This is a genomic window from Bacillus sp. UNC438CL73TsuS30 (assembly GCF_000482325.1).
GTDB lineage: Bacteria > Bacillota > Bacilli > Bacillales > Cytobacillaceae > Neobacillus.
In genome coordinates this window covers 230685-277990 of record NZ_AXVA01000010.1, presented here as the reverse complement: position 1 = coordinate 277990, position 47306 = coordinate 230685, and the positions used below count along the sequence as shown (strand labels likewise).

Annotated in this window: 42 protein-coding genes (1 of these 42 only partly in view); 8 read left to right on the top strand and 34 right to left on the bottom strand. The window is 36.3% G+C overall.

Annotation, left to right across the window (positions count from 1 at the left end; genetic code table 11):
- Positions 1-352 precede the first annotated feature (352 nt).
- The 6 genes from M028_RS0104465 to M028_RS0104435 form a co-directional block, all read right to left on the bottom strand.
- A complete protein-coding gene (locus M028_RS0104465) occupies positions 353-709 on the bottom strand; it encodes a hypothetical protein (protein WP_197031374.1) in 357 nt (118 codons plus the stop codon).
- 985 nt (positions 710-1694) lie between these two features.
- Positions 1695-3134: an SIR2 family protein gene (locus M028_RS0104455; protein WP_026572838.1), complete on the bottom strand. Its 1440-nt coding sequence runs from the start codon at positions 3132-3134 to the stop codon at positions 1695-1697.
- A gap of 57 nt (positions 3135-3191) precedes the next feature.
- Positions 3192-3863 (bottom strand): TIR domain-containing protein, encoded by a 672-nt coding sequence (locus tag M028_RS0104450; RefSeq protein ID WP_026572837.1) that lies wholly within the window; start codon positions 3861-3863, stop codon positions 3192-3194.
- Between the two features lie 251 nt (positions 3864-4114).
- A complete protein-coding gene (locus M028_RS29405; protein ID WP_051590926.1) occupies positions 4115-4447 on the bottom strand; it encodes a type II toxin-antitoxin system HicB family antitoxin in 333 nt (110 codons plus the stop codon).
- 450 nt (positions 4448-4897) lie between these two features.
- A complete protein-coding gene (locus M028_RS0104440; protein ID WP_051590925.1) occupies positions 4898-5371 on the bottom strand; it encodes a type II toxin-antitoxin system HicB family antitoxin in 474 nt (157 codons plus the stop codon).
- Between the two features lie 98 nt (positions 5372-5469).
- Positions 5470-5664, bottom strand: a complete 195-nt coding sequence (locus M028_RS0104435) for a type II toxin-antitoxin system HicA family toxin (protein WP_026572835.1) — start codon at positions 5662-5664, stop codon at positions 5470-5472.
- A 729-nt stretch (positions 5665-6393) separates the two neighbouring features.
- Here M028_RS0104435 and M028_RS0104430 point away from each other — a divergent pair.
- Positions 6394-7446 (top strand): endonuclease domain-containing protein, encoded by a 1053-nt coding sequence (locus M028_RS0104430; RefSeq protein WP_026572834.1) that lies wholly within the window; start codon positions 6394-6396, stop codon positions 7444-7446.
- Between the two features lie 307 nt (positions 7447-7753).
- Here M028_RS0104430 and M028_RS0104425 read toward each other — a convergent pair whose 3' ends face one another.
- The 19 genes from M028_RS0104425 to M028_RS31410 all read right to left on the bottom strand — a co-directional run bounded on the left by M028_RS0104425 (position 7754) and on the right by M028_RS31410 (position 31021).
- Positions 7754-9289 carry a YifB family Mg chelatase-like AAA ATPase gene (locus M028_RS0104425; RefSeq protein ID WP_026572833.1) on the bottom strand — a complete coding sequence of 512 codons (1536 nt, stop codon included), beginning with the start codon at positions 9287-9289 and terminating at the stop codon, positions 7754-7756.
- Between the two features lie 27 nt (positions 9290-9316).
- Positions 9317-9889 (bottom strand): transposase, encoded by a 573-nt coding sequence (locus tag M028_RS0104420; protein WP_026572832.1) that lies wholly within the window; start codon positions 9887-9889, stop codon positions 9317-9319.
- A gap of 720 nt (positions 9890-10609) precedes the next feature.
- A complete protein-coding gene (locus tag M028_RS0104415) occupies positions 10610-12016 on the bottom strand; it encodes a lipopolysaccharide biosynthesis protein (RefSeq protein ID WP_026572831.1) in 1407 nt (468 codons plus the stop codon).
- A 62-nt stretch (positions 12017-12078) separates the two neighbouring features.
- Entirely contained in the window at positions 12079-13035 is a 957-nt protein-coding gene (locus M028_RS0104410; protein ID WP_026572830.1) for a polysaccharide pyruvyl transferase family protein, read from the bottom strand.
- Positions 13036-13100: 65 nt separating this feature from the next.
- Positions 13101-14234 (bottom strand): glycosyltransferase family 1 protein, encoded by a 1134-nt coding sequence (locus tag M028_RS0104405; RefSeq protein WP_035423724.1) that lies wholly within the window; start codon positions 14232-14234, stop codon positions 13101-13103.
- 122 nt (positions 14235-14356) lie between these two features.
- A complete protein-coding gene (locus tag M028_RS0104400) occupies positions 14357-15418 on the bottom strand; it encodes an EpsG family protein (protein ID WP_026572828.1) in 1062 nt (353 codons plus the stop codon).
- Positions 15419-15511: 93 nt separating this feature from the next.
- A complete protein-coding gene (locus tag M028_RS0104395; protein WP_026572827.1) occupies positions 15512-16309 on the bottom strand; it encodes a glycosyltransferase family 2 protein in 798 nt (265 codons plus the stop codon).
- 109 nt (positions 16310-16418) lie between these two features.
- Positions 16419-17537, bottom strand: a complete 1119-nt coding sequence (locus M028_RS29400) for a glycosyltransferase family 4 protein (protein WP_035423721.1) — start codon at positions 17535-17537, stop codon at positions 16419-16421.
- Positions 17538-17756: 219 nt separating this feature from the next.
- Positions 17757-19319 (bottom strand): asparagine synthase-related protein, encoded by a 1563-nt coding sequence (locus M028_RS0104385; RefSeq protein WP_026572826.1) that lies wholly within the window; start codon positions 19317-19319, stop codon positions 17757-17759.
- A 47-nt stretch (positions 19320-19366) separates the two neighbouring features.
- Entirely contained in the window at positions 19367-20281 is a 915-nt protein-coding gene (locus tag M028_RS0104380) for an NAD(P)-dependent oxidoreductase (protein ID WP_026572825.1), read from the bottom strand.
- A gap of 22 nt (positions 20282-20303) precedes the next feature.
- On the bottom strand, positions 20304-21128 hold the full coding sequence (locus tag M028_RS0104375) for an aldolase/citrate lyase family protein (RefSeq protein WP_026572824.1): 825 nt from the start codon (positions 21126-21128) through the stop codon (positions 20304-20306).
- Positions 21129-21788 (bottom strand): sugar transferase, encoded by a 660-nt coding sequence (locus tag M028_RS29395; protein ID WP_081810645.1) that lies wholly within the window; start codon positions 21786-21788, stop codon positions 21129-21131. It abuts the gene before it with no gap.
- A 154-nt stretch (positions 21789-21942) separates the two neighbouring features.
- Positions 21943-22824, bottom strand: coding sequence for a UTP--glucose-1-phosphate uridylyltransferase GalU (gene galU / locus M028_RS0104365; RefSeq protein ID WP_026572823.1), 882 nt, complete (start codon positions 22822-22824; stop codon positions 21943-21945).
- Between the two features lie 70 nt (positions 22825-22894).
- On the bottom strand, positions 22895-24718 hold the full coding sequence (locus tag M028_RS0104360; RefSeq protein WP_026572822.1) for a polysaccharide biosynthesis protein: 1824 nt from the start codon (positions 24716-24718) through the stop codon (positions 22895-22897).
- 332 nt (positions 24719-25050) lie between these two features.
- On the bottom strand, positions 25051-25815 hold the full coding sequence (locus tag M028_RS0104355; protein WP_026572821.1) for a tyrosine-protein phosphatase: 765 nt from the start codon (positions 25813-25815) through the stop codon (positions 25051-25053).
- Positions 25816-25914: 99 nt separating this feature from the next.
- Positions 25915-26616, bottom strand: a complete 702-nt coding sequence (locus tag M028_RS0104350; RefSeq protein ID WP_026572820.1) for a CpsD/CapB family tyrosine-protein kinase — start codon at positions 26614-26616, stop codon at positions 25915-25917.
- On the bottom strand, positions 26606-27352 hold the full coding sequence (locus M028_RS0104345; protein WP_026572819.1) for a YveK family protein: 747 nt from the start codon (positions 27350-27352) through the stop codon (positions 26606-26608). The genes M028_RS0104350 and M028_RS0104345 overlap by 11 nt, the downstream gene beginning before the upstream one ends.
- 860 nt (positions 27353-28212) lie before the next feature.
- Positions 28213-28944, bottom strand: coding sequence for a LytR/AlgR family response regulator transcription factor (locus tag M028_RS0104340; protein ID WP_026572818.1), 732 nt, complete (start codon positions 28942-28944; stop codon positions 28213-28215).
- A 64-nt stretch (positions 28945-29008) separates the two neighbouring features.
- On the bottom strand, positions 29009-31021 hold the full coding sequence (locus M028_RS31410; RefSeq protein WP_051590924.1) for a PAS domain-containing hybrid sensor histidine kinase/response regulator: 2013 nt from the start codon (positions 31019-31021) through the stop codon (positions 29009-29011).
- 193 nt (positions 31022-31214) lie between these two features.
- Between M028_RS31410 and M028_RS31890 the strand changes: the two genes are divergently transcribed.
- Positions 31215-31379, top strand: a complete 165-nt coding sequence (locus tag M028_RS31890; RefSeq protein WP_081810643.1) for an aspartyl-phosphate phosphatase Spo0E family protein — start codon at positions 31215-31217, stop codon at positions 31377-31379.
- A gap of 392 nt (positions 31380-31771) precedes the next feature.
- Here M028_RS31890 and M028_RS32600 read toward each other — a convergent pair whose 3' ends face one another.
- Complete coding sequence (locus M028_RS32600) at positions 31772-31930, bottom strand: hypothetical protein (protein ID WP_155925443.1); 159 nt, start codon at positions 31928-31930, stop codon at positions 31772-31774.
- Positions 31931-32156: 226 nt separating this feature from the next.
- Here M028_RS32600 and M028_RS0104315 point away from each other — a divergent pair, with 226 nt between their 5' ends.
- The gene (locus M028_RS0104315; RefSeq protein ID WP_026572816.1) at positions 32157-33515 is read left to right on the top strand and encodes an Ig-like domain-containing protein; all 1359 of its coding nucleotides are present in this window, start codon (positions 32157-32159) and stop codon (positions 33513-33515) included.
- A gap of 166 nt (positions 33516-33681) precedes the next feature.
- On the opposite strand, the gene M028_RS0104310 is transcribed toward M028_RS0104315, so the two are convergent.
- Positions 33682-35187 carry a hypothetical protein gene (locus tag M028_RS0104310; protein WP_026572815.1) on the bottom strand — a complete coding sequence of 502 codons (1506 nt, stop codon included), beginning with the start codon at positions 35185-35187 and terminating at the stop codon, positions 33682-33684.
- A 58-nt stretch (positions 35188-35245) separates the two neighbouring features.
- Complete coding sequence (locus M028_RS29390; protein WP_051590923.1) at positions 35246-36034, bottom strand: hypothetical protein; 789 nt, start codon at positions 36032-36034, stop codon at positions 35246-35248.
- A 254-nt stretch (positions 36035-36288) separates the two neighbouring features.
- Here M028_RS29390 and M028_RS0104300 point away from each other — a divergent pair, with 254 nt between their 5' ends.
- From M028_RS0104300 to M028_RS31400, 4 genes are all read left to right on the top strand, one after another.
- On the top strand, positions 36289-37287 hold the full coding sequence (locus M028_RS0104300) for an NPCBM/NEW2 domain-containing protein (protein WP_026572814.1): 999 nt from the start codon (positions 36289-36291) through the stop codon (positions 37285-37287).
- Between the two features lie 224 nt (positions 37288-37511).
- The gene (locus tag M028_RS0104295; RefSeq protein WP_026572813.1) at positions 37512-38954 is read left to right on the top strand and encodes a C40 family peptidase; all 1443 of its coding nucleotides are present in this window, start codon (positions 37512-37514) and stop codon (positions 38952-38954) included.
- Between the two features lie 240 nt (positions 38955-39194).
- Complete coding sequence (locus M028_RS31405; protein ID WP_051590922.1) at positions 39195-39626, top strand: hypothetical protein; 432 nt, start codon at positions 39195-39197, stop codon at positions 39624-39626.
- A gap of 53 nt (positions 39627-39679) precedes the next feature.
- Positions 39680-40087: a hypothetical protein gene (locus M028_RS31400; protein WP_051590921.1), complete on the top strand. Its 408-nt coding sequence runs from the start codon at positions 39680-39682 to the stop codon at positions 40085-40087.
- 632 nt (positions 40088-40719) lie between these two features.
- Here the strand turns inward: M028_RS31400 and M028_RS0104285 are convergent.
- Complete coding sequence (locus tag M028_RS0104285) at positions 40720-41949, bottom strand: ATP-binding protein (protein WP_026572812.1); 1230 nt, start codon at positions 41947-41949, stop codon at positions 40720-40722.
- A 170-nt stretch (positions 41950-42119) separates the two neighbouring features.
- On the opposite strand from M028_RS0104285, the gene M028_RS0104280 reads away from it, so the two are divergent.
- Positions 42120-42662, top strand: coding sequence for a flavodoxin family protein (locus M028_RS0104280; RefSeq protein ID WP_026572811.1), 543 nt, complete (start codon positions 42120-42122; stop codon positions 42660-42662).
- Positions 42663-42711: 49 nt separating this feature from the next.
- Here the strand turns inward: M028_RS0104280 and M028_RS0104275 are convergent, their stop codons facing one another.
- The 5 genes from M028_RS0104275 to M028_RS0104255 form a co-directional block, all read right to left on the bottom strand.
- Positions 42712-43203: a DinB family protein gene (locus M028_RS0104275; RefSeq protein ID WP_331280302.1), complete on the bottom strand. Its 492-nt coding sequence runs from the start codon at positions 43201-43203 to the stop codon at positions 42712-42714.
- Positions 43204-43443: 240 nt separating this feature from the next.
- On the bottom strand, positions 43444-43992 hold the full coding sequence (locus M028_RS0104270; protein ID WP_026572809.1) for a DUF3231 family protein: 549 nt from the start codon (positions 43990-43992) through the stop codon (positions 43444-43446).
- Between the two features lie 5 nt (positions 43993-43997).
- Positions 43998-44555: a DUF3231 family protein gene (locus M028_RS0104265; RefSeq protein WP_026572808.1), complete on the bottom strand. Its 558-nt coding sequence runs from the start codon at positions 44553-44555 to the stop codon at positions 43998-44000.
- A gap of 110 nt (positions 44556-44665) precedes the next feature.
- Complete coding sequence (locus tag M028_RS0104260; protein WP_051590920.1) at positions 44666-45985, bottom strand: MFS transporter; 1320 nt, start codon at positions 45983-45985, stop codon at positions 44666-44668.
- Between the two features lie 98 nt (positions 45986-46083).
- Positions 46084-47306, bottom strand: the 3' portion of a protein-coding gene (locus M028_RS0104255; protein WP_026572806.1) for a glucarate dehydratase family protein. It continues 127 nt past the right edge of the window; 1223 of the gene's 1350 nt are visible here — the last part of the coding sequence; the start codon falls outside the window, past its right edge — the gene reads right to left on this strand; its stop codon occupies positions 46084-46086.

Sequence of the window (47306 nt, the reverse complement as noted above, 5' to 3'; positions counted from 1 at the left end):
ATTAAGTATTTATTTTTAATGAAAATGGGGCTCCTCTAGGGCGTTAGATCACATTGTATTGGGTGTCTGAGGCTTTAGACCTCGTGGGTCAGCGTTATGGATCTTGTCCTGCAAATACGGATAATACGTGAAATTCAAAGTTTATATTTGCTAGGTGGTATCACTGTAGGATGAAAACACGAGATCCTTTCACGTTCTAGAGGAGCCCTGTTATATAGTTCTGTGATGGTTGAATCTTCAAAAAAATGGATATTGGGGTTCTACTTAAGTTTGGCCTTTTTTATAAAATATTTACTCTTGACTTAATTGCCATTATACGCTGACCCCAAATTTTTTGGAAAATAAATGATTGCTAATATCTCCCTTTGGTTTTTTTGAAACATGATGCACATTCGTATATCCAGTTCAAATCCATATTTCTGAAGTATTGTAACCGTTCAGTCGGAAAAAATTCTCCACAAATATTGCAATTATGACCATCTATAAACTTAAAACCACAATTTGAACAAACGAGTGACTCTGCTTTTTCCTTATGACATTGAGGACATAAGCCAGTTAATAAGGCTTCTTGTCTTTTTGTTAATGCTTCTAATTCCTTTAGTCTAATTTCATTTCTCTCCACTTCCCATCTTTTTTCCTCTGACTTCCTAGAAAATTTAATTACAATAAATATAAATAGAAAGATCAATATCCCAACAATCAAGTCCATTAGGAATCCCTTCTTTTCTTTGTTTTGTTGTCCATATTCTATCATAGTAATAGATTGGCATATAGAAATTTTCCGTGTCATATGTAAAAGAACTAAAATTAACAGTTCTCCACAAATAAGAGTAAACAGAACATAAGATTGAAGTATATAATTTTTTTTTGCAGCATATGAAAGCACCTCCTTAAATTGATACATTCATGGTACCAGGAGGCTCTGCGTGTTTATATGCGTTGTTTGATTGGGGGCTGACCCAAAATCCCCTTGATACAGGTTTTATTAAACATCGTAAAAAATGTAGGGGAATATATACCATTTTGTCGAAATAAATATTATCAAACTTTTGAAAGGGCAATTATTAGAGATGAATAAAGTTTTATTTCTTCAAGATAAGGATAAAAAAGAATTACAAAATCAAATAAGTAATTTATTAGAAACAAAAAATAGATTATTACGGCTAATAATTACAAACCTAGATAAAAAAACGAGTGCAACAATAAGCAGAGAGAAAAAATTCAAGTATGAAAATTAGATTATTCTGCTAGAGAAAATTAGAGGATTGGTTACATCCTGTAATAGTCGCGAAGAGCTTCAAAAGATTAATAAAATGATTGAGTACTATAATTCTATCAACTAAGGCATCCGTTTTTCATCAAGAAAATAAATAACTGTTTATTATACTATTATTCCCATTTTCACTTTAGCGCTTTAAACTTTAGCTGAGTGGGGGTCTGACCCCAAGATTTCATGAAGAGACTGAACTTGTTGATTTAAATTGCCCTTATTGTCAGGATAATGTACCAAAAGAAAAAGCTAGTAAAGCATAGTCATTTAACAAAAAGCTGGGCTGTTTTTTAAGTAAAAAAATGGTTTCGATTAGAAAAAGGACCAATGTTGGTCCTTTTTTAAATTAAATTAGTAAGATTGAAGTTAGCAGAGTTTAACATGCACAGGGATATTATCTATTTTTTATTCTATGACTTAATACTTAATGCTTGGTTAGTTCATTAATTATTTTTACAACAGTATCAATTAATTCTTGTTCTGATTTTGTCGTATCCCCTAATTCTAAATATAAAGTCTTTAATGAATCTATTCCTACATACCTTTCAAAATCATCCATCACTATTTCCCATAAATTAAAGGCGGTAAACCCTGTTCCACCTACAGGAATTGGTATAGTTCCGTTTTCTACTGAAATTCGAAATTCTTCTTCCATTCCATTTGCTGCTACTATTTTTCCTGTCTCTGGATCTTTTTTATTTCCGAATAAAAAGATTGAAATACCTACGTTAGAGAGCATTTCTTTACGATATTTAGTCCATAAATCTCTTAGTGGAATGTCCCCTGCTGTATTTTGGGGAAAGGGCCTAGATTTTAATCTATCTTCCACTTTCTTCTCTTTATTTTCATAAAGCTCTTCTAAGGCTCCCGCTATAATACAACTTCCAATACCAAGTCCAAACCCTGAAACGATATTATTTTTATTTTTAATAATTGCCTTACTGAGGTTTGTGCTAAATTCAAAAGATTTTGTTTCTCCCCATTCTCCAAAATCGGTTGCACTTCCTGAAATGAAAACATTCCTTCTTCTAACAATGTTTTCAATATGTTGAAGTATTGCTGTAATATCTTCATATTCATCTACCAAAAGCACATTAATTCTGTAACGTTTTAAATCCTTTATTCTTAGCTCTTGCTTGATTCCAGCATATCGAAACTCATCATCTGTATTGTAATCATTCCGATCTACCTTTTTCATAAAACAGTAATGATTTCTTGAGTTTTCCCCCAATAGTATTCTTATTCTACTAAGAATATAAGATAAATTAGGATCGTCGAAACTGAAACCAATAAATAAAAATGTTTTAGATACTAAATCCCCTTGGAGTGCAGTGCTAAATAATTTTCGTTTTAGATCGTATCCCTCGTAATCATCTTTAGTTAGAACAGCTTCATGAGATAAGGTACTATCTCCATGCATTTTATATACAATTGCATCCGTATCATGCATTGTATGGCTTAAATTTTCAGGTACTATTTTTGTATCAACCTTTTTATTATTTGCGTCTAGATTTGTTTCAATTAGCTTGTCATAGTTAGTAGTCCAATATGTTTTAATAGGAAGTCGAGCTAATATTTGATGATTATCTGACACCCTTACATTCTTAGTAAATTCATCAACGAGAATTTGGTTGATTTTCCCTCGCCCTTCAAACTCATTAACATGATATTGGGCTAACGCTATTAAGTCCGATTCTTTATCGATATTAAGACCAAGATCCTCAGCAACCTCTCTCATTAATTCTTTCCAATTCACATAACCGGCAGGTTGTGATAATCCAGCTCCTGCAAAAATTGCTGCATTAGATTCAATTAATGCTCTTACATATGTTCTTACAAATTCTTTTATTTTTGCTGAATTCATATAGTTTGACACTCCTTAATAATAAAATATTTATTGAATTATCAGATGGTTATTAATTTAAATAGTTTTAGTCAGATTATAACCTTCTACATTCGCATTTATTTCTAGTGATATGTCAATATACTTATCAATATCATTTATAAAATCGTCCCATTTGACTGCTTTTATATAAGAGGATTCCCCAATATACACTTTATTTCCTTCGCTATGATTTTGACAGTTATTATATGTTGGTGATTTTATATTAAACATATTTTCTTTTAAAATTTTGAATAAGGTATTTATTTTTAAAGTTCTACAGTTACAATATGGACAAGAATTTTCAACTATAAAGTACTCGTAACTGTTATTTTCATCTGGTATAACAACTGCCAAGACTGAATTAGTATGACTAGTTCTACCGTTTCTTGTGGTTTCTTTTAGGGAATAGGATATCTCCCATGGTATCCATTGATTTTCCTCTACAATGGTTTCTTTCATATTTTTAGAAATAAGAACAATAGTAATGCTACTATCAAATATCTTATCCCTAAGTTTAGATTCTATTGTTTCGTCTTTAAAATCACTGAGGTCTTCACCATCCGCTTCTCCTTTATTTATATGATCTTCTTCATCTAGTTTACCTTGTAGTTCATCAACGTAATCCCTTGCTGTTGTACCTAAATTATTATTTAACTGGTAGACGCCGCTATCGGAATATTTATATGAAACAAAGATTTTTCTTCCCATATTGTTATACTCCCCTTTTTAAGTTTTAGATTACATCATTTACTATTTTCATAAATTACAAACCAAACTCAACTATAATATTAATTTTTAGTACTCTAATTTTTCCTACCTATCAGCATTTTCAAATTTGTACAAATAAAAATTATGTAGCCTTCTAAGGAAAATTACCCCAGAATCTAAATTTTATCAAAGCAATATTTTGTGAACTTTTTATACACCCTGCACCATGGTTAATTTGATCAAATATGAATTTAATAAAAAAGAGTTTGTACCCTGTTCCGGATTAGTGGCATATAAACATTTACTATGGTAACTACTTGATTTGGTTCCAAATTAATTTGAGTAATCTTTGAAGGTAAAGGCACTTTCTCAAAGTCTCGTTCAATTCCAAATATATGTAGCCCTACTGCCTCTTTGGCGTTTTTAAATGCTTGTTCTTCATTATGGCCATAAGTAAAAACGCCAGGAAGATCCGGGAATGAAACTGATATTCCATCATCATTGTAATCAAAGACTACTGGAAACGTATAAGAGGCCTTAAATTTTGCAAAATGTTCTTTTTTCTGGCTTTTAAAATATGACATGTAATTCCCCTTCCCCACGTGTTTTTGCAATGACTTTCGCACGTATAATAACACGTGTTATACTCCGGATTATAATACGTGTTATTATACGTGTCAACTATTTGAATTTAATATTCAAATAAAAATTTTTATTAAAAAAGGATCAACCGAAAGTCAAAATAAACTTAAGGTTGATCCTTTATACCAATATAAATATATCCCAAAATCCTTGTGTTATCTAAACCTCTTTTTATTTATCAAATAACACTAAATCTAACATACCTAATAGGTATTAAAAATTAAAATTATAAATCAATATTTGTTTAATTATCTTTATTTTTATCTTCTTATATACAAAATGTAGTGACTAAGCTATTGAAATCCAATTAACATCTTATTTTTTGCAATCTTTTAAAAAACAACCCGAACAAACCCTATATTTCCCACTATCAAGCGTAAATTAAGCTATTCCTAATACAAATGATTTTCTTTTTGTCCTTCTTTTATTCCAAGCCTTTCTTTTAATGCTTCTTGAAGAACATTTGAGAAATTAATTTTATGTTCTTCCGCTACATCATTAAGCCATTTTGGTATTGTAAGTGTCTTTTTTACAGTAGCTCTTTTTACGCGATCACGAATCAAAGGCATAAACACGTTGACTATAGCCGCAGCTTGATTAGATTCTAAGGATAATTGCTTTAATTTTGTAGGTATAGGAATAATATCTCTGTCCTCTTCCATTCCAAAAAGATGTAGACCTAATGCCTCTTTAGCATTTCTAAATGCTTCATCTTCATCTTCACCACAAGTAAATGCACCTGGTAAATCAGGAAACGAAACAGAAATTCCATCCTCGTCATACTCAAATATTGCAGGAAAAGAGTACGAACGTTTAAGATCCCCATCTTGCTGTCTGTTGTTAATGTCGCCTTTTGATCGAGCCATAAATTTTTTCTCTCCTTTCTTTAGATTTCTTAATTTAAAGCTAAGATGTATTTATTTTTTACTTCTTCCAGACTGGTTTTACTAAGGGAGTGCAGGGATTAGAAATTAATCCCTGCTTGTTTTTCAATACTTTTTACTGTCTTCATCGGCAAATCCTTCACAGGATGAGGAACCGTAACCCGTCCGGGCTTTTGCGGATGTTTGTATTGACGATGACTCCCTACAGTGTGAACCAAATTCCAGCCTTCAGCTTTTAGCAAGCTATGGGCTATTCTGGAAGAACAGGATTTCAAAAGTCTTCACTCCTCATTTTATTCAATTTTGATGTTAATAATACGTATTATTACACGGGAATTTAATGAAGTCAATTTTTTTAATAGAATAAAAGAAATAGAGTTTGGAAAATATCTTTCTATTATCTGAATGGTTCCTAACAGCCATTTTTTCCATAATAGGAACCTTCCTAAAAGCGATAATATTTAGGAAAATTCGATTCCAAATCAAGAAGGTGTTTTTATCTAAATACAAATAACCTTACATTGGTCTTCAGGATTTGGCACCGTCTGCAAGCAAGTTTTCATAATGAAACGAAATAATATATCCGAAAATACCGCCACTGAATCTTACTCCTGACATGTTAAGTCAAAACGAGTAAATTCAGTAATTCGTTGTTCCCATTCATTAGTCAATTTAAATAATCCAATAAAAACCCCTTCAACATTTAATTTAGAGAAGATTATCTCATGTACAAGGTTCAATTAATAGGTGGGAAAATTTTTGAGCTTAAGTCCTCTTAATTTACACTTTAGCGCTTTAAGCTTTAGCCTATTGGTGGGTCTAGTCCGACTAGTCTACAAGCTTTTTTTTGGTAAAAAACAACACAATTATGTAAAAGAGGCTAAATAAGTATTTATCACTTCAATTAAATTGAATATTTATCCAAAAGACGGAAAAAGGTATTATAATTAAAATAGCATCGAGTGCTATTAAATTAAAACTGAACTAAAGTTTAGAGGTGATATATGGGAAATCGAGCAACTGAATTAGAAATCATTATGAGGGAAGCTCTTTTAGAAAACGGCTTTTTCTTTGATGAACAGGTGTATATAAGAAAAGAACAAAAACATTTTGAGTTTGATTTTGTTGTTTACGGGGTATATTGCCGAGTGTTGGTTGAATGTGACGGCCCGCATCATTACCAACAAGAACAATGGTATAAAGATTCGCTTCGAGATCTATGGACGGTAACCCATGGCTATCAAGATGTATTACGTTTTAACCGTTACCAGCTCCGAACCGATATAAACACCTGTATGCGTGAAATTTCTCAAACAATTACAATGTTAGACAAAGCGTTATCTCTTGATCAAAAAAGAAAAGAACTCGTTGATCAAGAAAAGGACAAAATTATAAATAGAAAAAACTCGCCTTTTTATATTGGCGAAAGAGAAAAGAATCTTTTTACGAATAAAAGAGTAGAAATTCCTAAGATAAGCTCCGCTGAAATTCGGCAGAAAGAAAAATTTCAAATGATGGAGAGAAACCCTTTTTTTTATTGGTTCCAGGAACGCCTCCGAGCTGAATCGAGAATAAGGGAATTAAACCCACTACCTGTTAAGAAAAATGAAGTAGAGCCTTACAAAACAGAACAACACCTTGAAAGGAAAAAGCTAGAGATACCCGAAGAGCAAATGATGTATGAAAGATTGATGAAAACCCTAACTACTGATGAAATGAATTTGTTGTTGACAATGATAAAAGGAACAAACAAAGATGGGTTTTATGTCTTTCAAGGCAGTATCGAGTCCATTCAAAAATTATGTTCCAAGGGACTCTTAGAGATTAATCCTTTTTATCGAAGCATTAAGCGGGAAATAAGCGTACGAGTCCTTCCTAATGCACCTCTTTTACTAAAGCAATATATTGATGAGAATAAATCGAATAAATATCAACAGGAAATAATTTCGAAAGGTACAGACAGCATATACCAAAAGTGTAGCGTGAATGGTTGTATTGCTAAAATACCTACTCAAATGGTAGTAGAATGGAATGGGCGTTGTCCTCGACACCAATAATAAAACCCAATTGCCTTTATCGAGAAAAGGACAAATATCTAAGTAAGATTATGAATGAGGGATTTCACTTTATTTACGTTGAGTATGAATTCAAGTTTAAAGATGGCCTCTCCTTGTATTTATTACCCAACTTCTTGTGATTTAAGGATTATACTCATACTTTTGCCAAAACCGCCCCATGGTCCTTTTAAAAGATTATGAACTTATGTATAAGGGGAAGAAGCCTGCTGAGTGGGGGTCTGTCTGACCAGAAATTCATACTTATCGGTTTTTTGGCATGTATTGGTCCCTGAATTTCAACTATTACTTAAGTCTCCCTCGCCATACTCTGCTGCTTATGCAGTCCCCACCGTCTTAGCGTCATCGCTTCCCAAATAGCCGTATCGGTAATTTCCTCATCCCCTGCTAAATCGGAAATTGTCCTCGCCAACCGAATAATTTTTATTTGAACCCGGTTGCTCCAATTCTGCTTCAAAGCAACGTTTGTAAGCATTTTTTGTTGATCGCTTGCGAGCGGGCTAGTTTGGGAGAGTACCTCAAACGGTACTTTCGCATTCGTTATTTCCGTATGATAGCGTTGAAATTGAATTTCTCGAGCCCTTTCTACCCTTTTTTGGATATCAAATGAATGCTCTTGGTTTATTGATGGCTGGTCTAAATTAACTGATTGTAGAGATAGAAGAATATCTAATCGATCATATACTGGTCCAGATAATCGATTGCGGTAGGATTGAATTTGCTTTTGGGAGCAGGTACAATATTGGCTGTTTGAGCCAAGATACCCACATGGGCATGGATTCATTGCACCAATTAGAATAAAGGATGAAGGATATGTAACGGTCGAATGCGCCCTGCTAATGGTTACAGTTCCTGTTTCAAGCGGCTGCCGCAGCATATCAAGTGTTTTTTTGGTAAACTCCGCTATTTCGTCGAGGAACAGTACACCTCGATGGGCAAGTGAGATTTCCCCTGGCCGGGGGAATGACCCGCCGCCAATAATGGCGACTGAGGAAGCGGAGTGATGTGGATGCCGAAATGGTACCTGCTGATGAAGTTGTCGTTTTTCTCCAGCTAGCTGATAAAGACTAATCACTTCTAATTGGGCTTCGTTAGTTAGGGAAGGCAAGATGGATGGAAATGTTTCAGCAAGGAGGCTTTTCCCGCAGCCTGGCGGACCGCTCATCAGGACATTATGTTCTCCTGCGGCTGCTATTTCTAACGCCCGCTTTGCCTGCTCATGGCCAATCACGTGGAAAAAGTCTTTTTGTGGACGGTCAGCAAAAAGTGGTGTTCGTTCTTCCTGAGTAGATTTTGGGGGCAATGTCATCATTTCTTGGCCTTCAAGATGCTGGACGACTTCTTCAATATGCTGGACCACAATACATTCCAGCCCTTGCAGCATCTGAATCGGGATGGCAGGATCATATGGCAGATAAACCTTCTTCATCCCAAGTGCTTTGGCCGATATCAGAGCCGGCAGCATCCCATCAGCACTTACAACTGTTCCATCCAAAGATAAAGCACCAAGAAACGCGGTTTCCGCCGGAATTTTACTCTTAATAAAATCGAGCTCCTTTAATGCAGCAATGGCCATAGCAAGATCAAAAAGCGGTCCGTTTTTCTTTTGCTCAGCCGGTGATAAATTAATGACCACCTTCTGATCCGTAACATCTGCGCCAAAATAGCTGAGAGCAGCTAAAACACGTTCCCTTGATTCCTTCACTGTTGCATCCGGCAGCCCTATGATGATCACAGATTCCGTTCCAGATTTGATCCTTACCTCCACCTGTACACGATAGCCTTCTAAACCTTTTAAACCAATACTGGATATCATGACTGTCAATACAAAAACCTCCTACTATCTTTATCTCTATTGAATGTCAACCGATAAATTAGAGGGTACCGTAATTTTCCCCTCAACAAATTTACGATATTGGTCCTTTTGTGGCTCTGGGAAGAATGACAATATTTCTTTCGTTGTAACGATTTCTAGATTGTGAGAGTTTGATATATATGCGGAATAACTGCTCCAGGGATAATGTTCAGGGGATTTAACCATGTTGGCTCCAACGGGATTTAAATGAATATATCTACTAACATCTAAAAGGTATTCAGCGGTATCAATAAGTTCCGCTCCATATCGGCCTTGAAAAAGGTGGCCAACAAGATGATGCCTTTTATTAAAGTACATCGCATAACGGGAATTAAGCATTTTCATAATATATTTGGGATGATGATGGATGGTTTCAATCAGGAGATGGATGTGGTTTGTCATGAGGCAATAGGCGTGAAGATGAAAGGGAAAAACACTGCGAACTTCTTTAAGTAAATCTAAATATGCAAGATGGTCTTGTTCATCGTAAAAGATCGATGACCTTCGATTGCCGCGATTTGTAATATGATACTTTGCTCCAGGAAACCAAATACGATGTTGTCTGGACACTAGCCGGCGACCTCCTTTTATATTAAATTATCAATTACAATATTCAACAACAAGTCCTATAATCCTTCTTATTTCGAAAAAATTTTTAAATGAACTATTGTTGTAGCTGGGAATTGGATGCTAAACTAAAAACTCGTTTTTACTTTTATAAAGGAATTTTTTTGTTTATAATGGATATATAATAAAAAAGAGAAGTGCAGCTAACACTTCTCCTTGCAACTGCTACCGTCAGGGTGGTGGTTGTCAAAGCAGATTATTTGTGAGAACCACCCTTATGCTTGCGACGGCGCAGGGTGGTTTTCTTGTTTTCTAGGAAGTTTTTCCGATAGAAATAAGCGCTAGTTTCACGCAATATCCCTTTTAGAATTTCTCGTAAGATTTCAAGAATATGTTCCAGATCGATCACCTCCTTTCCTTTAAAAGGAAAAGAAGATCAACAACCAGCCACCCTCACAATATTCAGTTGCAACTCCATTCTAACATTTTCTACAAATACAATAACCTATCAATCTTCGACAAAATTCGCATCCGCCCTATCAGCAGGTTAATCTCTTTTTCCAATCCTTTTTATCAACCACACTTTAGCGCTTTAAACTTTAGCTGAGTGGGGGTCTGACCCCGAGATTTCCGAAATTATTATTTACAGAAGATTATACATATTTCCTAATCTTCAACGAATTTCAAGTGAAGTACCTTATTTATTCAAAAAAAGTATAATAATTATTGTGTTTTTTTTACTCTAAATTCTATAACTCTGATTAATAATAATTTTATATCTTTATAATTTATTATTATGATAATTACTAATATCAAAATCTGAAATAAGTATCCAAATTTTAAATTATTATATAATAATCCAATTTGGAAAAATATAAATAGTAGGGATAAAGATAATCGTATTATATTTAATTTTATTGTTACAAACTCTTTTGTATCCTTTATCCTTAAAAGCCAAATGGCTACAAAACTTAGCATTGTTCCAACTGCAGCACCGTTAATACCAATTTTAGGTATTAGTATAATATTAGCCAAAATATTTATTAATGCTCCTATTACAGACGTCTTAAAGACACCACTCGTTTTTTTTGCAGCAATATAATTCGTACCTAAGAAACCAGAAAAACTCGAAAAAACTACACCTAACAACAAAAAAGGTACATACTTCCAAGCAACATAATAGTTATCTGCCACGAAAAGTTCAATAATAAACTTCAAATGTGCCAATATTAAAGAAGTTGATAATAACATGGTAATAGAAAAGGCATTAAAAACATTTGTATAAAACCTAGACTTTTCTTTTGATTTAGATTCTTCAATAGCTGACAATTGCCAAGCTTGAAAAAAAATTGAACTTACTATACTTAAAATATTTGGTATCTTATTTGCGAGCGCATAAAGACCATTTGCACTTAGGCCTAAGAAAAAAGTGATGACATATCTATCTGATAAACTCATAATCCACCACATTAAAGAATTAGGAATTAATGGAATACTGTATTGCAACATTTCTTTCATTAACTGAAAATTTATTTTTTTTAAATTAATTTCAAGAAAAACTTTCCCGACAAAAAAAGAAAAAAGACTACTTCCTAAATAAGAAAATATAAGGGAAAGTAAATAACCAGTTATCCCTTTATGAAAGATTACTAAGAAAGTTACATTAAGAATTAATAAAAGAAGAGCATTGATTATTCCACTTGCGGCAAAAACTTTAACCTTACCATTTGCTCTAATAAATTGATTAAGTATCGTAGAAATGGCTTGTGCTATTAATAATAAATAAAAATAAGAAATATATTGATCAAATGGGAATAAAATCAATAAAACAGGATAAAGCATTATTAATATTGCAACACCTAAAAATGTAACAACAAAAGAATTTATTAAGATTGCCTGTTTATCATAATTTTTATCCATTACAAATCTTAATACAGAATCAAAAATGCTCAAAGAAAAAGCTGGTATTAGCAAGCCCGTCGCAGTGATCATTAAATCAACTAAACCAAATTCACTGGTTGTTAAATAATATGTGTACAATGGAACTAATAAAAAAACAATTAACTTAGATCCTAAATTTCCCACTGCAAAAATAAGAGAATTACTTATTAATTTTTTATAAATATTCATTCTACTCAACAACCCAACTAAATAGCATTTATTATTAGAAAATTGTTTTAAATATAAAAATCTTAATTTTTAAATTGTCTTTTCCATGCTTCTATTGCTTTTATATCTAAGTTAATATTAGTAAATATTTCGCTATTTAAATAGGTTTCTAATTTGATTATTTCTTCCCTGTTTATCACATTAATGTTAAAATCTTTTTGTTTTTCTAAAGCCCTATTATCTATACCGATAATAATACTTCTTCTTTTTTTCTGCATAGCCCTAATACCAGCGTGTAATCGTGTTCCAATATAATCTAGTTCTTCATCGGATTCAAGTAAGTCATCAAAACTTTTTAAAGTGGGGTCAATAAAATGAAGTGATTCAGATAACGTCTTAACGTATTTATAATCTCCAGAACCTTGAATCCAAAAATATACCTTCTCATAGTTCCTTTTTAATATTTCTATTAATTTTTTATCATTTTCGGGATCCACACTATAGTCAGTCAAAGTAAATACTACATTCTTTCCCTTCCTATGTGGAATCATCTTGCAATGATCTTTAGTTAGTTCCCACATCGTTGGGCACCCAGTATTGTACACATTGTTAACACCAATAGAATTTAATTTCTGCTTTGTATAATTATCCCTTACTGAGTGAAAATAATCCCTACTTAAAGCATTTTTATAAAATATTTTCGATAAAAGATTAGGATTCTGCTGGTAATTTTGCCAACCAACTCCCATTAAAATAACATTTGAAAAATTTAATGCATCAAAAAGATTTACATTCCATTGATTTGTTCTTATTATTTTCCTTTTTGATTGTAATAGATTAGTTCCTGCCACAAATGAAAAATTACTATTATTTATTATTCTTTTTCCGTATCTACTAATTTTTTCATGGGTAGGCAACTTTACAAACATAGTACTTTCTTTAAAAAGCTTATTTAATTCTCTATTAACTGAGTCTACAATAATTTCATCACCTATATTTAATGTTCCAATTGATGTATCTAATATAACTATTTGTTTCATACTTTTCCTCATTTCAATATATTAATTGTTTTTTTACTAATATTGAATGTTTGTATTTTACGATATTAAATTCCATATAATGAAAGAATAACATTTATGTTTTCTTTCACATTATAGCCTCTATTTGTCAGAGAATTGTATCTTAATTCGGTTGATGGTCTCTCGATTAATGCAGCATATTGGATTCCACTTACCCATTCATCTAAAGAACTTTTTAGACTATATTTTTTAATAAGCCCTATACCCATGTCTACTTCATCTGTTATTACATCTGAAACCACACAAGGAATTCCAACTGCTTGAGCTTCAATCATTGAAACTGGAAGTCCCTCAAAATGTGAAGGCATCAAAAATACATCAAAAATACTCATTAAATTAGGTATATCTGATCTTACACCTAAAAAAAGAACATAATCACTTAGACCCAGTTCAATTATCTTTTCTTTTATCATAGGTAGTAATGGGCCTTCACCAATTAATAAAAATTTGAAATTTCCACTTTTTTCTTTTAAGGTTAAAGCTATTTTTATGATAAATTCATGATTTTTTTGTTCAACAAATCTTCCTATATGCCCTATAATTAATGTACCTCTATCTATATTTAAACTCTTGTATATTTCGTCTTTTTCTGCACCATTTTGATTAATAAAAACATCTAAATCAATTCCATTTTGAATTATATTAACATGATTGTCCTTTTTCCAATCTCTAAATAAAAATTTCGCTGCTTCTTTTCCACATGCACAGAAATCTGTAGTGTTTGTTAAAATTAAAGTTTTGTAAAAACTTAGGAATACCTTATCTATCAAGTTTGGGTTAGCCTTCCAAGCTGTGTTGTGTGAATGACATATTCTTTTTTTTACACCGGCTAATCGAGAAGCCAATGCAACAAAACCAGTTTGATAATCCGTATGTGCATGAACAGCAACATAAGGTCCTTTTTCTTTAATAATTTTTCTTAGATTTTTTATATATGAAATCGGCCCAGAAGATCCTAAACTTGGGAGATAGAATATTCGGCCTCCAAGGGACAATATTTCATCATCGTAAGCACTCTTCTCTTTATTATGTGAAATAAAGTCAAATTGAACTTTTGATCTATCTATATTACGATAAATATTCATTAACATTGTTTCAGCACCACCACGATGCATCTCACTTACAACATGTAATACTCTATTTTTATATTCAATCACCATATTTTCCAATCCTTTTTAAATTTTTCTATAAGCTAAAGACAAACAGCTTAATGGATGAGATTAATTTTTTCATCTAATTGTATTACAACGACATTTACCTTCCCGTATTCTATTACTTTTATTTAGTAATTTATTTTAAGACTATTAAAAAAAGTGTTATATGGTAAAACTTCTCCAAGATTCCGACTCAAAAATAAGTACATACCAACAAAAGAGATACCTACTATTCCTAAATAAGCAATAATTCTTAAATTCTTGTCTTTAACTATTTTAATTAAATCAGGTAAAATAATAATTGCTGAAATTGTAAAATAGCTTGCCAATCGCTGTATTATTAAAGATTGCGTGCCTAATAAAGAAATTCCAGTTCCTATTAATATTAAAAACAAATAATATTCGTTTTTTTCATTTAACTGAACTAATTGTTTTCTAAAAATATGGAGTATAATAGTAATGACTAAATATAATATAAAGAAGATAAAATTAGCACCCTTATTTAAAAATTCACTATCCTCATAACCTGAATACTGACTTGGGATCAAAAACAATAAGATTTTATTATAAAAAGCTAGAAAACACACAAAAGCCAAGATAGTTAATATTCTGTTCACAATTGACTGCTTTTGAATCTTGGTAACAATAATCAATCCAAAAGCAATAATAGCAGAATAATGAAACATTGTTGCTAAAAGTATTAAAAAGGAATATCTCCAATATTTTTTGTCAAAGAGGTACTTCAATGAATAAAAAACAATACTTAAGGCTATATACTGCCTTAAAATGTTTAAAGAAGTAAAGTAGAAACCTAAACCAAAAAGTAATAAGATACTAATTTCTGGATAAGTGGAATTCTTTTCAATTGTTTTAAATAAAAAAAATATTATTATTAATGATGTAATTAGAATAAATACTTGACCATTATTAGTAAAAGAATTTATAAATGAGCCTAATAGCCACATTCCATACTCATTATTTTTAATATCTATTGATTTAACAACATTAATATATGTGTAATAAAAAGAAAAATCTGTCCCTACTTCATACCTAATACCACTAATAACCCATAATATTATAAATGAGCAATAGGAAAGCATTTTACTTATTATTCTATTCTTTTTAAGAAAAAATCTTGATGTCAAAATAAATAAGAACGACGATAAAGCTGTTAAAAAGTATATCGGCATATATGGCTCCTTCAATTCTCTCCTTTTTGGAACTGCAATAATGTTTTTCTCATGGAATTAATAACCTAGGTAAAGAGATGATTATAATTAATCTTATATTCTCTCATTCCTAAGTCTTGCCAAAAATGTCTGTGGTAATAAGCCTACTATTAGAGGCTTTATTGTATATAAAGCTCCTTTTGGCATTAAACCTAATTCTTTAAAACCTTTATATCTAACCTTTGCTTCGTCTAACCGATACTTGTATTTTCTTCGCTGATATGCAGATTGATTTTCTCGAAATTTAAATAATTTTTCTTGAATATTATAACCCTTTCGCCCCATTGCATATAATCTCATAAATAGATCATAATCCTCACAGCGTAAGGTTTCCTTATCTACACGGTAGCCTCCTAAATCAATCAGAGTACTTCTTCTCATGACTACGGAAGGGTGATTAAATGGAGTGCCAAAAAGGAAGTTAGTTTTCTCTGGCCTCTCAACTGTTTTCCTATATCCCCAATCACCATTTTCATTAAACAAAACAATATTACAGCCAACTACGTCATATTCCGCATTATTATCTAAAAATTCCACCTGTTTCTCAAGCCTATTTGGCAAGGATATGTCATCGGCATCCATCCTTGCAATATATTCCCCTTTAGCTATTTCTAAACAATTATTTAAAGTTTTTGCAAGACCACTATTTAAGGCATTTCTAATAATAATAACCCTATTATCATGTTCTGTAATCCTTTTTATTAATTCAAAAGTGCCATCGGTTGAGCCATCATCGCAAATAATGAATTCAAAGTTGCTAAAAGTCTGATTAAGTATTGAATTAACCGCAGCTTTTACCATAGGCTCTTTATTAGTATTATAAATCCCCATTATTACTGATATGCGAGGCATCAAATCACCTTCTTTTTCCAAATTTTATTACCGTAAACTGACAAGAAACAATTAGTATTTCCAATCATTTAACAATTGGGAACTTGATTCCCAAAAATATACTTATTAATTAAAAATAAATTTCCTTAATTTCTTCCAAAACATTTTCTATTGTATAAGGTTTAACAAGATTAAAAGCCATCTCCGCAAGATTTCTTTGCTTACCTTTATTGAGATATAATGTAGAAACCGTTTTTTCAATATCCCTATGATTATTTGGATTTACCAAAATACCCGAGACTTTATCATTAATCAATTCTTTATGCCCTCTATTTTTAGAAGCAACTATAGGTTTCTTACAAATCATTGCTTCCATTATATTAAGTGGCAAGCCCTCCCTATAGCTAAATGAAACAACCAAATCACTCAAATTTATATATTTATTTAAGTCAGTTCTGTAACCTAAGAATTTTACGTTATCAATAACTTTCAAATCAGATACTAAGTGTTTTAAATCTGCTTCATTTGGTCCATTCCCTGCAAGTAATAATTTTACATTTGGAATTCTCTTAATTAATTCAGGCATAGCGTTGATAATAGCCTTCTGATTCTTATTCTTGTTCAACTCACCTATACAAATAATAATAAATTCATTTTTTTTAAAACCTAGATTCATGCGGATATTATCTTTTTCTTCTTTATTAACTGGATTATATTTTGATGTATTTACTCCAACACCATGAACATGGTAGATATTTGTTTTAAATTTTTTACTGGCTAATTCATAATCCTCTTTCGTAATAGTTATAAGTTTGTCTGTATAACGAGCTAAGAACATTTCTATAGGATAGTACACAAGCCAATTTTTTAACGGGGAACCTTTGTAAAAATGAAAACCATGTGCAGTATAGTAAACTTTAGTACCCTTTTTGCGAAATTCGTTTGCTGCTAGTCTAGTAATAACCCCACCCATAGGAGTATTACAATGAACAATATCATAACTATTATTTATTAAAATTCTCTTCAGTTGCTTATATGCTTTTATATTATTCTTACTTAATGGTGACCTTTCAAAAGGGATGTCAAATATTTTATCAGGACCCTCTATTTTTAAACCATTTTTCTCTTTTAAATTATTTCTCCCTGCAACATGTACTTCATACCCATTTAATTTAAGCATATGAATTAAAGGTAAATGAAATTGTGCAATATGACTTTGAACAGTGGCAGTTAATAAAACTTTCTTCATTTATAAGCACCTTCTTTATAAAACCAATTACAAAAAATCCCCTAAATCTGTATATTTTCATATTTATAAAATCAATATTCAGATGATTGCATTTATTCAAAATTGGCCTTTGTGTTTTTAATATACCAATCAAAGATAAATAGATATTAAATAGAAACATATTTATCTTTAATTAAGATATATTTGATCTAAATAATTATTAGTATCGATGCCCTTATTTCACTTTAGTAATCTTGAATTTACTTCAAAAAACAGTTTTTCTAGTAATATACGCTTTTTATTTTTCATTGCATTTTCATTTGAGATATTTAATTCAAATAAACTTTCATTTAAGGATTTTATAATTTCTTTTTGAGGATTATCTTCTATTCTATCTTCAAGTTTGAAATCCATAAAAAGATCTAATAACTTTCTATTATTGTATATTATTGTTGTATTATTAGAGATGTCAAAATCCTGTTTAACTAACGAAGCCCACTGACTCATTCGATGTTCCCAATAAAACATATCAGATTCATCATATCTATCATTGAAACCTTCACCAAAATTTGTAACATCAATAAACTCCTGAAAAGCATCATCCATATACTTTAAAGTGGCTCGGTTAAACATATTTCTTTTATAAAGGTTACTCATATGTCTCGGTGTCAAAGGACTTGGCATTAGTTTTTTTCCAAGTTTTTTATAATAAAAGGCTCTACCTATTTCAGATATGTGAGATTTAACTTCCATTTCAATCTCATTTTGTTGATATAAAAATATGATTTTTCTTAACTCAGCACTTTTATGCTTTTTAATATATCCCGCATTATGATTAATAATCTGTGATATTATTTCAAAATTATCAATATCATCATTTTCTTTAGGTACCATATAAATAGTGTGATTAAGACCCAGTTGTTCACATATTTTATGAGCAGCCTTAGCATCTTTTTCTTCAGCCTCTGTTGAGAAAAAACTAAAATAATTAAATTTTCCATAATAATCTTTTGCAGCAGCTAAGGTCATCTTACTATCTGTTCCGCCTGTAAGCGAAATGGATGCATTGAATTTCTCAGAAACCAACATCATACTATTTTTTAGTACATTGCAAATCATTTCTAATGGATTTTCTGAAGGCTCTTGGAACTGTCTTGATGGGAAGAATCTTTGTACTGTAAATGGATGAGATTCTAAATAAGTATTTGCTGTTAATGCTTTAATTTGATTAAACGGTGATTTTATTCCTGGCAAGTGCCTTATACCTATTAGATAAAATTTTGAATTTAATAGCTTATCTATTTCATGGTCCATATTAAAATCACATATATCTGCAATAAGTTGGGAATGAGATGAGTAATATATATCTTTATTATTTTCCGAGTAGAAAAGCGGCATGATACCTGTGCTATCTTGAACAACAAATATTTTATTTTTTTCCAAAACAATAATAATAAATACACCAGAAATTTTACTCAATTCACTAAAAAAATTTATTTTACCTACCTCTAATGCATCTGCACACACTTCAAGTATTTGACTCTCATTACTAATATTATCCCAAGGATTATAAGCATGACCAATTAAGACAAATGTTTTATTATTTCGAGTTACCATAAACTTTTTTTGATCATTATGCAAATATAAGTAATAATTTTTAATTTTACTTTCTGACCAATGGTTATAAAATGGAAAAACATTTATATTTTCCATTTTCTTAGAGGTAAATAGATATCCTCGTCTAAACAATAGCTTTTGTAAATGTGAATTATTATCTAAGATATCTTCTATCTTATTCTTCATCACTATATCCATCCTTAATAAAAGTAAATTGCAAATTGCCATTCATTTTAATTATTCAAGTTAATAAATTCTTGCAAATTTTTTTCTAATGTTGTAAATAGTCGTTCATTTGTTTTCTCAGAAACAAATGAATTATGAGGTGTAACAATTACTCTATTAAAATCCCACAAAGGGCTTTCAACTGGCAATGGTTCCTCCTCAAATACATCAAGGGCTACACCAAGAAACTTCTCCTCTTTAAGTACTTTTATTAATTCATCCTCGTTTATTACACCACCACGAGAAACATTAATAAGAATGCTATTTTTTTTCATCTTAGCAATTATGTTAGCATCAATTAAATGGTAAGTTTCCTCAGTAAGCGGAAGCGTAAGTATAATGATATCGCATTTCTTAATGGCTTGATCTAAATCATCAATATTATAATACTCATCTATTAATGGAGACTTTATTTTTCGTCTGCCAATTCCCATTACATTAACACCGAATATCTTAAGCCTCTTCGCTATTTCAGATCCAACACTACCAAAACCAATAATAGCAGCAGTCTTATCTGTCAGTTCTAACAAATCCCGGTGTTTTCCCCAATTATGACTTTGTTGTGCATCGTAAAACTGCTTACTCTTTTTATAGATTTCTAAAACTTTTAATACCACCCACTCAGCCATTGGAATACTGTAAACTCCCTTAGCACTAAAAAGTTTTATCTCATGTTCATTAATATAGTCGAGTGGCACCCTATCCAATCCAGCACTAGTAAGCTGGATAAATTTCAAGCTTTTAAATTGAATAATGTCATTGAAGGAAAATAGACTATTACAAACTACAGCATTTATATCTGATACATTTATCTGTAAAGGAACTCTTTCATCCTGAATAAATACGATTTCATATCCAAGGGACTTTAGCCTATTCATTTGTTTATCACTATATTGAAAAGCACCGGTAAGTAATAGTTTCATAAATTATCTCCCTTAGATTCAGTTATTTCGAAAATGAATACACAAAATCATATACTTTCTTCTCAACAATTTCATGATTTTTTTCAAAGAAACCTCGTTGTTTTTTCAGCAAAGTACTTTCATACTCTCTTATATTATTTACCCCAGTTTTGAAAATCTCTTCTACTTGGACTAAATCAGTGTTTTTATTGGTATTACAAAAGCTTCTAGATAAAATGGCCATACTAGATCCCAAACGATAATGTTCTGCAATAATATTTTCTGCAGGGATAGTCCCTTGCCCAATCTGTGAAATCCCACCAAATCCGTAAGGAACCCCAGTTGTCTGAATTTTTTTACAAATTGTTTCTACAGTACCATCTACTAAAAGCTCAAACATAAATTTCATTTTATAACTTAGATGCAAATCATTTAATCCTATGTGAATGTAGTCAATACCCTGAACTGTTAGAATAGAGTCAATATTTTCTACTGCTTCAGCTGTTTCTAACAAAAGACAAACCTTAGCTCTATCGTTTACATAACTAACAAAAACTTCAACTTCATCCTTAGTTTTAAAAAATGGAAGCATTACAATATCTGCTCCATCTTTAATTACTCTATCTATCTCATTTTTTGAGCCCTCATAAATTGGATTAACTCGTACAAGCAGCTTAGATTTTGTTATAACTTGCTTAATTTTTTTTACATCTTCTAAACTGTGTCTGGATATGACCGTATCTAAATGCCCTTGTCTTTCATCTTTACCATTAATCTCTAAATCAATAAAAATCCAGTCTACACCATTCCTTTCTGCTATCTTGGCAACTTTTCCTTGATTTGTAATATACATCAACTTCAAAGGCATTTAATTTTCCCTACTTTCTTCTCTTGTTCCTGTAAGTTCGGAACCTTGAATTGTTATCGGCCCCTTTTTAGCAGTCTCACCAATATTGATATTATCCTTCATTGCAAGGACCTTAATAATGGTTTTAAAAAATATCTCGATATCAAATGAAAATGAAAGGTTCTCAACATATTCAACATCATATTCAATCCTTTTATTCCAAGGCACATCTTTCCGTCCGTTAATCTGAGCCCAGCCAGTAACACCTGGTCTGACATCAAATCTCTTTTTTTGTACTACAGTATATTCCTCTATTGACCACGGATGATATGTTAAAGTGGGTCTAGGTCCAATAATCGACATATCACCTTTAATAATGTTTACAAACTGAGGAAATTCATCAATACTAGTCCTTCGAATGAACTTCCCAACTTTAGTAACCCTCGTATCACCCTTAATTTCATAAACTCCAACCTTCTCAGCGCCAACGCACATAGAACGAAACTTATATATTTTAAATACTTTTCCATTTAACCCCAGACGTTCTTGTTTAAAAATAACTGGTCCTTTAGACTCCAATTTAATAGCAATAGCTACTATTAACAAAATTGGAGAGAGAATCGTCAAACCAATTATTGATAATAAAATATCAAGTAATCTTTTAACATTTTTATAGTTCATAATAAGATCAAACTCCCCTGTATTTTAGTTTATTAGTACTTAATTGGATTCTTAATTTTGGTATCCAACTAACTACTAACATACCAAATTGAAGAATCAAAGGCCTATGTAGTCAAAATAAATAAAATTAACAAAGGCCTAGTTGATTTATCTTTTATTTTACTTTTATTTCATTCATCACTTGATCTAAATAAACAATTAACTCGTGCCTCAATCCTTCATCCTGAAGAGCAAACTCAATTGTCGTCTTTACAAACCCAAACTTTTCCCCAACATCATATCTTTTTCCTTCAAAATCATAAGCAAAAACACGCTGGATCTGATTCAACTTCTGAATTGCATCCGTCAACTGAATCTCCCCACCAGTACCCGTTTCCTGTTGTTCCAAGAACATAAAAATTTCAGGAGTTAAAATATAGCGTCCCATAATTGCTAAATTTGAAGGAGCAGTACCCAGTTTTGGTTTTTCGACGAAGTTATTGACTTGATAAAGCCGACCATCTTGAGTTGATGGATCAATAACTCCGTAGCGGTGCGTTTCTTCATTTGGTACCGTTTGAACTCCAATTACAGATGATCGAGTTTCTTCATATATATTGATTAGTTGTTTTAAGCATGGAGTTTGGCTTTGAACGATGTCATCACCAAGAAGTACAGCAAATGGTTCATCCCCAATAAATTTACGTGCACACCAAACTGCATGTCCAAGCCCTTTAGGTTCTTTTTGCCGAATATAATGGATATCTGCGAGGTTAGTAGAATATTGAACCTTATCAAGTAAATCCATTTTTCCTTTTTCCAATAGATTTTGCTCTAGTTCTGGCGCAAAATCAAAATGGTCTTCAATTGCACGTTTCCCTTTACCGGTAACAATAATAATGTCTTCAATCCCTGATGCTATTGCTTCCTCAACAATGTATTGGATTGTTGGTTTATCTACAATTGGTAACATTTCTTTAGGCATCGCCTTAGTAGCTGGAAGGAATCTAGTTCCAAGCCCTGCAGCTGGTATAATAGCTTTCCGTACTTTTTTCATTGTTCATTCCACCTTTGTGTTTCTTACAAAAAGTTAATGCTTTTTACAAACTTTTTTCACAATATATTAATTAATTGCTGTCAAAATTGGTATATGTCTTAAACTTATTATTAGCTACAGCAATAAGGGTATCATGCATATCCTTATCATTCATATTTAATAGATTATTGATTAATAAGCTAAGAGCTCCGGCATTCATGACATTGGCCTTACCAATATGAATTTTTGGAAAGATACTTTCCGGATGTACTTCATTTTCATTGAGAAGTTCTTCGTACATCTTCTCTCCAGGACGAAGTCCAGTAAAATGAATCCCTATTTGCTCTTCCTGATAACCAGAGAGCTTAATTAAGTTTTTCGCTAAATCGACAATCTTAACAGGCTCACCCATATCAAGTACAAAGACTTCTCCTCCTCTGGCTAATGATCCAGCCTGAATCACAAGTCGCGATGCTTCCGGAATCGTCATAAAGTAACGTGTCATGTCTGGGTGAGTAACTGTTACCGGACCACCAGCTTGGATTTGCCTTTTAAATAATGGAATTACGCTACCTCGACTACCAAGAACGTTTCCGAACCGGACCGCAACAAACTTTGTATTACTATTTTGTGCAAGACTCTGAATAATCATCTCTGCAAAGCGTTTTGTTGCTCCCATAACATTCGGTGGATTTACCGCTTTATCCGAAGAGATCATAACAAATGTATTAACACCAAATGTTTCAGAGGCTTCCGCAACATTCTTCGTCCCAAATATATTGTTCTTAACCGCTTCTTTTGGGTTGTATTCCATTAACGGTACATGCTTATGTGCAGCAGCATGGTAAACGACAAATGGTTTATGTTCTTCAATAATTTCAAAGATTCTTGTCCGGTCTTGAATATCACCAATGACAGGTACAATTTCAATTTGTTTCTGATATTTATTCCGAAGCTCCATATCAATTTGATAGATACTATTTTCACCGTGCCCTACTAATACAATCTTGTTAGGGTTGAACTTACAGATTTGCCGGCAAATCTCGGAACCAATGGAACCGCCCGCACCTGTAACAAGCACGGTTTTTCCCGCAACCTTTGCTGAAATCCCTTGAATATCTAATACAACAGGTTCTCTGCCAAGTAAGTCCTCTACTTGAACATCGCGGAACTGATTGACTGAAATCTTCCCTGTCATCAAATCCTCAAGCTTTGGAATAATTTGTGTTTTTGCTTTCGTTTTTGCACATTCATCGAAAATCCGGGTTAACTCTTTTTGTGTTAAAGAGGGAATCGCAATCACGATGTTATCAATTTGATATTTTTCAACTGTTTGTACAATACAATCAGAATTGCCAACAACTGGTATTCCAAGAATATCCAACTTATATTTCACTAGGTCATCATCAATAAATGCCACCGGCTTTAAATCAGCTTCCTGGTTGTGGATTAATTGCCGGGCTACCATTGTTCCAGCTGAACCTGCACCAATGATAAGTGTTTTTTTAATATCTTGTTGCTTATTCATGATGTTGTCGCGGAACATTCTCCACGAAAACCTTGATCCACCAATAAACAAGACATGAAGCATCCAAGTAATCATCAACGCTCGAACATAAATATTATGGAAAATAATTTCTTGCATGATGGCTGTTACCACGATGGAAAACGTTACGGCTTTCACAATCGCTACCAATTCACCTACACTTGCATACTGCCATGCCTTATTGTAAAGCTTATAAATCGAAGCAAATACATGATGGCAGCATAACAACGTTATCGCGGTGATCGGCAGCATATTAATTTTTAAAATCGGAATTTCCGGAACCAATGTAAAATAACTTATGTAGATGGCCGTTAACACAATCACTGAATCCAATAAAGCAAGTGTGGTCAATCTCTGTCGATAGGACAATGGTATTCCCCCTTTATCTTTCTTTGTTTGTTTATCTAAATCTCTCTTCCCCCATTAAAGCGTCATGGGTAAAAAAATAAATACCTAATGGAAATGCAAGTGTTTGTACACTTAATCTTTCATTAGATATTTATTATTTTTCTATTTAAAATCCGGCATCGAACCCGGCCTCACATCACACTTTTGACGACCTGCGTCTAAGGAGAAAAGCTTCTTCCTCCCACAGTGTAACCGAGTGCCCCCATGGATATCGGACAGAGAAGCTTCGCCGAACAGGTGATGAAACCTGAAAAAGTATTTTACTAGATGTAAACTCTCATCGGCATACTAGGTTAAAAGATTTTAAATAGTTTTTTCCTTTTAATTCTTCCTGGAACTTCCTTATATACGTGCTGACCTTCAATGGCGATTTCCGCATTATCTTCGAACAAGTAAACCATATCATTTCCGTATTTAGCTTGTACGAGATCAAACGCCTCTCTCACTTTAAAGGTGCGATTGACCATGTTATGCGCATCCGATGCAATAAAATGGGTTAAGTTTGCTTCGATTAATTGCAGGGAAAAGTTCTTAATCTTTTTCCCAAAATCCCCTGAAATACTGGAAGCAGTGACTTGCGATAATGCTCCCTTTTTCACAAGTTGATAGAGGATTTCTGGTTGCTCGATGATTTCCTGGTTTCGTTCAGGATGGACAATCACTGGAACAAGTCCTTTCAACTGCAAATCATAGAACAGTCTCTCCGTATAGCGCGGCACATGGCCTGAAGAGAACTCTACTAAAACATATTGGGTGTTGTTGATTGGGAGAATTTCTCCATGCTCATAGCCTTCTAGCATTTCACCATAGATCCGGGTTTCCTGGCCAGGTAATACAGTTAGATTAATATTCTCTAGTTTCAAAGCTTGATTTAATTGCTCTACATTTTGAAGGATTTGTTTTTTCGGGTTTTCATATCGACTAGTTAAATGGTGTGGAGTAGCCACAATGATGTGGATTCCTTGCTGGACAGCCTTCTTGGCCATCTTTATACTCTCTGATAGATCCTTTGCCCCATCGTCTATACCAGGTAATATATGACAATGCAAATCAACCATAAGCCCCACCCTTTTCCATCAATTGTGTATATTTTATGACATTTCTAATAGTAACACTGTCACAAATTAAGGTAAAGGGTAGGATTTTGTCGAATTTTGTTATTTCGCACCATAATAATAGTAATATTCGCCCTTTTGTACCTCTTTGTGGTTTAACACAACGCCCAATAGCTTACTCTGGGCACTTCCTAGCAACTCTTTACTCTTTTTCGCCTGATCGATTTCAGTTTTTTCACTGTATACTACAAGAATGGAACCATCGCATTGATTCGCTAAAATATGTGCATCGGCAACCGCTAATAATGGTGGTGTATCAAAAATGATATAATCAAACATTTCTTTGGCATCGATGATAAATTGTTCCATTGACTTCGAGCTTAATAGCTCTGCAGGGTTCGGCGGTATCGGTCCGCTTGTTAAAATGAATAAATCTTCTTCCTGCGTGTCAAGGACGGTTTTTTCAAGTGTTGATTGCTTCGTTAATACCGTTGTAAATCCATGGATGTTGTTTTGTCTAAATGTATGGTGAACCGTCGGTTTCCGAAGGTCGGCATCAACAAGCAGTACTTTTTTACCAAGTTGCGAGAACGCAACTGCAAGGTTTGCAGCGGTGGTTGATTTACCTTCTGCTGGACCAGATGAAGTCACCATGATGGTTTTCATTTCGCCATCGACTGCTGAATATTGAATATTGGTACGAATGGTCCGATATTGTTCAGAGATTGGCGATTTCGGGTCAATCATCGTGATCAGCTTTCTGCTTGAGTCTTTACTAGTTGTTTTCTTTTTCTTAAGAGCCAATCGTCTCACCCCTTACTGCATTTCTTTTTGCACGACGTGCCTGAGCATCTTCAAGTTTTTGGTCATCAATCGTTGCGATACCCCCCAAAATCGGAAGTTCTAATAGTTTTTCAACATCTTGTTCGTTTTTGATTGTGTTATTGAAATATTCAAGTAAAAACGAGATTCCTACTCCAGCCATTAAACCAACTACGATCGCAATCGCAATATTCAATAATGGTCTAGGTTTTACAGGTGATGGATTGTCATCAATCGTTGCTTTAGACAAAACGCTGACGTTATCCACCTTCATGAGTTTGGTGATTTCCTCTTGGAAAACCTTTGCTGTTGTATTGGCAATATCCGCCGCCTGTTGTACTTTTGGGTCTTGAACGGTAATGTTTACGACTTGGGAATCTTTTTCATTCCCTACTGTGATCTCATCTGCTATTTGTTTGGCGGTAATGCCGTTATTTAATTCTTCTGCTACTTTATCTAAAATAGCCGGACTTTTGATGATGACATTGTAGGTATTGATAAGTTGAAGGTTTGTTTGTACTTCGTTACTGTTGTAAAGTGTATTCTTATCTTTGGTTTGGTTTACAAGAATTTGTGTAGAAGCTTGATAGATTGGGGTTAAGTAAATGTAACTCACGACGCCGCTTGCGATGGCCGCAATCAGGGTTATGGAAACGATCAAGATGATTCGTTTTTTCAAGGTCTCCAACAATTCTTTTAAGCTTATCGTCTCTTCCATTTTGTCCTCCTAAGTAATTGACTCAAAACACTGTGTATTATATCACAATCTGTCATTGTTTTACGTAAGTTGTCGAATATTTATCACGTATTCTATTAAACACCTTTTTGTAAGAAATTAGAAGGGGTATGAGGAAATTGGCATATTTTCATCCTCAGAGGGTGTTTTTTCCATAAAATGGTATCGTTGTTCACAACAAATAGGCCTTTTACAAAGTGAAAAAGACCTTCAACATGTTCCCATCAATCGATGAACCTAGTTGATTTTGAACTTAGAAATATAAGTTGATTTTTTGGAGTTGTCGAAATGTGCCGAATAGGTCTCACCTAAGACTTCTATTTCTTCAAGTTGACTTGATTGGAGCAGCGAGTTTATGAAAATAGCAGGAGAGCTCCGCAAGCTACAGAAGAGGCTCATGGTTCAAAATGCTTATCCACTGTATGTCAACTAGATTAAGAGTACCACTACTTATGAAGCATTGGAATAAACCATAGATAATCTTAACACTAAATTTACAATTTTAAATAGAAAGGTCCTCATATGTGGGAATACCGGATTGAAATGCGGTAAAGGAGGTATGAAATGAGGAGTCTTTGACATCCAGGGCTATATGATGTTGGTGAAATTTAATAGGATTGCTAGATTAGGTTCATGGGCGAATAAAATGGAATGGACAAATCGATTCAGGTGTTAAAGGTCAATGTCGACTTAGAAACAATGCTGATTGGAGCGATGCGACGAGTAGGCTTCCCGGACCGCTCACGAACCTCTTGTACTTGGAGCGGAAAGCAACAACCTAGTTCAACAGACCATGAATTTTCCAAATTAAAAAGGCCTTTTACTCACGTTAAAAGACCTCCTCACGTCCCCATCAATCGATGAATTTCGTTGATTTTCAATTTTGAAATATAGGCTGTTTTTTCACAGTTGGCGAAGTGCGCCGAATAGGTCTCGCCTAATGCCTCGATTTTAACTATTTTCTTCAAGTTTACCAGATAGGAACGGTGGGTTTTATGAAAATAATCAGGAAGCCGATCCGCAAGTTCTAAAAGCGGTTCATGCGTTACAAACCGCTCATCTACCGTATGAATAACCGATTTCCTCCCCTCTTTTTCGATAAAAAGAATCTCTTCCACAGGGAGATAGACAAAGGTCTGATTCGATTTAATCGTAAGCCTCTTCCATTCCTTCTTTGCCATTCTTGCTTCGATGGCTTTCACTACTTCTATCGACTTTCTTGCCTTTTCCAGCGCCATAAAAAAGCGGGTCCGCTCAATCGGTTTGACTAGATAATCCACGGCTGAAAGGTTAAACGCTTCCACTGCATACTCTTCATGACCCGTTGTAAAAATGATATGAACTGAAGGAGCAATCATTTTACAGGTCCTTGCTGCCTCCACACCATTTAGGTCCGGCATCTGGATATCCAATAAGACAATTTCCGGTTTTTCTTTCATGACTAATTCAAGCAACTCATTGCCGCTGGCTGCTTCCCCGGCAACGATATAGTCGGGCAAAAGCTGTGTAAATTGTGCTAAAAGCATTCTCGAAGAAGGATCATCATCGGCAATGACCACCTTAATCTCATCCATTTTGATCCCCCATTAAACTAAGCCTATCCATCCATATTTTGGCTTCTCTGTTGAAAACTATGCATTAAACTAAATGCTTGGAAATTTGCTGAATAAAAAAGGCAATTTCCAGCGGTTTTGTGATATATTCCAAAAAACCGGCCTCCAATGCCCGATGGATGTTTTCCTCCATCGCATTCGCACTTACCGCCAGAATCGGGATGTCGGCGGTTTTCGGATTTGCCTTTAGTGCCTTAATGACTTCAAATCCACTTATATCCGGGAGATGGAGATCGCATAGGATTACATCAGGCATTTGCTCTCGGGTTGCTATGATTCCTTCCGCTCCGGTTAACGCTGAGATCAGCGATACTCCCTCAAGCGTCTCAACTATTTCAAGCACCAATTGTATATTGGCGAGATTATCCTCGATATATAATACTTTTGTCCGTACCGGTTTTTGGGGGTTTTTGTCAGCCTGTACGATCGTGTCTTCTTTTGATCCCTCATGATGACTTGCCAATGGGAGGCTAAACCAAAAATCGCTGCCCTTGCCGATCTCGCTTTCTATCCCCATCCGACCGCCCATTAAGGTCAGAAGACGCTTGACAACCGAAAGTCCGATTCCTGTCCCTTCAACAGTGGAATGGTCAATCCGATAGAAGGGTTCAAACACCACATCCTGTTTTTCCTTTGCTATGCCTATACCGGTATCCCGGATATGAACGGTGAGAAAACCCTCCTGGCTTGTATATTCGATAAAAATATCTCCGTTCTCTCGGTTGTATTTTATCGCATTATCTACTAAATTCAAGATAATCTGCCGCAAACGAACGGGATCTGCCACCACATATTGGTCTGTTTCGGCATTTTCTTGATACCTGATGTGGATTCCTTTCTGATGGGCCGATGGACTGGTGAAATCGATGCACTCCTTCATCATTTCGTTGATGTTTACCCTCTTCGTCGAAATTTTTAGTTTTCCCGCTTCAATTCGGGAAAGGTCGAGGATTTCATTGATTAACTCTAACAGATGGCGTCCGCCCTTACCAATTTCCGCCACAAATCCCTGCTGCTTATCGTTCAGTGTTTCATCCAATTCCAGCAGCTGATAAAATCCAAGAATTCCATTTAACGGTGTCCGCAGTTCATGACTCATATTGGATAGGAATTCAGATTTGGCTTGATTCGCTTTTTCCGCTTCTTCCTTAGCCTTTCGATTGGCCAATTCCATTCTTTTTCGCTCGGTAATGTCTTCAAATGTCCATAGATGTCCATTTAGCTCCTCCTCCATATAAAAAGGGCGGTAGCTTCTCCTCAGGATTCTTCCGCCTTTAAAGGAGACTTCATCCACTACGGGCTGATGATTTCGGATCATTTCCCCTACCCTTTTCCCCTCTTTTTCGACATGTTCAAAATAAACATGGTGGTAATCTGCCACATTTTTTCCCATGTAAGACTGAATCGGTTGGTCTAATTGAAACATTTTGCCGCACGCCTCGTTGATCGCGATGATTTTCTTCTCTTGATCCACTACAAGGATGCCGAGTGGCAGACTATCAATTAACGTTCTGCCTAAGGCATATGATTCTTTCAGTCTTTTTTCGTGTTCCTTTTGCGGGGTAATATCAACACCCGAACCAATTACTTCCACCACTTGGCCATTCTCGAAAACCGGGCGTAAACTCACTAGGTAGTCGACTCCATTTAGTCTTTGCTCGTAGTTTACCTGCTCCCCTTCCCAGGCTTTTCGATAGGACTGAAGCTTTTCTTCTGCATATTTCTGTGGTAAAAAATCGCGTAAATCTTTTCCTACTACTGCTTCAGAAGAAAGTCCTAATTTGGCTAGCAGTTCTCCTTCACACAAAGTATGAATGTATCGATCGCCGATTTTTACATATTTTAAGGTTAACCCTTGCTGCTTTTGAATCGTATGGAGCAAATCTTGTTTGGCTTTTTTGATTTCAATTTCTGGCTCATTTCGTTTCCGAAACTTCTTTTTTTGCTCACTTGAACTCAGCTTGTTAGATAGTATGGCTCCGGCAGCAAACGATGCAAGAGCCGTAACGGCTATTAAAACGATTTCATTCGGTGGCACGGATCTCACACTCTCTTTGTAACATCTTTGTTACAAATTTTACTCTTTTATGTCAAGGATTCCTCAATTCAACCTTCTTTAACCGCATTATAATCCAGAATTGGTCCATATGGGAATCTTGATATTTAAAAATTCAAATTTAATGATAATATAAATTTTGGCTTATTTAGATGCTTCATAAGGAGCGGAACTCATGCAACATTTGATCATAACGATTGAAAAACATAAAAAAGAATTGGCTGAATTGGTGGAAACCTATGGGATTGATTCCTCTGAAGCCATTAAATGCAGTCAGGAGCTGGATTCTCTCATCCATTTATTATTAACCACTGCAGAAAATAAGGAGCAGTTTCGGTAGATTTTCCTCAACCGAGACTACTCCTTTTTTTAATAGGAATTTTTTAGAAGATGGTTTAACCATGGAGATTTACTGCTGTGATGTTTTAAATAAAAGCCCTGTTAAACTTAGTTGTTGATTTCCGCTCCAGGATGCTCGCTTTCCGCGGGGCGGGCGGTGAGCCTCCTCGGCGCTTAAGCGCCTGCGGGGTCTCACCTGTCCCGCTGCTCCCGCAGGACACTGAATTACCTCCTCGAATCCGCCCACGCACGAAGAAAATGCGTTAGCATTTTCGAGGAGTCTCGCACCTTCCGCTCCAATCAACGTTTTTCTAAATCAACATTGTTCTTTAACACAGCCTAAATAAAAAAAAAGATAACAGGCTGTCGTTTAAAGGCGACCCCATTATCTATTTAACTTACCCTCATATTTTTCAGTTCGGTTTCTAAGTCTTTTAATAACTTATGTACGGTGAGATTACTATCTGTTAAACCTTTTTCGTAAGCGTTCTTGATAATCTCTGAAAATGCACTTTGCTCCATAGAGCGGTTATTCTTCTCCTTGCTTTCCACGTTCTTTGACGCCTCCTACTATCATCCTAATTACCTATTTTATTCCTAAATATTTGATATGTAAATAGATTTCCAGTCGGAATTGAAAGAATTTTTATGAATTTTGGAGATTTATAGTAATGAAATAGATGGAAAATGTAGAAATAACAGTTTTTATTTAAAGTTACATAATTTTACAACCGTGATATACTTACTAGGAAAATATAATTAGTTGGGGGAAGATGTTTTGAAAAAGAAAGTTGCTTACGCTGGGATTGCGGCTGCTCTATTGTTTACAGGATTACCGTCAACCACCACATTTGCTGCCGGTACAGCTACAGATGTGCAAAGAAGTGTAGTAGAACTAACTAGAACCCATCATCAAAGTGTCAAAGATTCAAAGCTTAAAAACATTGATGTTAGCAGAATTTTAAACAACACGAAAAAACCAGGTTTTCGCAGTCTTGCAACAAAGAGTGATATTGATTACATAATCGAACAGGAACCAAATGATTTGTTTGAGATGGCAAATCCGATGGAACTAGGGACCGCTGTTGTAGGGGATTTTAGTTTCAATGCCTCTCGCGATGGTGATTTTGATACTTTCGCGATTAACGTTACAGAGCCGGGATATTTGCTTCTTGCGGGTGCTCTGAATCCCGTTGACTACTTAACCAGATTTGGATTTGGGTTATTTGATTCAAATGGCGTGATCGTTGCGCCTGAATATGCCGATTCGGAAGACGGTATGGATTTTCAGTTTTTGCCGGTTAAACCCGGAACATATTATATTGCTGCAGCGAACTTAGACGATTATGTCTCGTATGATCAATACTTTATCTATGCCTCTATGGTAGATACTACGGCTCCGGATAGACCCATCGTAAATCCGGTCGACGACAATGATAAAACCATTTCCGGTAAGGCGGAAGCGGGTTCAAAGGTAACCATTAAGAATGGCGCTGCAACCTTTAAAACGGTTAACGCAGATAATAATGGTAATTTTAAAGTAAGCCTTGCAGCCCCATTTAAAGCGGGCACGAAGCTCAGCTTTACTGCAGAGGATGCTGCTGGAAACGTTAGCCCAGTCCTTAATGTTACTGTACTGGATAAGACTCCACCAGCTGCACCAAAAGTAAACCCTTTCGATGACAATGATAAGTACATTACTGGTAAAGCCGAAGCGTATTCGAAAATTACGATTAAAAATGGATCGAAACCATTTGGAGTAGCGAATACGGACAAATACGGAAACTTTAAGTTTCCGACAAAGCCAGTTAAAGCTGGATCGAAATTGTATTTTACCGCTACGGATCGTTCTAAAAATGTAAGTAGCACTACATCTGTTACGGTAGCCGATAAAACAGCTCCAGCTACTTTAACGGTTAATAAAGTGAAGAAAACGAGCAAATATGTCAGCGGGAAGACAGAAGCGAAAGCCTATGTTAAAGTGAAGGCTGGCAGTAAGAATTTAGCGAGTGGAAAAGCCGACTCTAAAGGATATTTCAAATTAAAGATTAAAGCACAGAAGAAAAATACTACGTTAACGATTACGGCGAGGGATGCTGCCGGGAATTCGAGAGTGGTTAAGGTGAAGGTTAAATAGCTATTATTTTGACGACCCAAAATGAAGTCTATTTTATCATAGAAGCTTCCAATGATGGTCCTAATAAAAATAATCCACCTCGTAAAAAACGGGCGGATTATTTTTATTTAAGGCCGTGATTGGTGTTCTTTGTTTAACCGCATTAGTTGCATTATGTGGTAGACTTTTAGCTTAAAAAGAAATCGTCAATTTCATCCATATCCTTAAGAATATTGTTTTGTTCAACATTATATGCCAAAGCAAGTTTTTTACTGCTTTGGAAGCGGAAAACGGCATTACAATCGTAATCAAACGCCATTTTCGTTATAGTACCAAGTTTGTCATATTCCTCGAGTATTTTTTCTACTACCCTTTTATATTCCTGATTAATTTTATTAAAGGCATTGTTGAATTGTTGATTTAATTTTTCCTCAAGCTTCCTACTTTCCTCCCCAAAATAATTCTTGGCTAGGCTAACAAGCGTACTTGCAGCAAAACTGCCAATCATTGTACCTACAATTGGAATCGGAATAAAAGCCTGCCCTAATGCCGCTCCCAGTGCCACGATGCCGGTTTCCAAACATGTAATTTGCCCTTGGCTAACAAACTCATCAAAATCAATTTTTCCATTTTTATAATCCATAAAGAGCTTTGAAACCCCATAAGAAGCAGAAACGAATGCGCTGGCCATAGGGGCAGTCATGGATGTGAAATTCGTAAAACCATAAATGGAGATACCTGTAATTCCCCCTTTTAATGCGCCTTTCCCAAAGTCGATTCCAACATCCTTCCAATCCTGTTGATCAAATTCTAAGATACTCGTTCCTTGTTTATGCTTTTTATAGATGCTAATCAGCAGGGACATTCCACCGCTTATCCCAGCACCAATCAGACCGGCCTTTAAACCTTCATGCAAATTGGGTTTTGCATTTTGATGTGCTTGGTCTTTCGCTTTGTCAGATTCATCTTTAATTTTATTGTTTATTTCCTCATTTTGCTTTTTTATTTTTTCTTCATGCTGGTGAACTGTGTTTTGAGCTGCCCCCCGTTGGACATCACTGTAATCAGAAATGGACGGCTTAACTGTTTCATGAAAGTCCTTGCCTGTTTGATTTTCAATTTCTCTTACCTTTTCAAGGATCTTATTAACGGTTCTTTGGCTTAATCCGTCCGGAATTTTCCCATCCAATATTTGTTGGATTGTCTCATAAGAATCCTTTGGAATTTGATAATAGGATCCATCCCTGCCAAAATCACGGTATTTGTCCATATGCTTTAAGACATGATCCAGATTATTATTAATCCCGTTAATAAATTTTGACTGTACTTTTATCCCATCAATAAGGTAATCTTCCGGGGCAAGTCTGCCCACACCGTCAAAGGTTGCACCAGGAATGTTGCCCTTTAAAAGGTCGTAAGCATTTCGAATATGCACTTCGATTTGTTCCGCTATTTCACCATGCTTTGTCAAATCGCTTCCAAGAATATGTTCAGGGTTATTTAGAAAATCCTTTACCTTTGAAACTTGAGCCAGCGCCTCCATTAACGCTTCCTTTTGCTGTCCAAGAGCCAGGGTTTCATCTGATAGAATTCGATCTAATTCTCTTGAAAGCTCATTTAATCTTGTTTGATTGATTGAATCAATAAATGAACCTGTTATTTGGTCAGCAGCTGCTTTGAATGGTGTCGCCATCTTATTTACCTATATTTTTATTAATAAGCATAGATAATGACAGAGTATTATTTACAAATTAACCAATTTCATATTTTTGGTCTTTTGAAAATTCATTGTAATTACGTGGTGCCAACTTTTGAAAGTGTGAAAGCTGACTTTTAAGATTATCTCTATGTACGATCGTTAACTCGCTTAATTCGTTTATTTCAATATCCGCTGCATTTAAAACGGCGATTTCCTTTAGAATTTTTGTTGTTTCTCTCTGCGCTTTTTCGGCTGCCTCTTTATTTTTCTTATTTGCAAAAAATGCGCCGCCGATTAAGGCTGTGCCTCCGATTGCCCATCCAATCGGTCCGGCTAAAGCAAGCAGTGCTTCACCAGCAAGCATTCCTCCGCCGCCTGCTACAAGGGCACCTCCTCCAAGCCAGGCTAAGGCTGCAGAGGTTTGTGCTGCCCCATAAAGTGTAGCAATCGCTGTTCCGGTTGAAGCCGTTCCAAAGGTAGTGGCAATTGCCATCGCAGCAGTTGGTCCGAAAGCTGCTACTCCCGCGCCCATCGCTACGCCGGCACCTGCTAAACCTCCTGCGATCTTTTGAATCTTTTCATCATACAACTTTATGTCAAGAATTGACTGAAATTTATCAAGATAAATCTTAATCTCAGAAAAGGTTGCTTCAAACTCTTTTGGTGTATTTACTAGTGTATTAATATATTGTTCGATCTCCTTAATTAACTCAGATGAATGCTGTCTGGCCTCCAGCAGCCGAATCGAACTTTCTTGTACCTTTTTTCCCAAACTTGCATATTGTTTACTTAATCTTTCTAATCTTTTTAAAGCCTCTTTTTTAGTTGTTGAATTTAGCATTGAACCCCTTGATGAGCAAATTAACTCAGCAAAGCTCCCTCCTTAAAATAAAGTAGTCTTATTTTACCACTTTTAACATTGGAAGAAAATGGATATTTACAGATTCAAAGTATAGTATTCCATTATATTTTGAAAGGGATTTCCCACTTGGAATCATTTACCTTAGGGAAAACACTAGTAATTATTTCCTATGTGTGATATTTTTCCCTATGTAAATTATACTTATTTTTCTTATATTACGAGAGGAGACCCCTATGAAAAGAAAACTATTATTATCATTATTTGCAACCTTCCTTTTAATCAGTATTCCTACGATGTCATTTGCAAGTGGGAATTCACTGGCTTCATTAAAGCATGAAGTGAAAGTATTGAAAGCAAAAGTATCAAGCTTAACGTCTAGTAACAAAAAGACAACAGCCAAGTATAACAGCTTAGTTGCCAGCAACAAAAAATTAACAGCTAAGTACAATAGCTTGGTAGCAAGTAATAAAAGCTTAACCGCTAAGTACAACAGTTTAGCTGCCAGCAATAAAAGTTTAACAGCTAAGTACAACAGTTTAGCTGCCACAAATAAAAATTTAACCGCTGCGAACGCTACTTTGACCGCTAACAACAAGAAATTAACGGACGATTTGGCTTCTGTGATCTCTAAAAAGAATGGAACCATTTATATTGATGGTGCGAAAGAAGGCAATGCAGACTTTGTTAGTTACCAAGGGAAACAATATGTTGCGATGGACGGAATTGTGCCTGCATTAAGAGGAACAGATGAAAATTATAAGTACATCACAAGTAACAATGCCTTATATGTTGGAACTTTCCCTGTAAGTGGGTTAATCCAGCTTACAAATTTACCTTACTACTATAGAAGTATTGACACTATTCATATTAACAAATGGGACGATGGTAAAAGCTTAATTGTGAATGGGAAAAAAATGCTTACTGGATTTGGAGTACTCTTTGACTGTTCATGTAATTCCGAATACATCGATTATAAATTAAACGGAAAGTATCGAAACCTTTCATTTAAAGCTGGTTTAGATGATTTAGGAATTGGCAACGGTACAACCGGGAGTATTACTGTGTACGCTGATGGAAACGTTATTTATGACAGTGGTTTGTTAGAGACTCAGGATGATCCAAAACTAGCAAACTTGGATGTATCGGACATTAAGATGCTAAGGATAGAGTTCCATACTGATGATCCTTATTCTACTTATTTTGTGTTCGGAGACCCGCTTTTAACTCCTTAATCTTGTAAAGATCAACGGTCCTACCGGGATACAGTAGGACCTTTTCATGGTATAAGCATTTTACAAATTAACTACGATTTCTCCACCATTTTTCCACACAGAATCCCCCTTACCCCTCAAAATCCTGCCTCTTTTGTCATCTTTTTCAATTTTGTGCCCCGAAACACTAGCAAACTATGATAAAATATTTAAAAAGTGAAAAAATAAAGAGGTGAAGGGACTCAATGAAGAAAACAATAGTCCGTGCGGTTTCGACAGCAGCGGTTTTATCAGCAGTTTACGCAGGGACAGCGCATGCTAGTACATATACGGTCAAAAAAGGTGACAACCTATCACATATTGCCTCGAAACATAACACCAGTGTACACACACTAATGGCATTGAATGGTTTAAAATCGGATTTTCTACAGGTCAATCAAAAACTTAAGCTCCCAGACACAAAAGCAAAAACGACTACTGTTACGAAGACATCCTCCCCGGTGAAGACGTATACCGTCAAAAGTGGTGACGCCTTAATTAAGATTGCCAATAAGTATGATGTAAGTGTTGGGGACATAAAGCTGTGGAATGGGCTGGATAGCACGACCATTTATCCTGGTCAGGTGCTAAAGGTTGCTGCTGGGTCGTCAGGGGCAACTTTTACGACGGAAGCGGTGGCAAAGAAAACATCTACTACCACTTCTAATACGGCAACGACTACGTATGTTGTGAAAACAGGCGATAGCCTTAGTAAAATAGCCGTAAAATTTAAATCAACGGTGTCGGAATTGAAGAAGTTGAACGGATTGAAGTCTGACCGAATTCGGGTTGGCCAGAAGTTGAAGGTTCCTGGTAAGGAGAAAACTACTTCTACTACTACTTCTTCGACGACAAAAAACGTGTCCACTTATACCGTTAAATCTGGTGATACACTCGGAAAGATTGCTAAGCAATTCGGTCTTAGCTTGCAGGATTTGAAAGCATTGAATGGCTTGAAGTCCAATTTGATTCGTGTTGGACAAAAGTTGAAAGTGACTGGGAAGCCGGCAGTTGCTGCTAAACCACCTGCGCCACCGGCAAAGCCGCCTGTTCAGCCTGCTAAACCGCAGACTCCGCCAGCTGATGCGACCGATTATATCGTGAAAAGCGGCGACACGTTAGGCGGGATTGCTCGTAAAGCCGGGATGACGGTTGCGGAGTTGAAGACACTGAATCAATTGAGTTCTGATCGGATTTATGTGGGTCAGAAACTGAAGATTAAGGGGACGTCTGTTTCTGTACCGGAGTCGACGCAGCCTGAGACACAGCAGCCTTCCGGTACTGATGTTTCTGCAAAAATTGTAAGCACCGCCAAAAGCTTAATCGGCGTCCCTTATGTCTGGGGCGGAAGCACTCCGTCAGGGTTTGACTGCAGCGGCTTTATCTATCATGTGGCCAACCAGGCCGGCATCGATATCGCTCGCTATTCTGCGGATGGCTTTTATAACCGTTCTTATTATGTAGATAAGCCAAAGCCTGGCGATCTCGTATTCTTTGAGAATACGTATAAGAATGGAATCTCCCATGTTGGTTTCTATATTGGCGATAACCAATTCATCCATGCCGATGGAACCAAAGGAATCACGGTAGCCAGCCTAAGCAACTCTTACTTCAAAGAGCATTTTGCTAGTTTTAAGCGATTTTATTAATTTTTGCAGTATTCCTGAGCCAGTCTTATATGGGCTGGTTTGGGGCTGCTAACTGCATAAATACCCACCTTCAAAATCCTTTTAATCTTACCCACCGCTTCTTCATCTCAATCCCATTCCATTAAACTGATATTGCTGAGATTCCTGTTATTTTGCTTGTCTAGAATGGCCAATGTTCTTGTCCCGCATATGTCCCTGCTTCTAGAAAAAGATAACTAAATAAAAAGGATGGATCCAACCATGGAAAAGGAAATAAGCTACCATTCAAATGATATCTTGATGAAATCCCTCAGTGAGCTTTATAAAGATCAAGTATTAAGTGTCTACCAGCTGGATTACCCTAGAATCAAAGAAGTCCTCCCCAATAACTTTCCTCGGATGCAAGTGGATGAACGTAGAGCAGATAACGTATTCTCACTTGAGGATGAATCTATCCTGCTTTTGGAATATGAAACAAATAAAAGAATCGTAGAAAACCATCTCAAGTATTGTGAATATGTTCTTCGCATCGTCAATCGATTTTATAACCAGAGCAAACAAATTAAAAAAGTCCATATCGCAGTTATCTATTCAAGCGATATTATTCCAGATCTTCAATTATTAGATATGGGAAGTATGTTTATAGAGACAAAGGCTGTTCGCTTCGAGCCTTTGACGGCGACCAAACGCTGATTGAGATAAAAGATAAGATAGAAAGTGGATTTTCGCTTTTAAAAGAGGATATAATGAAGCTAATTCTTGTTCCACTAATGAACAGCAATCAGAACCGGCAAACGCTCATTCGCCAAAGTATCGAATTAGCACAAAATATCCAAAATGATTTTGAACAAATAGCTGTAATCGTAGGTATATTGACAGCAACAGACAAAATCATTGATGAGGAATATTCAAAAAGCATTAGGGAGTGGTTGCGAATGTTAAAAGTCGAGAAAATCTACCAACAAGAAAAAGAACAAGCTTTAAAAGAGCTTGCGTATAAAAAAGAGGAAGAAAAGAAAGAGCTTCTAAAAGAACTTCTATTTGAAGCATATAAAAATGGTGATTCCCCCAAAACAATCCAACGACTAATTGAAAAAGGCAATTTTAATCAGGATGAAATTGAGGAGATTTACCGACAAGTTGAAAAGCATTAGTACTTAAAACAAAAATTAGGACCGGCCTCATCGAATGAGGCTGGTTTTTTTATGAAAATCGTGAGATTTTCGCTGTCTTTGTTTTTTAATAGTTTTCCTAGATTATTGGGTTAGTCTTAGGTCCCCACTTCTAGCTCGCTTCAGGCTGAAGGCTTGGTTCCTAACATTGCAATAGGTAGTGGGAAAGTGGATGGGTTCATTTTCATAAGATGATTAGTCGTGGTTATGGTTTGGTTTTTGGGGAATGAGGGTTGTTTTCTGTGTTTTTGGTGACGCATATTATGACGGGTGCGGTATGTTTAGTTAGTGAGTTGCTGGCGAAGAAAAATTACCTTTTTCAGTAAGTTCGCATTCTCAGATTAGAGCTCCTTTTATATCTATTTCGTGTACCCACCGGTTTTTGCTCTTTACCCACCACTTTAGGGAGTTTACATTCCGGTTCTAACCAATATACACTACTTTTGCCCTTTTACCCACCACTTCGTATTCAATCTGCTGGAATGAGGGTATCCTTCATGATCAAATCCCTTCTTCAAAGCAAAATTACCATTTTCAACAAAAATACCTGCCACTTTGGCAGGTATAGGGACGATTTATCTAATATTCTTCTTACTTCACGAGCAACCCCCGCCCTACGACATCACCAACAACGACTGCGTAATCGTTGGCAGCGTGACCTCTACCGTGGTGCCCTCGTCTACTACACTCGTAATCTTAATTTCTCCGTTATGGTTTTCGATAATTTTGTAACAGGTCATCAGGCCGAGGCCGGTGCCTTTTTCCTTTGTGGTGTAAAACGGCTCGCCAAGTGTCGGAATACGGTCTTCAGGAATCCCCACGCCCTGGTCGATGATTTGAATCGATATTTTGCCATCTTCCTTTTGCTTGACCTTCACGTCGATTTGGCCGCCTGTGGGCATCGCCTCAATCGCATTCTTCAGCAGGTTCAGAAATACCTGCTTGAGCTGATTCTCCTCGCACATCACCATTGGCAGGTCGCTGTCGAACTCGACATAGATCTGGACATTGTTCAAAATCGACTGGGTATTGATCAGGGTGACGACGTCATTGATTAAATTTTTCACATCTTTTTCAATCAAAACCGATGCGGTTGGCTTGGCGAGTACGAGGAATTCACCGACGATGCTGTTAATCCGGTCGAGCTCTGAGAGTACGATATCAAAATATTGCGGGTGATTTTGTCCGGACTTGAACAGCTGAATAAAGCCGCGGATTGATGTGAGCGGATTGCGGATCTCATGGGCAATCCCAGCCGCCATCTGGCCGAGCAGTGCGAGCTTCTCCGATTTTTGCAGGAGCTGGTCTGTTTGTTCTTTGCGTGCTGAAATGTCCTTTCCCATTGAAAGCACGGCTTTCTGGCCGCCAAAAACTATGTACATCGAAGAGACTTCGAAGAAAAAGGTTGAGCCATCGAGCCGTTTTGCCTTGTATTCGATGGTATTGACGGGGGACTTTTCCTTTTGGATCTGTTTAAAGCGTTCGCGTGCGCGGTCTTGATAATCCGGCACGAGAAAATCAAAAATCGGTCTTCCTATCAGTTCCTCTTTGTTTTTTGCCCTTGCCATGCGGACAGCGGCGTGATTGGCATAGAGAAATTTATGATCTTTTAGTATGTATACCGGGTCTGGCAGGGAATCAATGAGTTTTTTGTAGCTGCGCTCACTTTCCCGGACTTTTTTTTCGAAGTGGCGGGCTTTGTCATATTGATAGCCCACGATCCATGCAATCACGGTGAAAATCAAAAAATCGATGGTGAAAAATTCCTGTTGGTGATACATTTTTTGAAAAGCAGTAAATAATAACGAAATACCTACGAGCGTGATTTGTCCTGTTTTCCTCATTGCCTTGACCTCTTACGATTCTCTTTTTACCTAAATTATATCACTTAAGGGAAAAATGGCGGTAATGGTAGTTTTATGTATATCTTTGTCGACTCGAACACGGGATGATGGGTTTCGGTTGATTTTTGGTATGATGGAAGGGAAATCCATTTATAAAGGAGATGGAACAGATGTCAATTGCGGTTCTTTACGGGGGAACTCGTCCAAATGGGAATACGGAAGCACTGACTGAGCATGCGATTCGCGGGTTGGATGTAGAGAGAATCAACTTAAGGGATTTTTCAATTTTGCCGATTGAGGATGCGCGCCATGATGAGGCCGGATTCCAAGATCGCGGAGATGACTATAATGCTGTGATTGACCGGGTGTTGCAGCATGACACGTTGATTTTTGCTACGCCGGTTTACTGGTACAGTATGTCGGGGACGATGAAGAACTTTATTGATCGCTGGTCGCATTCGATGCGGGATGCGCGGTATCCTGATTTTAAGAAGCAGATGGCTGCGAAGAAGGCCTATGTAGTTGCGGTTGGCGGCGATAATCCGTACTTGAAGGGGTTACCGATGATCCAGCAATTCAAGCATATTTTTGATTTTATGGGGATGGAGTTTGCTGGGTATGTGATTGGTGAGGGCAATAAGCCCGGGGATATCCAGCAGGACAAAACTGCCTTACATGCTGCCGAACAGCTTCAATTGAAGCTTAAAAACTGACATTGCGATAATGGGACCGATTTTTTAGAGGATCGGTCCCATTTTTAGATTAATCTTCTGTCCCTAATACATCGGTGTTCGGGGGTTCATACCCCATTTGGCGTAACATGGCGACAATTTGCCCCTTGTGATGGAATTCGTGTGTAATGGTATGCATGAGCAATTTTCCGGCTGTGATGGATAGTGTTTCTGGTGCCTCTCTCCAAGGGATCTTTTTTTCCATCATCTCATTTAATTGATTTCTAGGAAGTTCAAATACCTCATTTACAATCGAATCTACTTGTTCAAAACGTTCCTTTATTTTTTCCAAATTAAATTGATCCCGTTCCTCCTTTGGAGTAATCGGCTTCTTTGTCTTTTCTAAAACAAATGAGCCGAGCCATGCATAGTAACAATCTGCTATATGTATCAATGTGTCCCGTACACTTTGCAAAGCGAAGCCATGTTGGTGAGTAAAATCATGGGGATTTAGTTGCGCACAAAAGTCTAATAGTGTGCCGCGGGTTTGTCGAACCCATTCATATTCGTTTTGATTCATCATGCCACCCACTTTCAAGGAATACTATTACTTATTTCATATGTGTAAAAAAATACCTTCTACTACTTAGCTTCTATGTCAGGTCAATCAAATAGGGGCGACTTCAGCAACCTCATTTATCCCAGCAGGTAATTCGACAAAAATCGGGTGGTGACAGGCACCACCCGATTTTTGTCGAATCTAGCGAAGTTGATGTTTCTGGTAGTTCAACAAGAAAAAGCCATCCCTTTAGGACAGCTGTTGTCATTGACTCGGTAAACCGGGGGGATAATAAAGAGGTGGAACTTTCAGCCACCCTCGTTTTTTTAGAAGGGCTTTCATGTTTGATCCAAAAATCATGTATTCCTCTAAAAATTCTATCCAGATCAAACCAACATCATTGCGTGCGCACTCATTGATCGCGGTAGCACAATAGGAAATACCTAAATACATTTTAATACTAATGCTGTTTGCAAGTTCATCATCGGTCAACTTGACACCGGGCGGTACCTTATTTGGGTCTGAGATGGGTTTCGACTCACTTAAAGGCGGTAAGGGTACTCCTTCTGACTGTAACAATGCAATCATTCGTTCTTTCTGTGATTTGAGCATGGATATGGTTTCTTGATAGGCTTTCCTTAATTCGGGGTCCGTTGTACTGTTCATCCCTGCCTCCGAATGGACTTGTTCATCCCCCATTTCAGAAAGGAAGGACCAAAAAGTCATAACCTCCCCAACATGTAACGGTGGTTTCGGCTCATCGTCCATCAACGATTGAACTATATTTTTAACCGCTTCTAATAGGTCTGGCACATTTCTCACCTTCCTGTATTCGGAGAACCTGGTGGATGATACGGCGGTGGAGATTTGAGCCACCCTCGTTTTCGCATTACTGATTTAAGTGTCGTTAAAAAGATGATATGTTCGTGTAAAAATTTCCCCCACATGATGCCAACATCGTTACGGATTGTTTGAGCTGAAGCAGCGGAACAGTTGGTAATCGCCATCGTGATTTTTTTCCTAAGACTGTTTGCAAGTTCGTTATCCGTCAATTTCACACCAAGCGGGACACTATTTGGATCTGAGATGGGTTTGGATTCACTAGTGGGTGGTAAGGGTACTCCTTCTAATCGCAAAAAGGCTGCAAGCTGCTCTTTCTGCGCTTTAAACATCTCTACTGCTTCATGTAGAGCTTTTCTTAATTCAGGGTCGGTAGTGCTGTTTATTCCTGCTTCCGTCTGTACCTGCGTCTCCGCGCTTAAAGCTAAAAATAACCAGCAAGACATCACTTCACCAACATGTAATGGCGATTTGGGCTCATCGTCCACTAACGATGCAACCACATTCTTAATAGCTTCGAATACATCTGGGCACATACTCTACCTTCCTTTCTTTCTGTTAATTTCTCCTGAAGGTATATTTTTCATACAAATAGTCGACAAAATTCGGGTGGTGCCAGGCACCACCCGAATTTTGTCGAAAATGACTATTTTTTATCTGCTAATTCAAGTCTTTCTGGTTTGTTTACGATGAAGATGTAGGCTAGTGCTCCGATCATCATGACGCTTGCTACAAAGATGAGGGCGCCGTTGAAGGAATGGGTTTTGGCGAATATTAGTCCGATTACTAATGGTGTGACAATTCCTGCTGTATTTCCGATTGTATTAAAGATACCGCCGGTTAAACCAACCAGTTCCTTTGGTGCCATATCCCCGACAAGGGACCACGTAATCCCTGCCATCCCTTTAGCGAAAAAGGATAGAGTCATAATAATGATAATAATCGAAATATTTGAAGTGTAGTTCGCTAATACGATGCTGCTTGATAAAAGAAATCCCGCAATGATTGGTGTTTTACGTGCCGTAGCGAGTGATTTTCCTTTTTTCAATAAGGTGTCAGAAAGAAATCCTCCGAAAAGACCTCCAAAAAATGCTCCCACATACGGGATCGATGCGGCAAAACCGGTTTGAATAAGGGTCAAGCCTTTCTCTTCAACAAGATACGTAGGGAACCAAGATAAGAAAAACCATACAATCGTATTCATTGCGTACTGACCAATATAAATTCCAGCCATTTGGCGATTGGTCAACAACAGACGGACATCAGACCATTTCCATTTTCGCTTTTGTTCTTCATTGGCAAGTCCCCCGCCTGAATTAATATAATCAATTTCCGCTTGATTGACACGTGGATGATTATAAGGTTCACGGACAAACTTAAACCATAGGAGTGCCATTACGATCCCGGCTCCTCCTGATACCCAAAATACATGACTCCAGCCAAAATCTTTTAAGATCCATGTCATAACCGGTGTAAAAAGGGCTAATCCAAAAAATTGTGCAGAGTTATAAATCGATACCGCTCTTCCACGCTCATGCTGCGGAAACCACATGGTGGTTAATCGGCTGTTTCCTGGAAAGGACGGAGCTTCCATGATTCCCACTAAGAATCGTAAAATGAATAATCCTACTAATGTGCTGATAAATCCTTGAAAAAACGTACAAGCGGACCATAATAATAAGGCAATTCCATAAACATTTCGTGCGCCAAATCGATCGAGCAGCCATCCGCCTGGGATGTTAAAGATCGTATATGCCCAGTTAAAAGCTGAAAAGGCAATTCCCATTTTTACCGCATCAAAAGCGAGATCTTCTCGCATGACGGGAGCAGCGATACCAAGAGCAGAACGGTCAATATAGTTAATAATCGTAACGATAAATAACATGGAAAGGATTAAATACCGGACTCTGGTTTGTTTAAGGTTCTGACCCTCAGGGCTAATCCGTTGAGCACTGCTATTATTCATTAAGACTTCCTCCTATTCTTTGAAAACATGAATCTACTTTTTTAAGACTGTATGAATGGTCATGGTTGTTTTCAAACTAAGATGGTTGAAGCGGACGGTTATCTCACCAAGCACGGTTTCTTGGAATGATATTGCCAATCTTTAATGAGATATTGCATCGAAATGGTATCATCCCGATCGTGGTACGGTAATTTACGATATAATTCATTGGCTTTCATGACTTTATCCATATTGATTTCCACACCCAGACCTGGTCCTTCCGGTAGTTTAATGACTCCATCTCTAATTTGCATCGGATTGTCACATAATTCTTGACCATCCTGCCAAATGTAGTGGGTATCGATTGGCGATATATTTCCTGGTGCGGCAGCTGCGACTTGGGCAAAGGCTGCTAAGGTAATATCAAAGTGGTTATTGGAGTGGGATCCCCATGTTAAACCCCAATCCTTCAATAGATAGGCCATCCGAATGCTTCCATTTAATGACCAGAAATGAGGGTCGGCTAACACAATATCCACTGCTCGAAGTGCAGCTGCATGATGGAATTGGCGCCAGTTGGTTGCAATCATATTGGTCGCAACTGGCAGACCCGTTGCATCTTTGAATTCAGCCATAATCTCACGGCTGGAGAATCCAGCTTCAGGACCGCATGGGTCTTCAATATAGGCTAGAATGTCATGTTTTCCTTTGCAAAGCCTTATAGCTTCTTCTAAGGACCAAGCCCCGTTTGGATCGAGGTTGATTCTTGCCTCAGGGAAGGCTTCATGTAACGCTTGAATCGCTTCCATTTCTTCGTCGCCGCTTAAGACCCCGCCCTTTAATTTGAAATTCGTAAATCCATAACGGCTGTGTGCTGCTTTTGCTTGAGCAACTATTCCTTCAGGCGTTAAGGTTTCCATTCGTCTTACCCGATCCCAGTCATCCTTCCATTCGGTTTCGCGTAGATAAGGCAGATTCACTTTTTCATGATCAGCGATATAGAATAGATATCCCAAGAACGGAACCTCTGTCCGCTGTAGACCTCCATCGCCAAGGAGAGCGGCGATGGGCTGGTTCACAAATTTTCCAAGTAAATCCATCATCGCGCATTCAACGGCGGCTTCTGCCTGGACGACAAATTTCAAATTGGCTAAATTTAATCCTTGTAACCCTTCACCAGAATCACCTTTTACACTTAAGCCCCCGCTCCTTATAGCCGTAAGGCAGCCTCGATAATTGGCAATTTCTTGGCCTACGACAAACGGGCGATAACTTTCTAGCATTCTCGTAATGTCTTCGCCGCCATGAATCTCACCGATTCCCTTATTTCCCGTTTCATCTT

Excerpts from the sequence above, each read along its gene's own strand:
- M028_RS0104340 (WP_026572818.1), bottom strand. The coding sequence starts at position 28,944 with ATGGATGAGATTAAGGTGGTCATTGCCGATGATGATCCTTCTTCGAGA.
- galU (WP_026572823.1), bottom strand. The coding sequence starts at position 22,824 with ATGAAAAAAGTACGGAAAGCTATTATACCAGCTGCAGGGCTTGGAACT.
- M028_RS0104430 (WP_026572834.1), top strand. The coding sequence starts at position 6,394 with ATGGGAAATCGAGCAACTGAATTAGAAATCATTATGAGGGAAGCTCTT.
- M028_RS0104260 (WP_051590920.1), bottom strand. The coding sequence starts at position 45,985 with ATGAATAATAGCAGTGCTCAACGGATTAGCCCTGAGGGTCAGAACCTT.
- M028_RS0104395 (WP_026572827.1), bottom strand. The coding sequence starts at position 16,309 with ATGCCTCGCATATCAGTAATAATGGGGATTTATAATACTAATAAAGAG.
- M028_RS0104285 (WP_026572812.1), bottom strand. The coding sequence starts at position 41,949 with ATGAGGAAAACAGGACAAATCACGCTCGTAGGTATTTCGTTATTATTT.
- M028_RS0104385 (WP_026572826.1), bottom strand. The coding sequence starts at position 19,319 with ATGAAGAATAAGATAGAAGATATCTTAGATAATAATTCACATTTACAA.
- M028_RS31890 (WP_081810643.1), top strand. The coding sequence starts at position 31,215 with ATGCAACATTTGATCATAACGATTGAAAAACATAAAAAAGAATTGGCT.
- M028_RS0104275 (WP_331280302.1), bottom strand. The coding sequence starts at position 43,203 with ATGATGAATCAAAACGAATATGAATGGGTTCGACAAACCCGCGGCACA.
- M028_RS0104310 (WP_026572815.1), bottom strand. The coding sequence starts at position 35,187 with ATGGCGACACCATTCAAAGCAGCTGCTGACCAAATAACAGGTTCATTT.
- M028_RS0104455 (WP_026572838.1), bottom strand. The coding sequence starts at position 3,134 with ATGAATTCAGCAAAAATAAAAGAATTTGTAAGAACATATGTAAGAGCA.
- M028_RS0104465 (WP_197031374.1), bottom strand. The coding sequence starts at position 709 with ATGGACTTGATTGTTGGGATATTGATCTTTCTATTTATATTTATTGTA.
- M028_RS0104400 (WP_026572828.1), bottom strand. The coding sequence starts at position 15,418 with ATGCCGATATACTTTTTAACAGCTTTATCGTCGTTCTTATTTATTTTG.
- M028_RS29405 (WP_051590926.1), bottom strand. The coding sequence starts at position 4,447 with ATGTCATATTTTAAAAGCCAGAAAAAAGAACATTTTGCAAAATTTAAG.
- M028_RS29395 (WP_081810645.1), bottom strand. The coding sequence starts at position 21,788 with ATGAACTATAAAAATGTTAAAAGATTACTTGATATTTTATTATCAATA.
- M028_RS0104295 (WP_026572813.1), top strand. The coding sequence starts at position 37,512 with ATGAAGAAAACAATAGTCCGTGCGGTTTCGACAGCAGCGGTTTTATCA.
- M028_RS0104265 (WP_026572808.1), bottom strand. The coding sequence starts at position 44,555 with ATGTGCCCAGATGTATTCGAAGCTATTAAGAATGTGGTTGCATCGTTA.
- M028_RS31405 (WP_051590922.1), top strand. The coding sequence starts at position 39,195 with ATGGAAAAGGAAATAAGCTACCATTCAAATGATATCTTGATGAAATCC.
- M028_RS0104440 (WP_051590925.1), bottom strand. The coding sequence starts at position 5,371 with ATGGCTCGATCAAAAGGCGACATTAACAACAGACAGCAAGATGGGGAT.
- M028_RS0104300 (WP_026572814.1), top strand. The coding sequence starts at position 36,289 with ATGAAAAGAAAACTATTATTATCATTATTTGCAACCTTCCTTTTAATC.
- M028_RS0104380 (WP_026572825.1), bottom strand. The coding sequence starts at position 20,281 with ATGAAACTATTACTTACCGGTGCTTTTCAATATAGTGATAAACAAATG.
- M028_RS0104415 (WP_026572831.1), bottom strand. The coding sequence starts at position 12,016 with ATGAATATTTATAAAAAATTAATAAGTAATTCTCTTATTTTTGCAGTG.
- M028_RS31400 (WP_051590921.1), top strand. The coding sequence starts at position 39,680 with ATGAAGCTAATTCTTGTTCCACTAATGAACAGCAATCAGAACCGGCAA.
- M028_RS0104410 (WP_026572830.1), bottom strand. The coding sequence starts at position 13,035 with ATGAAACAAATAGTTATATTAGATACATCAATTGGAACATTAAATATA.
- M028_RS29400 (WP_035423721.1), bottom strand. The coding sequence starts at position 17,537 with ATGAAGAAAGTTTTATTAACTGCCACTGTTCAAAGTCATATTGCACAA.
- M028_RS0104450 (WP_026572837.1), bottom strand. The coding sequence starts at position 3,863 with ATGGGAAGAAAAATCTTTGTTTCATATAAATATTCCGATAGCGGCGTC.
- M028_RS0104345 (WP_026572819.1), bottom strand. The coding sequence starts at position 27,352 with ATGGAAGAGACGATAAGCTTAAAAGAATTGTTGGAGACCTTGAAAAAA.
- M028_RS0104375 (WP_026572824.1), bottom strand. The coding sequence starts at position 21,128 with ATGCCTTTGAAGTTGATGTATATTACAAATCAAGGAAAAGTTGCCAAG.
- M028_RS0104355 (WP_026572821.1), bottom strand. The coding sequence starts at position 25,815 with ATGGTTGATTTGCATTGTCATATATTACCTGGTATAGACGATGGGGCA.
- M028_RS0104405 (WP_035423724.1), bottom strand. The coding sequence starts at position 14,234 with ATGGTGATTGAATATAAAAATAGAGTATTACATGTTGTAAGTGAGATG.
- M028_RS0104280 (WP_026572811.1), top strand. The coding sequence starts at position 42,120 with ATGTCAATTGCGGTTCTTTACGGGGGAACTCGTCCAAATGGGAATACG.
- M028_RS29390 (WP_051590923.1), bottom strand. The coding sequence starts at position 36,034 with ATGCTAAATTCAACAACTAAAAAAGAGGCTTTAAAAAGATTAGAAAGA.